The following is a 54,802-nucleotide window of genomic DNA, read 5'->3' as shown; positions in this document are numbered from 1 at the left end:
ATAACGGGGACGATCTTTAATTTTTGTTGCGGCATAGAAAAAGCACCTCCTTATATTGATACGTTTATAGTACAGGAGGTGCAGATATTTTTATAGGCGTCGTTTGAATACGGGCTTACGATTTACGTGTTACTCAAGAACTACTTGGACATGAAAGTTTATCTTCAACTTCTATCTATACACATGTGGATTTCGAGCAGAAAAAGCGTGCAATTCAATCATTTCATTTTTAAGTATGTAGGAATGCTAGGAATAACAAATTAAGGATGTTTCAGCACATAATAAAAACCCCAGTACGTTTAGTGGATTCTACTAAACATACTGGGGTGTACTCTTTACACATACATTTCAGCTGCTTCCCTAGAAATAGCAATCATTCTTTGATATTTCCCGTTGATTTTGACTTTCTTAGTAAAACCATTATTTTGATCTACAATCCATCCCCCCTCCCTCCACTCATATAAAATTTCATCTACCTTGTCGCTGAATTTTTCTAGCTGCCCTCGTAATACATGGGGAAAGAATGCAATTTCCTTCCAATCAGAGTGCTTGTCCCACCTTCCACATATGTCTTCTGAGTGTGAGATGAAATCCGTATCTGATGTAGTCGAGGAATTTTTGTTCCATCTCTCTTTCCTTTTCTCTTTCTCGCTCCTTCGCAACGTAATCCGCTTCTTTTTGCTGTACAGCTTATACAAAAGTGTCCCTTGATTGGTCTTCAGCTTATGGGTTACTAAGCTGTAGTGTCTGTGTGGCCAAGAGCGCGGTCGATAGACTAATTTGATATCCTTTGTTTAGTGCAAAAGCTCGGAAAGAATATCGTTCCTCATCTTTAATGAATCGATGTACAGTAAATACAATGTTTGTGTTTGTAGAGTGTACATAGTATAGACTTTGAACATTATAGGAAGCAGGAGTCTCTTTATGATAATAGCTAAAGCTCAAATAATGATTGTTTACATGGCAGTTGCTGCAAGGTTGCTTCCCATGCTATACTTTCAGATGTTTTAATAGCGAGGTCCAACTCCGCCTCCCAAAGATGGATGACATGGTTGTCCATATCCGCAGATTGCTCGGCATTTCCAAGAAACCAGATTGATTCTAGCCCTTTTGTTTTAAAATAATTACTTCGATTCTTGCTTTGCTTGATTAGCCTTTCATCTTTGCTATGTGTAACATCTGTGAGAACAGTAATAGCTAGTTCCTTGTTTTTGTTCTTAACAATAATAGCTGGATAGTGCGGCCACTTCTCGGCCGCCTTTGTTACAAAACCATATTCAACATCAAGGTCTCTTTTTATCTTTTCCTACCCCTTTAGCTCGTTATAAATAATTTCTTTCATAACCAAATCCAGTAATTCTCAATTGCTTTAATTCGGGAAGTACATTTTAAACTTGGCAATTAGGACAATTAAAATACCACTTATATTTATCTAACCTCTTCTGGTGTTCAGGCTGACGTTTATGATAATTAAGCTGTTCGTCAGCGTATTTCAAAAGTTTATGACTACCATTTGAATTACAGTGGTTTACAAGCCAAAATGAAAAACAATTAGGATTTTGACATGTAAAATAGTACTTTGGTCGGCTTCCGGTCAAATATTGTTCTACCTTGACAGAATTGCTGCAGCCGCACTGAAAACATGTGGAGTAAAAATTAAGTTTATAGTGCAAAATCATATTTATCCATTTAGTGAATGAGGACACATGGGATGGTTTAAAGGCAAACGAACCAAACGAATGATTTGGCCACCTATCTACTCCATTTATTCTCTCTGCTCCAAAGTTACTCCAATAACTGTCTCCATTGGGATGGACAATGAATGAGGCTGTTGATTCATAAGCAGTACCTTCAAATTCATCCATATAGTGTTCCACTGCCACCTCACGTATGTCTTTAATCCACTGATGCCTGTCATTTAGATTATTTATCCCTTGTGGTTTGGGGTACTCATGATACTTAGCATCCAAATAAACTCTCTTCTGCATCTCTTGCCCATTATGGAATTTGTACTTAAAGATAAAAGTAAAATCTGGCTTTCTATGAATATTGTTATCTCTTATTTCTTTGTTAAACATAATAGCCACTTCTAAACTTTTCACCCTAAGATGAGCATTCTCAATTAAATATGTAGGAGTTAATGAATGATACAAATTCACTGTAAAACCCTCCAGTGAATTTTTCTTCGCAAGAAATTGCCGGACCTGTGTTGTAATAGTTGTTTTATGTCGGTTTCTCCAGCCCATTTCCCTCATCATCAAATGAATCATCTTAAAAAACACCCATGTCTCATATATATCAGGCGTGTTTTTCAATCGAACTACAGCATCATCTTCATCAAGAAATAAAGCTTTACTTGTCTGATTTAGTATCTCAAACACCTCTGAATACAACGGGTGGAAAGTAAACATATGGGTAGATTCCAACTTTTCTTCGGATAAGGGAAGTGAATATATCATGGGCAATTCCTCAATCTTATCTAACTTGCTTTTTAAGTTTATCCACTTAGGTTTTCTTTTTTGAGCGGAATTAAGACCATGGGAAATCCTTGCTTCCTGTGCTTGTAGATTAGCTTTAATTTCTGCATAAAATTCCTGTTCCGGAACTAAACGAGATAGGCTCTGCTGCACTAGCCTTAGCTCATCCTCCAACTGCTCACACATGTCTTCATCTTCTAAGTTGTAAACATCAATTTTTTCTGCTAACATTCTTAAAAAATATTTAATTACCCGATTCTCATATACATCTGCTGACGGTAGAGATACTAAGGTACGGAATGTCGGCTTTTGACTAAATAACTGTGTTTCAATAAGTAACCTTGGGGTCATTTTGCGGATATGACGCAATTGTTCCTTAACTGTTACCTTTTGAAACGTCTGATGCGGATCTTCATTAATATCAGATATGAGTACGCCAAGTCTATTTACCTTCGTCGTAAGGTCAGTTATCATTCGATCCTTGTACTCCGTAGCGTCTAGCCCAAGCCCAGAATTGTCATCATGAGCTAACTCTTCCGTAATACTTACTAAATCATTAACCATCCGCTTATAATCATCAAGGTCAATAACGGAAGGTAAAATCCAGATTGGCACAGATCTCTGTATAGGTACACCTGAGCTAGTACGAACTTCTAAAAAGAATTTTCCTGCATTGCTAATCCCTGTTGGTCGGAGGCTTTTTTCAGAACTGTATTCATTTCTTTCCAATTTACCATTCCATTCAAAATAAGAAGGCTCATACCAGAATTTACTATCCTTATGGTATTCAAGAGGTCTCTCGTATCCTCTCCCAACTATAAACACTTCAATTTCTGCTTGCGCTTCCTCAATGCGAAATCCCAACTGCAGTAGTCTTCCGTCTCGGAGGAATTGATAAGATACCCATTCTTCCTCTTCTTCTCCTAATTTGATCTTGTTTTTCCACTTACCATTAGGAGATCTTTCAGTAATACGTTTTATAGTAAGTTGGCCATTCTGTATAGATTGGTGCATCTCGTACTCTACTAAAATCATTGCTGGCTTAATCTTCATAGCAGATTACCCCCAAAAGCTCACAATCCGTTTTCCACTTGCAGACATAGTATCAAGTTTTTCTTTAACCTTAACATTACTTGATAACTTCATTAACTCTGTCTTTAAGGCTGAAAATGCTTGTTCCTTCTGTCCCTCACTCTTCATAAAACGAATTCGTGGAAGAATTTTTGAGGAAATCAATTGGGCTATAATTTCTTCCTCTGGAATCCAGTTCCCGTACCCTAAGTATTCCTTAATATGTTTTTCTGAACGTTTATTAATAGTTGCATTTAGAGTGTTTAGCCCCAACTCGTTCAAACCAACTAGTTTTTCTGTAAGGGTTTTTAAATCTACTCTAACATTTCGTGGCGGTGAGATAAATTGTTGTATGTCCAAGTAAACAGGGACCTCGTAGGAAATATCTTCCCGTATACTAATATCGGTTGTAGGAACACGCTCCACTTCAATAACAAAGCTACGATCAATAACCTTGGGACTTAACTGCTTTACAGTTTCATCCATGTTCATAGTTCCAATAAAACGTATGTTTGACGGGATAGTAAAAGAAGAACGATAACGTTGTAAGGAATCCCACATTCGTTTTAACTCTGAGTAGTTATCAATTTCATTTTCTTTCAAGAACTCTTGAATTGATTCATAGGTAGGTTCAATCATGGTCTGCTTGACATTTGATAGTTCCAAAGCTAAATAATCAACGACCTGCTGCTCTAAATAAGGGCTATATAGTTGTAGTGTAGGTTCTTCCAATTCCCTTGTACTTAGAAACTCACTAAAGTAATACTCTACATGTGAAAGATTCATTTCATCTAAGCACACGAGATACAAAGCTTCGGGATTCTGTTGTGCCTCTACCAAGGTGTCCAAAAATGGTGTAGAGATATAAGTTCTATCTACTGGATTAAAGAATCCTAACAAATCATGATTATCAGTCCAATTTGGTTGTACAGAAACAATACGTGCTTCGGCATTTTCAATTGCTTTAGCAAAACCATTTACAAGACTTGTTTTTCCTGTACCTGAAGGACCTGTTAAAACAATTAGCTGATTTGTTTTCAACCCAAGATAAAATCGTTCAATAATATCTTTGCTGTATTGCAATTCACTTTGTTGATGCAAATATCCTTGTATAAAGTCAATCAAATCTTTAGAAGAAGCTATTTCACTTAATTTTTGGTACGTTTTCGAATAAGTTTTTTGCTTTCTAAAACCAAGGAATTCAAGCTTTTCTTCTTGCTCTGCCAAGGCATCTTTTAATTCAGTTAGTTTTTGTATTTTTTCATTAATTTCTGCTGTTAGCGCAGCCTTGTGTTCATCTAATCGTGTTATTTCATTAAACCATAATTGTTTTTCTGAGCGCAGCTTACGAATTTCACTTGTCACTGGATTCTTCATTTTCATAAAATGTGTTAAAACAAGTGGGAATAAGCGGTCTTCCCCTAAATCATCTGACTGAATTTCAAAGTATTGTTCTAAAGCTTCTTTATAATTTTCGAGTCCGTAATCTGCCAAGAATGCTTGTAATCCTACAATCCTTTTTATAGATGAGCGAGTCATCCGGATAATTTGCTTCATATGACGCTCTTCATCATCAGCAAGGTATTCATACTCAAACTCAATATAATCCCCCAGCGCAATGTCATCATTCGTCTGTGACAAAAGACCAGATATTTCCCAAGTTTCGTTTATATCAGTCAAAGGATTTTGGAGCGGTTCAAGTAGGTTCGGATCTCTATAAATCTCAGCCCAAATTCGATTGCCCAGCCTGCTAGTCACATGACCAAACAATTTATTTTGTTTAAACACATTATTACGTAGTAATTGAACAAACTCTCTTTTCTCTGATGCAGAAAGTTTTATATATTCCTCTTCCGTGTAATTAAAAACCTTAGAATCAAACATTATTTCAACCCCTAATCATTATTCTAAAGATGTTGTAGGTTTTTGGGTTCTGCTCTAGGATATTGTATACCTAATACAGCTAAGTTAACTATTTTCTTTAATGAAAATATATCTAATAAAAACCCTATCATAATATTACCATTTTTATATAAAAAATAGGTATAAAATAAGATTTTTTTCAGAGAATTAAATAGTAAGTAAGCACCAAGTACTCCGCGCCAATTTTCATAGGTGGGGAGTACTTGGTGCTTACTTAGATCCTCAAAATTCGGGAACTTCAAGAAAAAACGTGTATCAAACGCCCAACCACCAGTTAATGAACACCTTGCATAAAAAAATTATTAGCTTCACATTTTTCTCGTATGGTTAGAATTGATTCCCTTATAAAAAATGAGATTTCTTGTTCTATTTGTTTATCACGAATGATTTTACAACCAACCTATAGTTATTACAGTATCGTTCGAAAACTCAATCACGTATAATTTATATTCAAAACCATTTTAGCAATATCCTTTGGCAGGATCACCAACAATGTAGGCTTTAGCACCGTCAAATATTACGAATCTGCGACGCTACTAATTCCGAAGCGTTTATCTAATCCCTCCCTCTTTTCTACTTCCTATTCATTTGACGTGCGATATCATTTTTCCTTTTAAAGCGAATTGGTCACACATGAATAAAAACAGCAGGAATATGCTTCCTGCTGTTTTACGTCCCGCAAAATGTTCGGTAAGGAATGTTTGACGGCGGGGGTGGTGCTGTATATGTATCATCATTTGGTGGTACGTACGGATTTTGCAGCGCTCCTAAAAGATTCTTCGTCACACTGTAGTCCCCTTCTGTCGCTGCTGTCAGCGCTTCCTCTACGCGATGATTCCGCGGTATTACAGCGGGATTGCTCGCTCGCATCAATTGTTGTATCTCATCTTTTGTGTTTGGTTGCTTGTCTCGTCTAGCCTGCCAGCGTTGTTGCCATTCTGTAAACGCCTCTGTACGAAACAAAGGTGATTTGTCACAGGTATGATAGGTAAGAGCACGAAATGTGTTGGTATAATCAGCTTCATACTTCTCCATGAGTGCAAGCAAATCGCCAATTAGTTTCTTATCTTCTTTTTCTTCCTGAAACAGTCCGAGCTTTGCCCGCATCCCCGTTTGCCAATGACGTTCAAACTCGGTTGCGTACGTAGAAAGTGCATCTTGTGCAAGTTCCACAGCTCGATCTTGTTCTTGGTGCAGGAGTGGTAAAAGTGTTTCAGCAAATCTTGTCAAATTCCAGCCGCCAATATAAGGCTGATTGCCATATGCATATCGACCTTCTCTATCGATAGAGCTAAACACCGTTCCGCGGTCATAGGTATCTAGAAAAGCACACGGGCCATAGTCAATGGTTTCTCCGCTAATTGTCATATTATCTGTATTCATTACCCCATGGATAAATCCAACAAGCTGCCACTTAGCAATCAATGCAGCTTGGCGATTAACAACCTCCTGCAAGAAAGAGACATAGGGATTCTCTTGCTTTGCGGATTCAGGGTAATGGCGCCAGATTGCATAATCTGCAAGTTCTTTTAATTCTTCAAGTGTACAAAAGTTTGCTGCATAAGCAAAGGTACCGACACGTAAGTGACTGGAAGCGACCCGTGCTAATACAGCACCGGGAAGAGTGGTTTCGCGAATGACAGTTTCACCTGTTGTAACGACAGCTAGACTGCGAGTCGTAGGAATGCCAAGCGCATGCATTGCTTCGCTGATGATATATTCACGAAGCATTGGTCCAAGTGCAGCGCGTCCATCACCGCCGCGTGAGTATGGTGTTCTTCCCGGCCCTTTTAGCTGGATGTCAAAGCGTGCTCTTTCAGGTGTAATTTGTTCCCCTAATAAAACAGCTCGTCCGTCTCCTAACATGGTGAAATGTCCGAATTGATGACCAGCATAGGCCTGTGCAATCGGTAATGCCCCTTTTGGTAAGTCGTTTCCGGAAAAAATTGCAGCGCCCTCTTTTTGCAGCACTTCCGTATGTAAACCAAGAGAAGCAGCCAAAGGTTCATTTAATATCACAAGTGCTGGTGTGCGTACAGGAGTAGGTTTTTGTACGGTGAAAAATGTCTCCGGCAAGTTTGTATAGCTATGCTCTAGATTCCATCCCATTTCTTGATTCATAGTCCGCCTCTTTCATTCATATTGATAGGTCATTGCCTTCAGTATAACAAAATATACATTCCTTCCCTATTACTTTGCCTCTAAGAATATCTTTCCTATGTCCGCATACATTCATTATAAACGAAAGTAGTGTGCACAATGCCTTATATTGAGGAATACATGCCTACAAATCGAAAACAAAAAAATAGACGGTACCTATACATGGAGAGATTTTATCTGGGATGTATTCGCATGTGTTCCAGAATTATTCTTATACGCATTCCGTCTGTTGTGGTATGTGGTACGCGGGATTATCAAACTTTTTACATCTGCTAATTAAATTACTGTGTCGACAGAAAAAAGCATCTATTAAGATGCTTTTTTGCGTCATAGCATATAGAATTAGTATCTTCTTCCTCTAGATCTTTTGTATTTATAGTCGTATCGTCTATCTTCTTTTTCATTTTTGTAACTTTTCTTTGTATCTTCATTTTTGCTTTTTGTTATTTTATCGTCTTGTTCTTTGTTACCATTTTTGTCTTGCTTTGTTTGATCGTCTTGCTCTTTGTTTTCACCTTGTTCTTGCTTGTTTTTGTTATCTATTTTGACACTTTGAATATGAAACAGTGGAACAAAGATTGTTTCGCCTTTAGATTCAAGAATTAATGTGTTTCCTGATCTTCCTTGTAGCGTTCCTTTCAGTTTACGATTGATTTGGATAAGATGTCCTTTCATGCTATCCAATAGTGTTACAAAGCTTAAACCCCTAAATAATCGATCAGAACAAGTAGATTTTTCTTCGTCTTTGCTTTCTTCGTTTTTGTCTTCTTTATTTTCATGTTCTTCAGCATTGTCTACTTCATTAAACATACTCATACTTTTGATGTGATGCATGGCATAGTAATAGATACCTTCTTTAGATTCTAGTGCACAGTAATCACGTTTTATAGCCCGTAATGTTCCTTTGCTCTTTTCCGGACCGGCAAAATTGATTTGCACTTCAGATCCCACTAATCGTTTCATTTCCTTCATGTTTTGTAGCTTTTCCAAAATAAAAACCCTCCCATAAAATTTATAGCATGTATCGCTATTTCATGATATGTAGGGAGTGTGGACAATGTATGAGACACTTGACCAATTTAGAAAAAAACTGAACACAAAAAAACCTTCTAGTGAAGACTTTTCAACAAATCAATTGAGAGATTTTTTGTGCCGATATTTTATCCATTGATAACGAATAAAGCAGCCGATACAAAATCCCAATATAGCTATAAATGAAGCTGCTGCAACTAGAGATGTTGCAATATAAGCAAGTATCATCCAATTCATTACATAACCTATAAATCCAAGCGATAAGCAGGTAACAGCAATTAATTGATTAAATTGTTGTTGCTCCCAATCCTCAGGAATATAAGCTGCAGCAGGCTTACGTAAAAATAATCTAGCAAAACGCATAATGGGATTGAAGTTCCATATAAGTCCCATGATGCCTGCAATAAGGGGCAACAGGAGTGGCAAACCTTGTCCTGTAACCCAAGTAAAAATGACACTTATAAAAATGAACCATTGATTGGTTCGAACAAGTGGTTGCGGTATAGAAACAATAGCTTTCTTCATATCAATCCAAACCTTTCTTATCGGAATATAAATATTTTAAACTATCATAGCATAGTATACTTTAAAAGTAACGTGATTACATAGAAAAAAGCCTTCGTGTGAAGGCTTTTTACATATGATTCATTTCTTCAAGGATGGCCAATAAGTATTCCCAAGTGCGGATTGTAGACGGGATGTCGAGATGTTCATTTGGTGTATGTACATCATACATATTTGGTCCTAATGAAATCGTATCAAGACCGGACATTTTTTCTGTAAAAATACCGCATTCGATACCTGCATGAATGGCAATAATTTCGGCTTCTTTACCATATTTTTCTCGATATACCTTTTTACATAGTTCACGAATAGGAGAATCTGGATTGTACGGCCATTCTGGATAATCTCCCTTCGTTTCTAGCGTACCGCCCAGTAGTTCGGAAATGATCTTTATTTGTTGAAGTGTTTGCTCTTTTAAACTTTTTACAGAACTGCGAATTTCATTTTGCATACTTACTTCCGTATCAGATGTTGTGATAACACCTAAGTTTGTCGAGGAAACAACCAATTCATCAATATCCAAACTCATGCTTTGAACGCCATTTGGTGTTAGCATAATGGCTTGAACGACCGCTTTTGTTGTTTCTTTTGAGAATACACGCTCTACCTTTGTTTTCTCAAGCTTTACATATATACCTGGATCTGAAGCACGCAATTCATCGTGGAACACTTTGTGCCATTCATCGACTTTTTTTGTTAAAGCTGCTACGTCTTGTTCTTCTGCGACCACAATAGCTTCAGCTTCTCTTGGGATAGCATTTGATTTTAATCCACCATTGATTTCGCCTAATGTATAAGAAATCGAATGCGACAAATCATGCAAAAGACGACCTAGCAACTTATTGGCATTGCCGCGTTCCTTGTTGATTTCCATACCGGAATGACCACCGCGCAAACCACCGATAAGGATACGGTATGCTTCCCCATGCGGTGGATGTTCCCAAATAATAGGAAGGTTCAATTTTCCTTTTACACCGCCAGCACTGCTGACAAGAAGCTTTCCTTCTTCTTCTGTGTCCAAATTAATGAAGATCTTCCCTGTGAAATGGCTCGGCTCTACCGCGATAGCGCCGCCCATCGTCGTTTCTTCTTCTGTCGTAATGATAACCTCAAGTGCTGGGTGAGCTACATCCTTCGCATCTAAAAGCGCCAGAGCATATGCGACCGCAATCCCATTATCCGCGCCAAGAGTAGTACCATTTGCATAGAGCATATCACCATCAATACGCCAAGAAATGGGATCACGCTCAAAGTTATGTACAGTTCCTTTGTTTAGCTCGCATACCATATCCATATGACCTTGCAAAATAACGGTAGGTGCATTTTCATACCCTGGTGTAGCTGCTTTTTTTATAATAACGTTCAAGGCTTCATCTTGTATAACCGTGAGACCACGTTCATTGGCAAATGCAACTAAATAATCACTAACTTGTTTTTCATTTCCGGATTCGCGCGGAATATCGGAAATTTCTTTAAAAAATGCGAATACGGCATGTTGTGTTAATTCTTCTAACTGAAACATATGTACCATCCTTCCTTGTTTTGTTATCTCCATTATAGCGTTTGGATAGCGAATACAAAACGCCTTTCTATAATTAAGAAAGGCGTTTTGTAAAGAATTATTCTCCTAAATCTACATTGTGGTACACTTGTTGTACATCTTCTAAATCTTCCAACGCATCAATTAACTTCTCGAATTGTGCTTGCGCATCTGCAGGAAGCTCAACCTCATTTTGTGGCAGCATGGTTAGTTCTGCTACTGTAAATTCTGTGATGCCCGCATCTTTAAACGCGTTTTGTACGGCATGAAATTGATCTGGCTCTGCATACACGATAACAGCTTCATCTTCTTCTAACACATCGCGTACATCTATATCTGCTTCCATTAAAAGTTCAAGTACTTCATCAGCAGACTTTCCTTCCATACCAATAACGGCAGTTGCATCGAACATATACGTTACAGATCCGCTCACACCCATGTTACCACCATTTTTATTGAAAGCAGAACGAACTTCAGCCGCTGTGCGATTTACATTGTTTGTTAATGTATCAACGATTACCATAGCGCCGCTTGGTCCAAAGCCTTCATAACGAAGTTCATCATAATTTTCTTCTGAACCACCTTTTGCTTTTTCAATCGCACGATCGATGATTGCTTTTGGTACACTGTATGTTTTAGCACGCTCTAATACCACTTTCAAAGCTTGATTAGATTCCGGATCCGGCTCACCTTGCTTTGCGGCCACATACACTTCACGTCCAAATTTGGCATAAATACGAGCTGTGTTCGCATCCTTTGACGCTTTCTTTTCCTTAATATTATTCCACTTACGACCCATACACTGAACACTCGCTTTCAACATTATATATACACAAAATTATAATAGTATAAAATAAGCGTACGATTCAACATTTATTCGCTTACTGTCTTCCATTATAGAACAATGTAACGGAAATTTGCGAGTTTCATAGATTGAAACAGCTTCTTTTGTATAACCCAAGTCATATAGGATATGCTACATCATGAGGTGAAGGAAATGAGAGAACTACTAGACATCGTACCGTCTGCAGTGAAAGTGCTACTACAACAAAAGTACGGAGACAAGCGTATATTGGATGTAATCGTAACTGAAGCTACTTCTTATGATTTTCAGCCAGAAGAGATCGTACCGTGCATTATGGCAGCATATTACGCTTATCAATCAGCTCATTATCCTGAAGATACAGAGGAAGCGCAGAAAATATTAGTATTTGATACAGCTATCCGTGCCGCATTAAAGCTACTTTCATATGGTAAGTATAAAGCAGTGCGTACCGAGGAGGGATGGATGCGTTACCCAGAAACAACATCATAAAAAAACGCGCCAAAATAGGCGCGTTTTTGTTAAATCCGATTATAATCTGCTTTCCACTGGCCAATCGCCTTTTTTATGTCGTCAGGCTTCATTCCCTCAGCTGCTGCCTTCTCGCACAATGCAGGAAACTCGCTGTCTGATGCAAATCGTAACGCGACAACTTGCCCCATCGTAAGTGATGGATTTGGCAGCTTTCCGGTTAAAACATAATGTCGTAAGCTTTCTTCTGCACGAATCGCACGATCTTGGGCTTTTAAGGCATACAAACGTACTAGCGCCATCGTGATTAAGAGTGCTGCTGCTAAAAGAACTAAAATAACAGCTGTCAGCACTTGCTCATTACTATTTATTGCGCGAAACAAATTAACAATAGCAGTGACCAACGACCCTAACACCAATACAGATAATACATAATGATAAAGTGGATGCATGCGTGTATGATTTTGATAATTTTGTTCCTTCATTATTTTCCCCCTTTACTCCCACTTGAATGTGTAACTAGCGATAATAAATGCTCCGATTAACCATCCGCCTAAAATGACAGCTTCCATACCAAGACTTGCAAAAGATGCCCCAACATTCATCGTCTCACGCAGTGCATGACTGAGATGGGCAATGGGAAGCACATGGACGATAGGCTGTAGAAATTCTGGCATATTCTTGATTGGGAAAAACACCCCGCCAAGAAACAGCATCGGAAACGATAAAAATCCCGCAATTGGTGCTGCACTTTCTGGTGTTTTGGCAATACCGGCAATGATAAAACCGATTGCCATGAATGCCAGCGTCCCCAAAATGACGAAGCTAACCAAGGTTAGCCAAGAGCCTCTTACCTCCACATCAAAAATAAGACGTGCTACACCTAGGACAATCAAAGCTTGTAGACCATTGAGTACAAGTCTTGCCGAAATTTGAGCAGCGATGAATGTGGAGGCTTTAAGTGTTGTACCTTGCATACGTCTTAGAATGCCGCGCTCACGCCAAGCTGCAATTTGGCCGGCCACACCGTTCATATTGTTGCTCATAATCATCATGGCAACAATACCAGGAACTAAAAAGTCAATATACTGTAAGTTTAGTGTTTCTACACCTTTGGCATCTGTAACAACTACAGGCTGGTACGCCGTTTTTTCTTTGCTGATGCCGTCCACGACATTATTGACCAATTGCAAGCCGACCTGTGAGACAGCCATATTAGTTTCGTTATAATATACCGGAATGGAAGCGGGCTTAGAACCGGCTGAGATTGTTTCACCATATCCTTTTGGTATGACAACAACAAGCTGAATATCGCCTTTTTTTAATTGCTGTAAGGCTGTAGCTTCTTTCTCTAATGTTTGTACATCGATGGCTTTGTAAGATTTGAGTGCTTGTTGCATATCTCTTGATTGTGCCGAACGATCTTGGTCTACTATTCCCAGAGTGACACTCATTCCGTTCCCATTTCCTAAAAAAGATCCGAGCATAACCATTAAAAAAATCGGAAAAGCAAGGGTCCAAAATAACACTTGTCGATTGCGCATAAAAATGCGCAGCTGCGTTAGAGTTAATTGCCAATATGCTCTCATGCTTCTCGCAAGCTCCTTCCTGTCATATGTATAAACACATCTTCAAGTGTCGCCGTTCTTGTTTGTAAGTCAAGGAGCTGCAGGTCATGCTGCGCAGCAAAAGCAATGAGACTTGTAAGCGTTGCTTGTAAATCATCTGTATATAAAATATGAAAATCTTTTTGTGAGCCTATTTGTTTTACACCATCTATAGCAGCAAGGTCCACTGTATGTTCTTCACCAAAACGAAATTGCACTGCACTACTTGACTGTAATTGTTTGACGAGCTCATTTGGTGTATCTAGAGCAATCAATGTACCTTGATCCATAATCGCAATGCGGTCGCATAACACATGAGCTTCATCCATATAGTGGGTAGTCAGCATAACAGTTTTTCCCCGCTCTTTTAAACGCAAAACAATATCCCATAATGTACGTCTAGCTTGGGGGTCCAGTCCTGTTGTTGGCTCATCTAGAAAGATGACCAGCGGATCGTGAACAAGTGCCAAAGCAATAGCAAGGCGTTGTTTTTGACCACCTGATAGTCCTTTAATCCGGTTGTTTCGTTTATCTGTCAGCAGCATATCTTCAATTAAATCTGGAATGGAAACATGCTTCGGATAAAAGCTGGCATATAGATGTAAAATTTCTTCGACAGTTAACAATTCGAATAATGTGGTAGATTGTAGCTGTACACCAATTACTTCTTTTGCTTTTTGCAAGTCTGTAACAATATCATAATCTGCAATCGTAGCTGTACCAGCATCTGGCTTTCTTAGCCCAACAAGCATTTCTAACGTTGTTGTTTTCCCGGCGCCGTTTGGTCCAAGCAATCCAAAAATTTCTCCTTTTTGTACTTCAAACGTATTGCCTTTGACAGCCTGAAAGTCGCCATATGTTTTAACAAGACCTTGTACCCGTATGATGGGTTCCATCGTATGCACCTCTCATTCTATTTCCGTTTAAATAGCCGCTTCCACGCACATAATTTTTGAAAGCGATTCATCCATTCACATGCTGGATTCAATGCATGCTCACGCAAGCAGTAATAGCGAGTTCTGCCTTCCTTGCGCTGCGAAACGAGTTTAGCTTGCTCTAGCACCTTTAAGTGTTTAGACACTGCTGGAAGCGACATGTCAAACGGAGCTGCCAGTTCTGTAACACTCCTCTCTCCATCTGCAAGCATTTCAAGAATGCTTCTTCTAGTCGGATCTGCTAATACCGAAAACACATCATCCAAGTAATTATCACTATACTTAACCATATGGTTAAGTATAGTGATAATGAGGTTGTACTGTCAAATAATAATAAATATAAAAAGAACGCAACTGTTGCGTTCTTTTTAAGAGCGATATTTTCTTCTCTCCATACGTGTTTGTCCTTCTAGTTGTTTATCTACAGTATTGATAGTAGAATCCATTTCTTTCGGTTCTTGTTTCTGCCGGCTAAGAGGCTTCTTTTTGTGTATATGAATGTTTGGCAACTTGGGTAAGCGAGGTAAGGAAATACGATAACTGGAGCGTTTCCGTTTCTTTTTTCCCCTTTCTTTCTTGGGTTCTTCGTCTCTGCGAGGGCTTAATAAACCACCAATCAAAAAGCCGCCAATCATAAGTAGTACATACAGTCTTTCTGTTGTAAACGTATTTAACATATTTTGCAATGTAAGTAATGACTGTGTTTCCTTAATATCCCACAGAATGGCTCCCCATAAACCAAGCAAAGCACCTGTAACGGCGTACGTGCGGAATTTGAACACAAACGAAATGATTGCGACACAGGCAGCGATTTTCGCATGAGATATAAGGGTGTCTACCGTGACAAATGTGTCACGAAGTACGAATATGTTTGTCACAAACGCACTGTATGTGATCCAGCTCCAGAAACGAGAAGAAGTACGCTTTGTCATGTAACTTCCTATGCTCGTTACAAATAACAGACCACCGATAAAAATAGATAACGTCATTGGAAATTGTTTTATATAGCCTGCAATTGGAAGAAGAAAGCTCAGTAGGATAAGTAATATATCAAATAATTTCATCACTTTCGCTCCTTTCTGCAAAATCATATTGTAGTATGAAGTACTCCGGAACGCAATTCATTTCTTTATCACAATACGACATAACGAACAAAAAAAAACGCAGGAGCCTCATCCTGCGTTTTTTATTCATTAATTACGGGTTTATCGTATTTAAATCCGAATGTCTCAACAGTGACCTTTTTCATCTTTTGTTCGGTTAGGGGTTTATCTACACTATTACGCTTTACATTAACAATTTCATTGACAACATCCATACCTTCAATGACTTTTCCAAATGCCGCATATTCTCCATCCAGCTGCGAGGCATCTGCCACCATAATAAAAAACTGCGAACCTGCCGAGTTTGGATCGTTTGCTCTTGCCATAGAAAGCACACCTGTTTGATGTTTTAAATTATTTTTAAAACCGTTAGCTGTAAATTCCCCTTTGATGGTATGACCAGGACCACCTGTTCCTGTTCCAGTAGGATCGCCGCCTTGGATCATAAAACCGGGAATGACACGATGAAACGTTGTACCGTCATAAAATCCTTTTTGCACCAGTGAGATAAAGTTTAAGACTGTATTTGGGGCAATATCTGGATATAATTCTGCTTTTATTTGTTTATCGTTTTCCATGACAATCGTTACTACTGGATTTTTATCTACCTTGATTTTTTTGACGGTTTCTGTCTTAGGCTTGTCCCTATCTGAACAGCCCACGAGAAATAACATGAGGCACAGTGAATAGAGAAATGCTTTTAGTTTCATTGTGTTCGTTCCTTTCTATGTATGCTTACAATGCTTTTATTGTACTCTTTTTCAAAACAGATGTATATATCAGGCGTGCCGCAATGATATACTATATGGAAAAATCATGTAATGATAAGGGGGGTAAGCATGGATCGTTATTATCTTGGTGTGATATTCATTATCTTGTCTGCGATTGGGTTTGGTATGATGCCCATTTTTGCGTTGTATGCGTATGAAGGTGGCATTCACGTGACGGCCCTGTTATTTTTTCGCTTTTTATTCGCTGCTATGCTCTTTTTCTTATACAGTACAATGAAGAAGCTTCGTGTAAAGATAAAGAGAAAGGAATGTGCAAGTCTTATCGTATTGGGAGGTGGATTGTATACAATTCAATCATTAACGTATTTTTCATCTATCCAGTACATACCTTCTTCGCTTGCAGCACTGCTTTTATACATGTTTCCTATTTTTGTAACGTTGTTATCTTTTATGTTAGAAGGAGAAGTAATTACAAGAAAAACGATCTCAGCAATCGCGTTATCATTGGGTGGACTTGTGCTGGTGCTCGGTGCTTCTTTTGATGTACTCCATATGAGAGGTGTTATATATGCGATAGCAGCCGCGGTCGTATATTCTTTATACATTGTTTACAGCAACCGTGTTCTCCAGGCAGTATCGCCTATTGTAACAAGTGCTTACATCGCTTTATTTGCAGCCGCCTCTTTGTTTGGGGTGAGTATCTGGCAAGGTACCCTTTCTATAGACTTCTCCTGGCGGGTTTGGCTTCCTGTAGCGGCAATTGTTTTCATCTCAACTGTTATGACCATGCTTACATTCTTTAAGGGGTTGTCGCTCATTGGTTCTACCAAGTCCTCAATCCTTTCTATGATCGAGCCGCTTGTTACCATCGGTTTATCGGCCGTATTTTTTGGAGAGCGCTTATCACAATGGCAAATGCTTGGCGGAATGTGCGTTCTTTTCGGCGCTTTACTTGTCATTATTGCGCGAGGACATAATACAGAAGCTGAGATAGAAGGCGAAAAACACACGCTGTAATAGCGTGTGTTTTTCTGTTAATCGTTATGTTCTTGAATCGTACGATATATTCTTTTAATCGTTTCAACATGCAGTGCCTCATGATAGAAACTAAATAAAAATGTTTCACCAATGGTATGAAATGTCATGCCGGAACGATTTGTAAACGGTCCAGGAATCTTTTCCTCCAGACGCTCTGGCATAAAGGTTTGAATACGTTCATGCTGCAGTTTGCTCTCGGCAAGCAATTGTGCAAAGGAAGGTGGTGTTTCTTGCCAATCTGCTGGCTTTGTACCAGCTCCGAATAATCCCTCATATTGTAAAGGTACTTGAAGTGTTTCACCGGCTGCCCCAAAAACAAGGCGTTCTTGTACAAAGAGAATATGACCAAGGTTCCAGCGGATGCTGTTATTAAAACCTTCCGGTACGATATCAGCTAAGCTTTCAGGTATTTGCGCCATGAGATTTTCAGTGATGCTTCTTACCGTTTTCATATGTGTAAACAAAAGATTTTCCATATTTGCCCCCGTTTCTCATTCCTGATTAAGGATTGGTATGAAGATACTTTATGTATTTCTTGTTCATGACTTATTTTCCTTCTTTTCGGATTGATAAGTAGCAAACGAAATAAACGTATCATTTTTAGACGCCTCCTCTTTTATTCAATATTGGTAGTATCCATCTAATTCCAGATGGATTTGTCCCTCCTGTAGCTTTGTTTCTTGGATACAAAATATATCTGCATCCATTTCATAAAAATAGTCTAAAAAGCCTTTGCGCACACAAGCGCGCAGACCGTTTACGTTCCAAGAAATCAATTTCATTGCTGTGTATCCTCATGTCGTTATTTTTTTAGTATAGTAAATTATATTTGTTATGAAAAAAATAACGGTGTTATACAATTTTTAAATTATTTCAATATAACTTAAGGTGATGGCTGGCAAATCTTTAAAAAATTACAAGACGCACACTTTTGCGGGTGCTCCTGCTTTTCAAATAAAGATAAATCAATCGGTTTATTGCGTTCTACATCCTCTACATACTGAAGCATTTGCCCAACACTTAGCAGCATCATATCATGCACCTGATCTAAATCCTCAACCTCCACTGCATGCGTTCGGCTGCATCCGGTTGCCAAGTATTCATTGCGAATTTCAATTTTGTTGTGCGGAATATGGTAGGTATCATGCAGGTACATTGCATACAAAGCAAGCTGATTGCGATCTTCCTCTGTTTCTTTTCCTGTTTTCCAATCTGTAATGGTCCAGATATCGCGTGCTTCATTTTCATATAAGACATCCATTACCACGAAAACCTTAATGTCGTTTAATCGAAACGAATGGAATTGCTCCGATTCGTACAGATGGATATGCTTCCCTTGCATAATATCTTGAAAGCTCGTACTTTGGTAGAGATGCTCCAAACAAGCTTGTAAGCGGGCAGTAATGTCAGAAATAGCGGAAGCTTCTGGTGTCTCTCCATACACCAGCTCACGTAAAAGTGGTACATCTTTCGGCTTTTGGTGCCAAAGCTGCTGATTTTGTGAATACCTATAAGCTTGATTCAACTTGTCACGAACATGCTTTTCTATATTTGCAAGAGGCGGCAGTGGTTTGCCGCGATAGTTTGTTATTAATGTATGTATCACCTGGTGAAGCACATCTCCGACATACATGGGGAGGTTGCTCAGTTTTTTCAGAAAGTACGCTTCTTGTGCGCTTGGCGGCGCATCAAACCGCCAACCGTTATGGGAAACATAATACTGATAAGCATACTTACGTCTACACGTAAAAAAGGTTTTATGTCGGCTCATCGACCACGAAAACTCCGGATAGGGCTTTACTTCAAACATGTATATCACTCCCTTTCTCACATTATAACAAATAACAAAAAGTATACAGTTTGTTTTCGTTTACGATTGCGAATCTTCATGAGTACTTCATACACAACAGGTGCGATGATAAGTGTTAGTAATGTAGAGCTGATAAGTCCACCGATAACGGTAACACCAAGATCTTTTGAAATCAAACCGCCGCCCTGCACCAATTGCAAGTGGAATCAACGCGCCCACAGTCGCAATGGCAGTCATTAAAATAGGACGTACGCGTGTAACGGCTGCTTCCAGCAATGCCTCACGTGTGGATAGTCCTTCTTTTTCTTTTTGAATCACGCGGTCGATTAAAACGATTGCGTTTGTTACAACAATTCCAATGAGCATGAGTGCACCAATCAGCGCAGATACACTGATAGTTTCACCAGCAATCAGTAAAGCAACAAGCGCACCAATGATCGTGAACGGCAATGAGAATAAAATGGCAAATGGCGCCAGGCCACCCCCAAATGTAATAACCAGTACGAAATAAACAATCGCAACATCCGCTAGCATTGCCAAGCCAAGCTGCTTAAAGGATTCATTAATTTGCTCTGTTACGCCTCCAAAGGAAACATCAACTGTTTTTGGTTTTTCTAACGCATTAACATCTTTTTGTAAATCAGCTGATGCTTTAGCAACATCCTTTGTGGTGATGTCAGCAGAAATCTCTGCATAGATTATTCCGTCACGTTTTGTAATAGTGTTGGAAATATGTAAACAGGATGTGATGGAATGCTCGATACGTATCATAATCCATATAACAATCGGGAGCTTCTTGCCAAGCTTTTGTATCAAAACCAAACAACAGAGCAAGCACTTGCCCAGGTAAATGTCTTATTTGATGCTTTGCCAAATAAAAATCCCACTCTCTCCACATGGGATAAAATGTACAGCTATTGTTCTCCTTTTACAACGAACGCACAGCCTGTGACAGCACTTACTTCCTCTACCCAGCCAAGCTGGATGAATGAGCTCGATCGCGAATATCAGGCATTTACAAATATGCCTACAGTTCATGTTACAGACTTTGGGGCAATTGGAGACGGTATAACAGATAGTACGAAAGCATTTCAACAGGCGATCGGAAACGGTCGTGTAAAGGTCATCATACCAGAGGGAATATTTGTTACAAAAGGGATTCGGCTTCCCTCTTGGACGTATTTGGTAGGAGAAGGAAAAGGGATCACGATAATAAAACTTCATAATAAAGCTTCAAAAGATATGCGCCTCGTAACGAATATGCATCATAGACGAGGAAATCGAAATATCTATATTGGAAATATGACCTTAGACTGGAGTATAGAACGACTTAGCAGCGATGAGAAAACAAGCAGCGGCAACAACCAGTCCAGCTGTGTGACGTTGGCACATGTAAAGTACGGATGGATAAAGGATGTAGAGGCAATTAATCCAGGCCTGCATTGCTTTGATGTGTCGTCCACTCGCTATAATTACGAAGGAGATGGCAAGCGCGCGCGTGGCGGCAGTCGTTATATATGGCTAGACGGCTTGAATGGATATGGTTTTGGTGATGATGGTATTACGACACATCACAGTGATTATGTTTGTATTTCGAATTGTCATATGTGCGATCCGAGTGGACGTTCACATGAAAGCGGCTTTTCTAATTCGAATGGTATTGAAGTGGACGACGGCTCCCGACATGTATTGCTGTTACACAACTCTACCGCGCGCTGCTTTGGCGGTGTGGAAGTCAAAGCACACCACAATTCGTCCGCAGCATCTGATGTCGTCATTGCTGGGCATATCTCACTGCATGACAACCGTTCATACAACTTTCGTCACATCGGGCATCATGTCGGCACAGATCCACCATCAAAAACAGCGTATTACATCAAGGCAGTAAATCTGGTTGCGATTGAGCCTGTTCGTACCCCTCTTTACAAGAATTCAAAACAGCGCGGAATGGTCATTTCGGCCTACCAAAACGTAGTTGTTCATAACTTTACACTGCTTGGAAATCCCGCATATGATTATCAAAACCAACCGGTCATTGCTGTTCAGTATCGAGCGCGGGACATCGTTTTAAGCAATATATATATCGAAAATTTCAAGAGTGCTAGTACAGACCTTAAAATATTTGGCGGGCTGCAGCGTGCAGATCGGGTGACGGTGCAGCATATGAGAAGTCGTAATTCTGCTCTTAGTGCGGTATACGTAGGTGAAGCTGTAGAGGATGTGAAGTTAGAGGCTATCAATGTCATTCGTGAAAACGGGAAATATGCGGTGCGTTCATACACGCCTATTTTCATGAAAGATGTATATGCTCGTGGATATAAGCAACATATTTTTGTAGATTAACATATATAAAAATCACTACAGAAGCCGCTTTTACAACGAGCGGCTTTCTAAGCTAAAAGATGGGTTATAATTTCTGCTATCTCAACCACTTGATAAATATATACATCATAAGAGATTGGTGGTATTATGAACCATAAAAGGAAATGCGTCACGACTTATGGAAACCTCGCGCCTGCCGACGAGTTGTTAACCTATTTAAAGAGCTGATCTTCCATAGAAAAACAGGCACAGCTTTATAGCCATGCCTGTTTTTCTATTTTATAAATTTTGCGATACGCGAAGCGACTTTTAGTAAATACGTGTCTTCGTGCGGAACAAACGCCTGTTTGTTTGCGGTCATATTTACTTCTGTTCGTATCCCTTCCGTATCTTCTAGAAAACCAGATAGGATAAGGATTTCTTTTGTACCGCGACAAAATGCGTAAAAATCGGTAAACTTTGCTTCCAATAGACCGCTTACTTCTTCGCGCTGTAACTCATAACGAGGCATACCTTCGTAAAGGTATAAAAACACATGACAAATTTCTCTATCTATGAACGCATCTGTTGTCACATTGTATAGAATGACTCCTAGAGAATGAAGTTCTTCAAAGGATAGTGTGATTCCGAGCTCCTCTTCTACCTCACGCAAGCCGTCTTGGACAGTTTCGTGTGCCAGCAGATGACCGGCTGCTGTAATATCTAGTAAGTTCGGATAATCTTGCTTGAGAGAGCTTCGCATTTGAAAAGTAATGTAATATTCGTCCTCTTCTTTTCTTAAAAACCAGCAGTGAAAGGTTTCATGCCAATGACCAAGGCGATGTACCTCTTCTCTTGTGGCCGTTCCTATTTTTTGCTGCTGTTCGTTGAATATAGCAAGGTGCTCTTTCATGATGTATCCCCCTTTCTCGGTAGCATAATATATATACTTGCTGCTGCACCTTACTTTACATGTAGATTTTTTAATCGTTCGAATACATCCGTCTTAGAAAGATGGAATGATTGCCATGTGCTTGGTTTAGAAACAGTTTGCGTTTGCAATTCTAGGAGTATATCTCGCAAACCTGGATAATCAGGGTTTGATTCATAGACAGAAATCAATGCGCTTATCCCTTCATCAGATACAGTTGACAAATAGGCAATATCCAATTTTCCCGTCTGTTCAAACCGCTGCAGATTTTTCTCTACAATGAATCCATTTATATTCACAACGTTTAGTAACACATAATATACCAAAGATGCAATGAGATAGAAATGAAGTAGAGAAATACGCTCTAACCAAACTTTTGCCAACGTATAAGCAAAAATAACTCCCAGAAAAATCATGAACGTGTGCGGCAAAACACGCAATACAGTAAATCCATATGCTTCTTCATATAAAGCAAGACGCCAAAATGCTGATATTAGCATAACTCCAGTCATTAAGATAAACAGTGTAAGCATGCTCTGAATAAATCGCTTAAGCTTGCCAATCAGCTTTGTCCAGGTCACTACACTTGTTACAACAAGTAAATTAATTAATGCAACCACAACCAATTCAAAAAAACCGCGGCGTGCGTACTCGGCATACGTGAGATCACCTTGTAAGGTCCCGCTAAAAAAGTAGGAAAATTGCAATGTCACAAATAAAATATAGATAGTATTCATACTTACTAATATAGTAGAAACAATAACAGCATCCCACTTTTTTTCGATTATTTTCCCTTGGGCAACCTGCACTTCCTCTGGCTTACGAAGGGTTTGTAAAAAGCTGAATACCACACAGACGTATACGCAAATGACAAGAGAACGTGCAATGCCAATTTCTATGTCCAATGTACGTAACCAGTGAGGAAAACGACCAAGTGTTTCACTAAAGCGCATATCTGCTGAAGAAAGTAGCAGGATGACAACGAATAAAAGCGGCAACGACAATAACAAACCCGTGAGTATACGAAAGCCAACGTGAGAAGTATTTCCTCTCATCCGTTGTCTCATCGCTCTCCTACTATACGATACAGTACTAGCAAAATAACTAAAAGCCTCTAAGAATTTAGCCAGTATAAATAGGACAAACACAGGACGATGCCATGAAACGTGTCGTGTCACAATCACGCTATGTACCACCATCAGCACCGGAATAATGAGAAGATTTAACCCGTAAAACACCGGGCTGTCGTACAAAAAGTAACTTGCGGCCAGTAGCCATATGGATCCAAGCAGTAACAAGCCAATCCGTTTATTCACAAACGGAAATGAACGAAAGTGCCAAAAGAAAATCCAATAAAACACAACCACATATACAAGATAGGAAATACCTATCATGCTGTGAAAAAAGGCTTGTTCGTATAATACACCAAGTGCAATACAGAGTAGAAAAAACACAACATTTTGCTTGAATTGAGCGTTTTCCATAATATCCTCCTATACATAGATAGTATATATACATAGTATTTCTATGTATTTGTACAAAAAAATTATATCGACTGCTTTTTTCCGAAGTAATAGCCAACACAACAAATAGGATACAACAGAATCGTTGCAGCGATACAAAGAAAAATAAAGGTTGTAGAAAGCAAAGGATGAAACCATTCGTGCGGGATGACGCGAAACAATACAAGCAACATCAAAGTAAGGTTGGGAAGCAGTGAGATAGCAAATGTTTTGCGCATCAGTTGTTTTCCTTCTGCCCCAAAGCTTTTGCCGATTTCATAGCCAAGAAGACCCCAAAATAACATATAGAGTACCATAATCATGGTAGGAATAGCCGTTAATATATTCCATATATGCTGTAGCCACTGCGCTTGATGAAAGAGATGTAAAAAGGTAAAAAACCCTCCAAGCAAAAAGAAGCAAACATTTAGCAGAAAAAAGTGCAACAAGGTTGTATGATGAGTAACAGAAAGCTCTTCACGCCACAAATCTGCCACTTCTTTCGGGCTACCAATGCGATTTGTAAAGCAGATCATCCACTCTTCTACCGTTTCTTTATCACTTTCTTCTAGAATGATTTCAGATAGATGAACATCGTAGTCAAATAATATCGTTTCGAGCTCAGTATGCTTGCGCAATTCTTTTTGTAATTGCTTTAAGTATGCTTCTTTTGCCTTAAGATGGATCATGCTCAGGTCCTCTCATGACCTTATTCATTACGCGTACGAATTGCTCCCACTCTGACGTTTTCTCCTGCAGCATTCGTGTACCTTCTTCTGTAATTCGATAATACTTACGCGCTGGTCCTTTTTCTTGCTCCTGCCAGTAGTACGTAATATAACCCTGTTTTTCTAGCTTGTGCAGTGCTGGGTATAACGTGCCTTCTTTAATTTGCATGTACTGATCGCTTCTTCTTTCAAGCTCTTTTACGAGTTCGTAGCCGTATCGATCACACTCTTGTAAAAGCTGTAACACAAGAAGAGATGTACTGCCTTTTACTAATTCTCGATTAAACAATTGCTTCACCTACCTAGAATTATGAGGTATATAAAGCATCTTATCATGTGAGTAAAACAAAACACAAGTCTATTTTAGAATATATTTGTTTGAAAAATAAAAATGGCATGCTGATTACACATGCCATCTTTGTTAATATCTCGTAATATTTTTTCCGTAAAAAATTTCATCCATTTCTATTTTTAGCTTTTTAGTAATATCATCCTGCTCTGCACGAGACAATTTTTCTTTTGTATATCCAAACAAATAATTGTCCAAATCAAAGGCACGTAGTTTACATTTTGTATGAAAGATATTTTCTTGGTACACATTCACGTCAATCATCTCGTACAAGTCTTGGATATCTTGTGGGATATAATTCTGAATCGAATTGATGTCGTGATCAATAAATAACTTATGTCCTGTAATATCTCTCGTAAAGCCCCGCACACGATAATCAATCGTCATAATATCTGTATCAAAGGAATGAATGAGGTAGTTGAGTGCTTTTAAAGGAGAAATTTCTCCGCAGGTTGATACATCAATGTCGGCGCGAAACGAGCTAATATCGTCTGTTGGATGATATTCGGGATAGGTATGAACCGTAATGTGGCTTTTATCAAGCTGTCCCACTACAGAGGTAGGAATAGGGCCTGGTGACTCCGAAAACGATTCAATTGATGCCTCCCCCACTGGTCCCTCGGAAACAAGAATGGTTACGCTCGCCCCCTGCGGCTCATAATCTTGCTGGGCAATATTTAAAATATGTGCGCCAATGATATCTGTAACAGTGGATAAAATGCCTGTTAATCGATCTGCACTGTATTGTTCATCAATATATTTTATGTACGCTTCCCGCTCCTGTGGTGTTTTTGTATAACAAATATCATACATATTGAAGCTAAGTGTTTTTGTTAAATTATTAAATCCGTGTAATTCAATTTGCGGTGCATGCACAATGCTTCCTCCTTGCCTAAGTAAACATGATGTTCTCCTATCTATTGTTTACTTATGATGAGAGTGAATATACATGTTATCGCTTGCTCCTTCTTCCTAGTATGTAACCGACCCCAATTAAAAAGCTATAAAAGCCACCAAACAATAGAAATGTCTTTGTTGTTTCTTGAACTGTGCTAGGTACTATTTTAATTTCTTCAGTAAATACCCCATAGATCATGACCAGTAAAATCGTGATTGAAAATAATAATACTGTTCGTTTTTTCCTCTGCTGTTTTGCTTTTTTAGATGTGTGTGCTTTTTTCATAGATGATGGTGCTCGTTTGCTTGAAACTTTTTGTCTTTTTATATGTGCTTTTTGTCCCAAGTGTTACCTTTCCTTTCTATATCACGCCATTTTATTTAACTTTATCAGAACGTATGTTCACTTTCAATGAAAGTTAATGCGTACCTATATGAATTTCTGCATAAGGCTCTTAAGATAGTTCTTTAAACAAGTTCAAATAACCATAAAAATAAGAAAAATCTATATATTTTCAGAAAATTACGTTGTATAATGATTATAACAGCTTGAATTTTCATCTTATGTAAATATCAACCATAAAGGAGGTGTGAAATGCTTGCGATAGATTGGCAAACAGTATACTTGTATGGACTTCTCATCGCAGGTGGTGGCACATTATTATATGCACTGTTTGGTGATATATGGGATGCAGTTCACCCTATCAGTCTAATTGCAGTGCTCAGCTTTTTCGCTGTTTTGTCAGGAAGCGGTTATATTTTACAATCCATCACGATGCTTTCTTCCGAGCTCATTCTCATGCTATCTGCTGTTATTGCACTAGTGCTCGTTACATGCATGATGTTATTTGTTATTAAACCGCTTTCTAAAGCAGAACAAAGTAACATTGTTCGGATGAATGACTTTATCGGCACATTTGGTGAAGTAAGTATCGCTATTCCAGAACAAGGCTTGGGAGAGATTATTTTAACAAGAAGTACTGGTATTCAAAATATGTCCGCAAAAAGTGTTAACAACGAATACATTCCTAGTGGCACAAAAGTGTTGGTCAGCGATGTGAAAGATGGCATCGTAATGGTTCTGCCGGTACCAAAGCATTTACTACCGAATATGAGAAACGGGGGAAAATAACATGACAGCATTTATTATAGGCGGTGTGGTTCTTGCCATTTTACTAATCTTAATTGCAGTATTCGTTATTCGCTATCGTACAGTTGGTCCAGATGAAGCACTTATTGTAACAGGAAGCTTTTTGGGAAACGGAACAAATGTTGTGACAGCGGAAGATGGTAAAAAGGTGAAAATCATTCGAGGCGGTGGCACATTTGTTGTTCCTGTGTTGCAATTGGCAGAACGATTAAGCCTACTCAACCATAAGCTAGAAGTAGGAACGCGCGATACATACACAAAGCAAGGTGTTCCCGTTACAGTCAATGGGGTATCTATTATTAAAATTGGGTCGACCATTGAAGAAATCTCCACAGCAGCAGAGCAGTATCTAGGTAAAACACGAGAAGATTTAGAAAATGAAGCACGTGAAGTATTGGAAGGTCACCTGCGTGCCATCGTTTCTTCCATGACAGTAGAAGCGGCTTACAGCAATCGTGAGGAATTTGCTCAAAAAGTACATGAGGTGGCATCCAGTGATTTAATGAAAATGGGCCTTCGCATTGTATCGTTTACTATTAAAGAGATTAATGACCGCAATGGATATTTAGAAGCACTTGGTCAGCCACAGATTGCAGCTGTAAAGCGCGATGCCATCATTGCTAACGCAGAGCGCGAAAAGGAAGCGCGCATTGAACGTGCTCGTGCTGAAAAAGAAGCGCAAGAAGCAGAGTTACAGCGTGACACGCAAATTGCAGAAGCCACAAAGGAAAAAGAATTGAAGGTTCAAGCATATAAGAAAGAACAAGAAGTAGCAACAGCAGAAGCAGACTTAGCTTATCAGTTCCAGCAAGCTAAAGCACAGCAACGTGTAACAGAAGAGCAAATGCGCGTCAAAATCATTGAGCGCGAAAAGCAAATCGAGCTTGAAGAAAAAGAAATCCAGCGCCGCGAAAAACAATATGACGCGGAAGTAAAGAAAAAAGCAGACGCTGATCGCTACGCAGCGGAGCAAGCGGCAGAAGCAGAAAAAATCCGCCAAATTCGTCAGGCAGAAGCGCATCAATTCAGGATTGAAGCAGAAGCACGAGGACGTGCAGAAGAAGTTCGTGTTGAAGGTTTGGCAAAAGCAGAGATCGAAAAGGCACAAGGTTTTGCGTTAGCACAAGCAGCAGAAGCGCAAGGTCGTGCCGATGCTGAAATTATTCGCTTAAAAGGTTTGGCAGAAGCAGAAGCAAAACAAAAAATCGCGGAAGCATTTGAACTATACGGGCAAGCTGCGATTATGGATATGGTTATTAAAATGTTGCCTGCATATGCGAAAGAAGTTGCAAGCCCACTTGCCAATATTGATAAAATTACAGTTGTTGACACAGGTGGTAGTGGAAAAAATAGTGGTGCCGGCAAAGTAGCTGCCTATGCAACAGATTTAATGGCTACGGTTCAAGAAACATTAAAGGCTTCCTCTGGTGTGGATGTCAAGGAGCTTCTTGAAAGCTTCGCCGGAAAAGGCAATGTGAAAAACAGCCTGGATTCGTTAACAAACGAAATTGCTTCTAAAAATCTTAAAGAAGGGACAGAATAAGCCAAGCATATGCTTGGCTTTCAGCTTGTTGACAAAGGGGCACCTTCATTCTAAGCCTAATATGTTTGCCAGTTTTTCGCGATCAAACCCCATTACAACTTCTCGCTTCCCATCTAACTCAATTACTGTAACCGGCGTTGCGCTTGCGCCAAGGTCGACTACTTCTTGCATATAAGCACCGCTCTTGCGAATATCTCTGTCTTCAAACGAAATATTATGACTTGTCAGCCACTCTTTCTCTGCATGACAGGGACCACATGTTTCTTGTGTATAAATGATTACTTTTTCTGCCATTGTAATTCCTCCTTTTCACCTGTATTATAGCGTTTATTTCCAGTACACATGCAAGTTTTTTGCTTATACGATTTCGTCCGGATGAAATTGATATTGCTGCAAGTCTACTAGATGGCCGCGCATTTCTATGCCCTCACTTTCAAGAGATAGCATTTGTATTTCCTTTGCTTCATCAGCAATCATGATTTGCCCCTTGGCATTGACAACGCGATGCCAAGGTAAACGATGTGCATCGCTCATGCTATGCAAAATGCGCACCACCTGACGTGCAGCTCTAGGGTTGCCGGCCAAACGCGCAATTTGTCCATATGTCATGACTTTTCCACTTGGGATATTTTGAATAATTCGTAAAACGGCTGCTGTAAATGCTGTCAAACGGAAAACCTCTCTTGTTGTATTTTCTTCATTGTAGCAATTCGCAGCAGTTTGCACAAAATTTAGATGACCAGATGAATGGTATTTCCTGCGGGATCTGTTGTTATTATCACATCTCCTTCTCTTGTTATATTCGCTCCTATTTCGTGTAACCTCGTAACAACTTGCGTTCGTGTTTCCTCGTTTGGCAGCATAAGAGAAAACCAATGTAAGCCGACGCTATTTGGCAGCGGTGCCGGTGCTCCTGCACTGTGCCATGTGTTGAGTCCAATATGATGATGATAACCGCCGGACGAAACAAAAATAGCGGCATCGCCATATCGACTTACAACCTCAAGCCCAAGCCCTCTCGTATAAAACTCTTCTGCTTCGTGTAAATCAGAAACTTGTAGGTGGATATGCCCGATAATAGTTCCCTTTGGCATTCCCTTCCACTCGCTAGTTGCCTCTTGCAAAACATTTTCCGCATCCAAGCGCTGTGTTGTCATGTGTACTTGCTTGTTTGTCCACTTCCATGCATTTGCATGGCGGTCTGTATAAATTTCAATCCCATTTCCATCTGGATCAGCCAAGTATAATGCTTCACTCACAAGGTGATCAGATGCACCTTGCAGCGGATAGGTATGAAGCAAATGTACTAATATATGTGCTAAGTCCGCACGAGTTGGGAGCAAGAACGCCACGTGGTATAAACCCGTCGTTCGCCCTTGTCTTGGGGCTACTTGGGTTGGCTCTTCAATGATAAAAAGTGGGGTTTGTTCATCTGCAGATAATATAACTTTTTTCTCCTCGCGTTTTAAAATCTGGAACCCCAATACATCTTTATAAAATGCCAGTGAACGTTCGATGTTGGTCACAAACAAATGAACTTGCTGTACGAATGTAACGGGAGCTTGATGAAATTTCATAATGTATTCTCCTTCGTTATATAATTTAATTACTTTATGTAAGTAAGTTTATTATAGTAAGTTAAAGGAGTCAAGTGAAGATGTATTCTTCCATTTCTTTTGGCTATCCTATATACTGGAGGCGATAGGAATGGATAAGTTACAAGCACTATTTGAATATTTAAGTGCACAAGGCATCTCTGTGCAAGAAGCATCAGACTTATTGCGAGAAGAGATGCTACAACCGTCAGTTCAAGAACAACTTGACCTCGGTGCATGGTTGTCACATTCAAATGAGAATTTGTTGTAAAAAAAGAAGAGGCTAGGCCTCTTCTTTTATCGTAATGCTTCAAGTGCTTGAAGTTCTGTTGTTAACTCAAAAAAACGTTCTTTATTACCAACATCGAGAGACTGGTCGATTTCCTTCCAAAGCTGTTCTGTACGAAACGCAAGGACGGCTTTATCTAGTACCATTTCAGCAAACAATGCATCTGTGATTAAAGGCTGTTTTGGGGCATTAAGCATATGGTTTTTCATAGAAATCAACTCCTTGTCCTTTTTTTGATTATACATTAAATTTTCTGATAATTCAAATATTATCTTCTGGAATTTTCAAGTATTTATCCGACAAAAAAAGACCTGTTGTTCGACAAGTCAATTGTTATAACTACCTTGTAATTCCTTCACAAGTCGTTGAAACAGCTCCATTGCATGTTGAATCGGTTCCGGCTGCAGTAAATTTACGCCTGTGTTTTGCAGTAATACAAGTGGTTCTTCACTGCTTCCGCTTTTTAAAAACTCCAAATACATTTGCTGGGTATATGAGTCGCCAGCTAGTAAGTGCTCAGCAATGTCGATAGCAGCTACAAAGCCAGTGGCGTATTTATATACATAAAAAACTGCAGCATGTGCTGCAGCTTGTTTATGAGCTCCTTTCTTTTAGATTGGTTCTCTATACTCTATATCAAAGGCCTCTCACCTTTACCGTATAAAAGTCGCCGCCCCTCCTTATGTATAGATTTGGTATGATGTCGGCAAATCAAGCTGCTGTTATGTAGTCACCTGGACCGAGAAAAGGCCACACAATCGGGCGCAGGACCGTTACTTCTTCGAATGACCTCATCGAGAAATTGGGCATTGTTTCTTGTCGAAATAGCTGAATTGGGAGCTTTCGTAACCAACCGCGCTGTTGTTGTCTTAGAACCTGGTTTCCTGCTGAAGTTCCGTTTGCTTTTACGGCATGTGTACGCGATTCATTCTCGCTTGGTTGAATTACCGTAAAGAGCATATGCTCCGTGACAACTAACTCCGATTTTCTCTTCTTTTTACGACGAAACGGCGTTTGCTCTTTTTCCGTTTGGACAAGCATATATGTATGCTCGTTCTCATTTTTTTGTCGTACAATTTTCAGTTTGTTATTTAGTTCTAGCTCTGTCTCAGTTGCCTTCATTGCGTACTCTGCGAAGGGTTGCTCTTCTTTTTGTAAGGTGAACTTTAGGCGAAGGGCTTCACTTCTGCCAATCATTTGGATTCTCTCTAAGCCACCTTTTTCATTTAAAGCTAGGAACACGATGGCTTCTTTTCTCTTTCGTTCACCATGCTCTTTTATACCGGGAAAGCTCACAAAGATGTTTGTATGAAGCGTTTTTTGTAGTGTCGCGTGACTCATACTACCCCCTACCTTTCCGGAACGTCAGGTATTTTACCTGTGAGATACAAATTCCCTAAGTATGTCTGTTTCTCCTACCTCATGTCTCTGCCCTTTTATCGTCAAATTCTTCTTATTCTTGTGCTCTCTTTTGTTTTTCCGAACATTTACGAGTGTGTTCTATATCGAAAGTCGTGGATTACTGGTTTATTTTGTTGAATGAAATTGTGAAACTAATAAAACTTCAGAGAATCAACCTGAAGTTTTATTGTAATTCTGTAAGAAACATATTTAAATCTTGTTGAACCTGTTGCAAAAGGCTTTTTATCTTATCAACATCAAGCTCTGCTTTGCCTGTTTCACCAATGAGCGGATAGAGGTTATCTTCAATTTTTTTGTATTGCTCTGGGTATTGTTCTTCCACCTCATCTTCAAAACTGTCCCATTTCTCTGCTAGATTTTTACCAAATGATTTAATTTTCTCTTGATCCGCCGCAGTTTGTAAGTATTTTGTGAAGCTTTGCAGCTCGGTTAAGACACTTTGTATCCCTTCAACAATTGCAGCTCGATCTGTCGCGCTTGTTTCAACTGCGTTCGGTGCTGCTTGCTTATCTTCCTGTGTATGGCAACCTGACAGTAAGCATACGGCTGTGATGAGAGATAATATGTATTTGTACATCTATGACGCCTCCTTTTCACTGTCAGTTGTAGCCAGATTTTCTTGCTTTCATACGTTAAGCTTTCGGGTAATATCAAGGAAATGTTTTAAAACACGAGCTGTTAACCCCCAAATTACATATCCTTTGTAGTGATAAAAATATTCTTTCATTCCTCTTGTTTGCCAATTATATGATTCTCCGCCCGGTATGAGTTCATACGGAAAGTCTGAGCCCGGTTCTACCTTGTACTGAACGCGATAAACGTCAGGTATTTGCCGGAGCAGTTGTGGGAGAGGAACTGTAAATGTGCTCTCTACTTCCGCTGCATTTGGTATTAGTTCATACGAAGAGTCTATAAGTCCTGTATAGGGATAGATAATAGAACCAAATGGGGATATCATGTAGTCAAGTGGTACGATTTGGGAAATGGCATCTGTAGGAATGCCGAGTTCTTCCGTTGTTTCTCTCATTGCTGCATGCTGGGGTGTTTCGTCAGAAGCATCGATCTTTCCACCTGGAAAGCAAATTTCTCCTGGTTGTCTGCGCAAGGTAGCGGATCGCACTTCAAATAAGATATGTAGTTCGTTTTCTTTTTGTATAAGTGGCAATAGTATTGCAAATTTCGTAAATTGTTCACTACCCAAAATAGAAGGTGTTCGAGTCTGTAGAGCAGTTAATATTTTTCTTGTGTCCATCTCTTCTCCTCTCCTTTATACCTACACTTTTATGTAAATAAAGCCCCTTCTAGGAAGGGGCTGCTTATCTTAGTGCTTTTTTTGTTGTAATTCTGAAATACATTCTTGTACAAGAGTAACAGCTTGGCTCATCGCAGCGCCGCCGGCAAAAGCCGTTGCTACCCCGCATGCTTCAAAAATTTGTTCTTCTGTACAGCCTTGGTCAATACAACCCTTTGTATGATATATTGTACAGTATTCATCTTGTGTTGCCAAGCTGATCCCCAGTGCGATTAACTGCTTTTCACGTTGCGTAAGCGTACCTTCTTTAAAACACGCTTCTGTGAACGCGTTATAGGCCTTCGTTAGTTCTGGTGTTTTTTGCAAAAATCTTCCTAGTCCATCTTTATAGTGGTATAAAGACTGCTCTACCGAATTTTGAAATTGCTGTTCCATAGTTGTCACTCCGTTTCCCAAATGATGTTTCATGCTTTAGTATGCTATGAAACGGAAATTGTATGTCTACATATTAAAATTTCGCATAGTAAATTCTGAAGTAGCCATATTATGAGCAGGAGGTGAAATGTATGAATAATCAGCAGTGGATGTCTGAAGTTTTAGTAGATGCTTACACTAGCGGCCCTATTTCACAGAAACAGGAACAAAAACAACAAATAAACGCTAAACAGCAGCTTAAGCAACAAAAGATTGCACGAGATAATCGCTAATCCGAGATGAAACACTTGTTGATAAACATCATCTAGTAACACAAATGAATTGATTCGTAAGAAATTGTTTTTCTTTCTTCTCTCTTCTCTTTCGTATTCTAGATCCAACATTTGACACTCCCACCCCTAAAGGGGCAAGCTGGCTAACGCCAGTGGGATTCTCAAATGACAAAGCGTTCGCAGTCCATTTCTGTTTTGAACAGTCTTTGAGATTAGGGTGTGCCATCACCCCTCCATAGGCAGTGCGTATAGCACCTATGGCTACGGTACTGTGACCATACCGTACAGATTTTGAGTTCTCATATGCGTTTTAGCGTCTTGTGCGTGACGACACATATCGTTTTACCGACAGCGTGTATTAGGCCTGTCGAACCTCATACAATATCCAGTGTTCAGAGAACGATTTGTTTTAGAGACTTATACTTGTCTATGTGGATATTGTACCATGTTTTGCGTAGCAAAAGCGATACTTTCATCCCATGCCTAAAGGCGGACTAAAGTCCTGCATGGGCTTTCTCATATCACAAATTCTGTAAATTCCTGTTTAGAGAAAGAAAAGCACACGGAATGTTTCCGTGTGCTACTTTGCGTTCATATACTGGTTGGATTGATCATCTTGTTCTTTTTTCAGTTGTTGTTTTTCTCCTTCAGGTAACTGTTTATCATTGCGTTTTGTAGGCTCGGAATCTTTGTTTTCCAGCATATCTTTTGGCACCTGTGGCATAACACGACCAATAATGGCCGCAAACTCTGTCATTACCGCCTGCGGATTACCTTTTTGGATCTGTTTCCCCATAGCTTGTACTCTTTGGTACGTGTCCGGGTCGGCTACCACAATTGCGTTAGCACCGTGTGGGTCATGTTTAATACTTTCCGCAACGGTATATTTAATGGTTTCAACGCGCGTTCGGTCGAGTTTACTATTGACGTCAATCCCCACAATAGCATAAGGACCGAGAACAACAGCTTTCGCTGCTTTAACATTTGGAATATCAGCCGCAAGCTTCTCTAGATGTGCCGCCGCACGAGGGTTGGATTTATATCGTTCAGGTTTGTACGTTGTATTTTTTACGCGTACAGTTTGATCACCGCTATATGCTTTTTTTTCTTCCTTCGCTCCGCAAGCTGTTAACAGTAAGCATACAATTATCAAGCATGCACTGATTTTCATATGTGCACCTCCTTATCAATCATAATTTTCCTCTATGTTATTTAGTTTTTTCACTTGCTCTTCAAATGCTGTATCGGCGTTAATAAAGATCTGATACGTGTCATTGTTTAACGTTCCAACAAACTCATAACACAATACCTCTTTATTTAAATCATTAATAATAATCGCTTTTCGCTCTTCAAGCACTTTTAAGTTTGGGTTAACCTTCTTACGCGCTTCTTCTACAGATAACTTTGGCTTCGGGATAGAACGTTTGCCTTGATAGGCTGCTAAATAATCTCTTGCTGAAAAACCGACAATACTACCATCATCGAGTGCAACCTTTATATTTATCGATTCTGGATAAATTCTTATACCATTTAAGTTAGTAACGTATGTGAATACACCAACGGAATCGTATTGTGAGCTTTCAAACAACTCCATATTCGCAAATTTATTATTTTTCAAGAATGTAGCGCCTTTGATAGAAGCAGCATTGAGATCGATCTTTTGCGTACCGATTTCACGATTATTAATAAGCCATACAGGATGACCACCTTTTTGTGTGATATCCATGTAAATCTCACTTTTGGTGTTAGGCTGTTGCACCGATAAGCTGTAATAACGGTCTTTTTTCTTTTCACCCGTTTCTTCGACCTTGATGCCTGTAGTAGTTTTTATACCGAGAAAGCTTTGTGCAATTTGTTTTGCTTGTTGTTTTGAGATAGGTTGGCCTTCCATTTTATTTAACCCTTTTTCTGCTTGTTTATAGCTTGTAAATGTAGGACCAAAATCTGCCTCCGTATAAGAGTTCACATTCTTTTCAACGGTTTTGAATCCGTCAATAATCGTATTATCAGACGGTTTGCGGTCTGCAGCTAAAGCGAGCTCTACATCCATCCAGCGCAGGTTATTTTTCAGCACAAGATGCTGTACATGACGCAGTTCGTTTTGAATATCAGCTGATTTTTGGTGCAGTTGCTGCAGCGTCGCATATTCTTGATCATTTAGAGGTTCTTTTTCGAGATCACGTACCGCTGTTCGGTAACTAAAGTCTCCGATACTTGCTAAAAACTCTTCCGTCTTATTAAACGGCAAAAGTGTTAAGGGTAATTGGCCTACATCAGATCGTGCTTCAGATGTAATTCGCCAAACATCAGCCAAAGCAGGCGAAAGTGATGTTCTGGAATTCATCGCAAGTGTGTTCCCAATTTTGTCATGTAATAAATCCATTTCATACGTAAGTTCATGAAACGCACGTTGGTAATTGTTTTCTGCATGAATTAATACTGCATTTTTTTCTTGATGCTCTAAATATCCCCAGTAGCCTGTTCCGGCTACAACAAAGGTTAACGCAATAATCAACAAACCTCTAAGCATGGTAGGACTCCCTTCTATCGGCAAAAAATATGGCGACCGATTTTTTTAATTTGCGGACGTGACCAGATCCAACCGCTTGTCGCTGTGTCTGGATTAAAGTAATAAATCGCATTTTCTGTCGGATCCCATCCGTTAATTGCATCCAATACAGCTTTTTTTGCTGTTTCATTTGGTGTTAAATAAATTTGTCCGTCAGCTACTGCGGTGAAAGCACGCGGCTCAAAAATAACACCAGGTATCGTATTGGGAAATGAGGGACTGCTGACGCGATTTAAAATAACAGCTGCCACTGCGACTTGGCCAATATAAGGCTCTCCGCGCGCTTCGCCATACACGGCGTTGGCCATCAGTTGAATATCGTTTTGTGAATAGCCATTCGGTACATTGTTGCTTGGTGGTTTAGCTGGCTTATTATTAGCTGTACCGGATGAACCTTTTTCGTATTTCGTTGCTTTAATCAATTTTTCTTTCGTTTTTTGTCCAACAATTCCGTCAACAGGAAGACCAAATTTATCTTGAAAATTGCGGACGGCCCAGTACGTATCCCAACCGAATACACCATCTACTTTACTTGTATAGTATCCGTTGTACTTTAAGCGTGATTGTAGCTCAATCACATCCTCACCGACTGCTCCTCTTTGAATCACTTGACTGGAAAATGCGTACACCTCTCGTTGACCACTGCCCGCTACTAACAAAGTGGCAATTAATACAAAGAGCAGAAGCGCTTGATAACTATACTTGCGCATACGTGACCTCCTTACTATTTCATGTGTTATACAAGTATGTTTTTGTAAAAAAGACATTTTTATGTAAGTAGCTAAAAAATAAATCTCTGTTTGCATTTTTTATCAAGATATACAATTTAGCAAAAAATAACACAAAAAAGGTCAGCATTTGCTGACCCATCTTTTTATATTTAATTAATAAGAGCTTGATCCCCCGCTGCAATCGCCGCCAAAACTTGAATTGCTATCAGAAAAAGAGCTCCCCACATCTGATGTATAAGTGACTTTAGTTGTATCTTCGCATCCGGGATAATGTTCGCAATGGTTATCTGTGACTGCAAAATCCATAAACGGTGTTGCTGTTTTATGCTCCGTATTACGATGCGTGCGGTTTGTATCTTGCATACTGACGCTTGGAAGAGCACTGATGAAGATGAACATTATCAATAAAATAAGTATGAACACCATGTCATCACCTCTATACTTTATACATATTTTACCTTATATTCATAAAAAAAGAAACGTTTTCTGACGTTTCTTTTCAAGGAGTCGTTTTCTTTTCTTTTTTAAAACAGCTAATATAGAAATTAGGTACTACTTCTATATCGTTTATCCAACAAAATCCATTTGCTTTGTAAAAACAGATTGCCGGTATATTATCGCGAGCAGTAGAAACATAATATACAGGATATGGCTGCTTCTCTATGAGATTTGATAAGAGTTTTGTTGCAATGCCTTTTTTAAAATATGTAGGATGCACAACCAAACGACAAATGGTAAGTTCTTGGCTTTCAACTGTATAAGAAATTGCACCTGCGAGTTGTGTCTCTATATAGTAACCAAGAAATATTTCACCGCAGGCTTGTAGTTCTTCTAGTGATTCGTGAAGCGGTGGAATCTCATTAAAGCCAATGAGCTCTGCTTCTACTGCATATGAAGTGCGCTGCAGATTCCACAATGCTTTGGCTGTTTGTATGTGCAACACATCAATGGAACGAATCATCACTTGCTCCTTTCCAGTGGCAAAATAATTTGAAACGTAGTACCCTTTCCGCGTTCACTTGTTACTGTAATACGTCCATGATGATTTTCAATAATTTTAAAGCTGACCATAAGACCAAGTCCGTTTCCGTTTTTCTTTGTCGTAAAGAATGGATCGCCGATATGCTGGAGCTGCTCTGCTGTCATTCCAATACCTGTATCCTGAATAGAGATGCAAATCGTCTCGGCTTCTTGTACACGCACATACAAATCCCCGCCGTTTGGCATCGCTTCTAATCCATTTTTAACTAAATTCAATAACACTTGCTTAAGTCGTGTGCGATCACATTGTGCAATAACTTGTGTCTGCTCACATACAAAATGAAGTTCAACACCTTTATGTTCCGCCTGCATTTCCATAAGTGTTAATACCTCATGAATAATCGGGATTATATTTTGTTTTGTAAGCTGTACAGCTTTCGGTTTTGCCAACACAAGAAAGTCTTCTACAATTTCATTAATTCGCTCTACCTCATCTAGGATGATAGACAAATACTCACGTCGCTCTTCATCTTCTTCATCCAGTTGTAAAAATTCTGCATATCCTTTCATAGAGGTAAGTGGATTGCGAATTTCATGGGCGATTCCAGCTGCCATTTGTCCAACTGCAGCGAGTTTATCTTGTCGCCTTATTTGTTCTTCTGCTTTCTTTCGTTCTGTGATATCATTTCGAATGGCCAAATATTGATACGGCTTTCCTTTACGGTTCATGAAAGGAACAATTGTCGTTTCCACCCAGTAATACGTACCGTCCTTAGCGCGATTTCGAATTTCTCCCTTCCATACCTGCCCCGATCCAATGGTTTTCCACATATCCTGAAAAAACTCCTTGCTGTGATAGCCTGAGCTTAAAATACGATGGTCTTGTCCAACGAGTTCTTCTTTACTGTATTTGGAAATCTCGCAAAATTTATCATTTACACTTGTGATGATACCTTTTCGATCCGTAAAGGCAACGATAGAAGACTGATCGAGCGCAAGTTTAATATCTTGTAAGTTACTATCACTTGTGGAAAGCCTCTTGCTAATGAGTGTTGTCGAAACAACAAGGCTACCCAAGATAATAAGAGATGCGACCAGCATGAGATACAGCAACAAATCAGCATTCATTTCCATAATGAATTGCTCACCATTTTCAGGTAGAATCACCGTGTGCATGAGTAAAATATGACTTTCTGTAATTGCCGCTGTCACAAATGAAGCTGATAATGGCTTCAACCAAATATGCTGATATGGAAGTTTGGCGTAAAATAGTAGCCAGAATGATAACGAAAATGTAGTAAAAGTCAGTAATGCCGATACTAAGAAGATCAATACATTGTAGTTTATATGTACTTGTATACCACGTAGGCTAACAAGATGAACGGCAAGTACTGCTGCTGTCATGAATAGACTCATCAGTGCGATACGTAGCTTCGTTGTTTGCTGAACATGTAATACATACAGCGCCACCGCTGTTAAAACCCAGCCAACAGACCAAGAAAGCACAACCATACTAAGGTGGTAGGATTGCAGCACATTCATATTACGTGCCAATAAGCCAAAAAAGCTTATTGCCTACTACATTTTCAAAACCTCTCAATACTCGTTTAGGCTTCGTTAAGCCTTTATTTATAAAGATTAGCCTTTTTGTCACCATACAAAAACTTTCAAAATGTGAACTTTTATGTGGTCAAATGCGTTTCGTGTGGTCAAATATGTGGTCAATGTTCACACAGTATGTGTACGCATCCCCATGCCTATCTCTAGTCAACCATTGCACACCGTTTAACTTTTGTATAAGTATACTACATTTTCAGGATGGATAGTCATAACAGTCTGACGAAACGCTGCACGATGAATCCACAAGAAATCCACAACTTCTTTTTCTGTCAGGAATGTTTCTCTGTCATCCATATAATCCAGTCCGTACCCATGCGTGCTCCACTGCTCGCCTTTACGCATGAGCGTGTATACACCGCCGCGTTTACGGTCTGAGAACACGAGGTAATACTTTTGTAGCTCCGCATCGTAATCGGCAATAGAAGCGAAATTAGACAATACAGCGTAAATGTCTTTTTTTGTTTTCATCCTACACCTCCGGAAGATAGGTAATATTGATGTATACATCATACTTTCGTGCCAGCTCTTGCAACTTACGCTCACGGTATAGGGATATGGTGTAGAAATGGATAACAGGCTTTCGTCCGTTGTACTTCTTCTTATAGTATTGTGTGAGCTCATCATATCGTTTTAACTTCTCGTTGTTTGCGTGCATGGTTTGATACCGATCTACTTCCACGCAGTTCAAAATGCCCTCTTGCTTAAACACCGCATCTGGTAGAATGGTTTTATCTTTGTCTCGCCATCTGTACTTGAGTTTCTTCTCCACGACCCATTCATCCGGACAATGCAGCATGAGCCATGCTTCGTTACGTAAGAGCGCATGTGCGATGCGGCTAGGCACTGGTGTTACCTCGCAATCAACAAGTGCCCGACCTTCTTTACTAAGATAATACACACGCTCCCTATTATGGATAACCGACTTCGTATAAGGCTGTAACGTTTGCATAATGCGATTTGCGTTACGTATCCCTCCCATATCGTGCACGCACATCAAATGCCGTCTTGTCGCAAACTGAAGCGTTTTAAGCGTACTCAATATCGCTATCTGTCTCTGTTTGTGCATCTGCGCTTGGTGATACATGTTGTTTAACCTCCTTAGGTGCAACAAAAGGTTCAAGTAACTTACGCATGGTGACATCCTCTAACATGGGAACCTGCAGCTCTACACATTTATCTGTTTTAAAGATAGCGCGACCAGGGACTTGTGGCAGATCTTCTAGACCTGGTTCATCAATCACAACCTCACTTGCAATACGTGTAGGTAATCGTAAGCCTAATTTTGCATCTGCCATTTGTTTAATAACTCTTGGCAATGTATCAGCAGTCGGATACTGCGTACAAAAGATAACACGAAATCCTAATGCGCCGCCTACTCGTGCAATGTGACTTAGCATGTATTGACATTCTTCCAGTTTTACATTGAGTGATTTAGGTAATCCTTTTGCAGGTGCGAGTACCGCTCCCTCGTCTACAATCACAAAGTAACGGTCTTTCTCACTTGTTTGCACAATATTTTTGATACGATTTTCCTTCATATACTTGCCGCGTGCATTCATTTTGACCATAACCTCTTGCAACATGTCGTATGCTTCTTCTACTTTTGTCGCAATCCCTTCGACTTGTTGCAGGTCACTAAACTCACTAAACTCTAAGCCTTCTTCTTTTAAGTCAATCAGGTAAAAGTGTGCATGTTTCGGATTAGCTAAAGACAAGGTAGTAAACAATACCTTTAAAAACACCGTTTTTCCCATCCGTACCAATCCACCTAATGTCATGTGTGGTGTCTTGTCAAAGTCATGATAAACAATCCCTTCTAAGCTGCGGCCAATTGGGATAATCCATTTCCCTTCCTGCACCAAGTCTGGCGACCAATCCCAACTTGTAGGGATTTCTCCGTTAAATACCCGAATCCGCATTTTGTAGTTATCATAAGAGATCCGCACCGGTTTTCCTAATCCTTCGCTTACCACATCTTGCACCTTTTCTAACACCTTAAACGGCATACCAAGCGGCAACCGATAGATATACGTTTTGCTTCGGCTGTCTTCAAACGTCTCTAGATAGTCGGGGTATTGTAAACGGTCATCATGTTTAATTGCAATGCCGGCTATCTCGAAAAACACCTTAATCTTACTCCGGTCATCATCTTTCTTGCGCAATAATCCAGTCTTCAGCGCCACGTAAAAACCAAGCGGTATTAATGCCACTTCTAACATGTAAATTCCTCCCTTTATATACCCTTATATAGGGTAATATACCTATTGATTTAAGCAGAGTAAAAATCCCTTGTACGCCCTTGCGCCTGTAAGAATGTTCCTATTCCCTATCCCTATACCTCACTGGCATATCACGTGGAATACATTTTGGCATACTACATAAATAGCTTAGACAACCAGTTCAAAATGTTAAGGACAACGCCGCATGCAGCTCCATTTCTAATGAGAGGTGCTACCCAATGAGGTACTGGATGCCCTTTCTTTTTCATGATCTCAATACCAATTAACGTAACACCCGTCACACCAACTACAACCAACGTTTTACCCACGATTGTCATTGTTGTCATCCTCCTCATAGTTAGGTGTCATCCGTTCTGTACAACTATCGCACCACCGGTTGTCAAAACAAGGCTGTAGACGACCGCACAAACTACAGTACATTCCGTAATCACTCATGATTGCCGCCGCTTTTTGAAATGGATTTTCCCACCCTTTTTATAGATGTCATAATCGTTAACAAAGTCGTTCCAGTCCATTGGTTCCGGTTCTTCTGTTTCTTCCTCGTATGCTTTCAAGATGGAGTAGTATCCTTTGTACTCTTTGTTGCACACTTGAAATCGTTCCATGTGCGAAATAACCGCTTCTTTCTCATCATCATTCGATGCGCTTTTGTACATCTGTTTCAGTTCCTTGGATGGATTCAAGTACGGCGTTTCGTTTAGATATCGATAAGTATGCCTCAAATCGTTCCCCTCCCCAAATAGCAATCAATTCGCCGCTGAATGCCGATTTCGTTATACGGACCATATGGTTCTTCGTCACCCAACAATTCGGCAACGTCCACATAATCAGGATGATTGATGGCATCGTGGATATAAATGTGCTCAAAAAGCATGGCAACTTCATCATCTGTTTTTGCATCTGCATACAAGTTATAAAGACTTTGGGACGGTTGCAATGGTTGATAAGATAACTGCTGATACAGATGTCTTATGAACATGGTATCCCCCCTTTTTTCTCTCCCATCTGGAATACGTCTTGGAATAGGAGAAGGTAATATAGGTATACGTCTCGAATGGTTAGATATTGCCTGTACAACAAAAATAATTTAAATAAATTTAAATTTATGTAAAGGGATTATAATTATGGTGTAGAATATATATAGGAGGCAGATATATGTATAAATGCAGATTAAAGGCGATACTGGCCGAGAGAGAGATTGAGCAGAAGGTATTCGCAGAACAAGTAGGTATGAGCCAAACTACATTGAGCTTACTTGTGCGCAACCGCACCAAGCCGAGTTTTGAAAAGGCAATGAAGATTGCGGAATTATTGGAAATGAAAGTAGAAGACATTTGGGTAAAGGAAGAGTAGACACAAATTACGTATTAGAGGGAGGAATTTTAAAATGGATAAATTCGCTGTTGTTGTTTCCAAATCGCCTACTGGTGATGTGTTTGTTGTTGATAGTGAGTACGTCCAAGCGTATTTGGCACATGCGTATAAACTCTGTGGGTATGCCCAAACAAAAGAAGAAGCTTATGAATTAGCAGAATTATTCTGTTAGCATACAAGATACAGTCCGAAGAAACAGCGTCGCAATCGACAAATATTGCGAAGGAGGAAATTTGAATGAATGTAATGATCTACTTGAAGGTAGCACCACTTATAAATGACTGTCCTAACTGCGGAAATCAATTTGTAGGTAATGGTCAAGGCACTTTAGAAGTTGATGACAATATAATTAAGCGTACTTGTAAATGTGACTTCAGCTTTGAGTACGATGTCAACAATGGAATAGAAAAGAAGAAAGTAAAACTGGCAATTGATGAAGTATTAAAGCAAATGTAGTGCATAGTTCGAAGATATAGCGTTACAGACAAAAACTGTACAGGAAGAGAGAAGAGGTGTGTAAATATGACTTTTACAATCGTATGTGCTAAATGCGGGAATGAACAAATCTTCACAAATGGAGATAGAAGATGGCAAGAAAACATTGAGATTGAAGTTGAAATCGTAACAATAGATAGCAAAACAAAAATTAGTCACCTAACCATCTATTGCGAAAACGAAAAATGCAACAATTGGATAGATATAAATTACTGAACAGTCCGAAGAAACAGCGAATCCCCCGTCTTAGACGAGGGATTTTTCATATACTGGCGCTGTTTCATGGTCGAATGATTGCATATATAAATCAGCAATGTCGGGACCTGACAGCAACTTAATGTTAAGCCCAGCGGCATACGCACGCGCTGGCTCTGTGTAGCTTCCAGTTGTTATGATATACCCACCTGCTGCCCCGCGCTTCACCATATTGCTGTGAATCAGCGCAATCGCGTTGAACGGCATATCTCCGCAATACACCTTACATTGCCCTAGCCATAATTCACCGTTTACGCGGTGTTCGAAGTCCACACCGTAATCACCAGATGCGGTTGTAACTGTGCAACTCCCGCCATACACACGTTCCAATAAATCGGCACAGAACGTTTCAAACTGCAAGGGGTTCTGTCGAATGAATACACGAGATACTGTTTCGTTCTCAACAGCTTTCTTGAAGCGGTAATATATCCCCATCGCCAATGTTTTGCGATAGTCCTCACTGCGGTTAAATTGCAAATACATACGATATAATTGCCCGTCTTTGCGGCGACTCCATATTTTGTACGCCACAAACAACAAAGCGAGAAGCACAATGTAAGTCATAATAGACATACGATCACCTCGTATGTAGTTTACCCCGCATGTTATGTATTATCCTAAAAAAATATGTAAAATCTTGCTACTTGTTGTTATACTTATCGCAATACATACATATTCAAGGGGGCTTTTTTGTGAACGTTTTTGAAGGATGGAATCCAATAGTACGCTGGGTATTATTCATTCCTATGCTTTTTATCACGACCGTTGTTTTAAATTTTGTGATGTACTGGTCGATTACGCAATTTGTAGGACCACCTGAAGCAGGTTTATCTTCTTCTATTTTCCATACAATTTATCGTGATGGTGTAACGATTGGTGCAGCTATCTACATAAGTTGTATATGTGCGCCGCGGTTTAGGATTATTATCGCTTCTATATACGCAGGAATTTATTTGCTGTTGGCAGGAGCAAGTGTAGTCACCGTACTCATAGGAGGCGGAGATGTGAACCTGGGATATTACATATTTACAGTGTTTATGACAATTGTGGGTGTTATCGGTGGTTTGTTGGCGGTCATCAATAAGGAAAAGGAACCGATAAAGAAACAAATTATGAGTGTATAAACACAAAAGGCCCCGCTTGCGCAGGGCTCTTTTTATTTCGATATGACTTCGCCGTAGGCTTTATCGTAACCAATTGCTTCTAATTCATTACGTATCCATTTGGCATTTTCGAGGTTTGTTTCAATGTAAAATTGGTACGGGTCGTTCTCTTGCGGTTCTTCGTTTTGCCTGTAGGATTTGCCCGCTACTCCATAACATTTAAAACCTTTTTCTTCATATCGTTTCACAAGCGCTCTCGCTTGCCAGAATGCTGTGTTAGGTACAATTACATAGTAAGGTGTATCACTCACTAATTCACGCGCTACAGCTTGTTTAAACGCTTCCCAGCGTCCTTCACCAAGTATGCGATGCGGACAGTATTTTCCGTTCCAATCCTGATGTTTGCGCAGCTTGTCAATTCCCCAACCGCGCTCACGCAAGAGTTGTGCGATAAACTTAACAGCGAGTGCTTCTGCTGCTACATATTTAACGCCGCCACTTAGTGAATAACAAATTTCTACGTGAATGCTTTTACGGTTGCCAGGTCCGTTCCCGTCACCTGCCGCCCATGCGTTACGGCTTTCATCTACAATCTGAATGACTTCTTTGTCATCCACTACATAGTGATATGATACCGATTTATCGTTACTAACAGCATAACGTGCTTCGTTATTTGCAGAAGCATCGTTATAGGTGTTATGGACGGTGATGGTTTCCGCGATCATATTGTAGGGACATTTGATATGCCATTTTTGCGGCGGCACTAACATTTGTCTTACTGGAATCACTGCGCATCACTCTCTTTCGTATTTTCTTGTTCTGCTTCCTGTATTACTTGTAGTTTATCTTTCAAGATGTGTGGTACTTTTACACCGATTTGTGCCATGTTCTCTACAATTGAAATCGCTTCATTTGCAATGTAAAACAGTACGGTTGCAAAAGCTATGGTTCCTTGTAACGACAAGATGACATCAATGATATTTGCTAAAATGATAATGCCGAACACGGCAATTTTTCGAGCGTATCCATACATGGCACTACGGCTCCGCAAACGTTTCTCTTTGATTGCACGTAGCACCCCTGTGATAATGTCCACGAACATTAACACCACCAGTAAATCCAAAAACTTCACACCGCCAAACAAATAGGCGTGCACAATACGTAACCCTTCCATGCTAATTGACATTCCATAACCTCCTTTAGATATAAAGAAAGAGAGCTCATTGAGCCCTCTACTTGTAATCCGGACGGAAGATGCGTACACCTTGCCGCGCCAGTTCTTTCATTTGTTTGTTGAGCTTATCAACCTCTGTACGTTTTGCATCCGGTGACATTTCTGTATCTGCCATGACTTGACGATACATTGCACGCAGTTCTCCCATATCTTTGTTGACTTTGTTAAACGCGGTCATTTGCGATTTGTTTGGTGCTTCTTTTCCTTCGTCTTTGGCATCCGCTGCGATTTGCTGTTGCTTCTCCATGATGCGATAGTAATCATCCATAACCTTACCACCACTTAAATCGTTCGAGAAGAATGCTTTAACACCTGGTACAGATTCTGTAAAGGACTTTCCGACTGGTGTTGGTGCTTCTTTACCAGATAGAGCTGTAATGACCTTATCCAATCCTTTTAGCGGATATTGACCTAATCCCGCAGTATAGGAACGGTATAGGTTATCTAATTTATAAGGTGACGAATTGGTAGTCTCTCCAACGAATTTTGCTGTTTCACTTGTCGTAGGACCGAATTGTTTACCTGGTGAATTCGCTTGGTCACGTTGCGGAACGATAGGACCACCTGTAAATAAAGAGTGATTCATAGCATTTTCGGAAAATGGTTTTAAGAAAGTTGGTGTAGCTGCAGTAGCAACCGTCTTCCATACATCGCTGTCCTTCTTATCTTCAAACGCGTATTTATCCCCTTTAGCAAAGTAATCTATGCCTTTTTCCATCGCATTCGGCACCGCGTTGATATCAAACGGCTTCGGAATCCGTGCCACTTCATCTGTACCTGGTACAGCAACTGCCCAGTACGTCTCCTTCTCCCACTGCGGCATATTGTCGATAAGCTCTTTCTGCTTTTCGTTCGCCCAATTATAGCTGGCATATGCAAGTGCGGTAGGTGGTACTGTAAGTCCTGTGATGCGTGCAGCTGTACGTACAGGATTTTCACGGAAAGCACGAATCAATTTGTCTTTCCCTTGTACGTTCGCATTCAGAAAGGCGTAGATTTGGTTCACACCCTGCATCTTGTCACCCATACGATTAAAGTCCATAAGTTCACGAGCTTGATAGGCACTTTCTTCAGGTGATAATCCCTTCTTCAATCCTTTTTTATAGGCACCTATTTTTGTAGATTCCTCGGAGATTTCAGATAGTTTTTGCAACCCTTCTAGCCACTTGCTTGGTTTCACCGCATTCTTAGCCAAACGTTGTACCTTACTTCCCTCTTGTGTAAGATTATCCAAGTTCTGCTTCAGTACGTCACGATCCGCAGAGAGATACCCACCGTAAGCACCGCCTTGTTTTACCCATTCGTCATAGACAGGTGAGGCTTTCCCGCTTTTTGCTTTCGTTACCTCTTTTAACCCACGGAAAAAGTCAATCGGGTTATAGCCTACATCACTGACAACAGTCGCGTTGAATTGGTCACGAATCGGATTTCGTAAAGCAAATTCAGGTGTTAGTGTCGCACCGGCACGTAGCCAATCAGTAGGTTTTGCTGCAAGTTGGAACCACTTACCGAGTGATTCCTTATCCAGTGCTTTCATAGAACGGTAGAGCTCTGGCGATAATTGATATTGCACGCGCTCACCGTTTTCAAATACCGTGACAATGTTTTCCTTGCTTACTGGCTGTTTTCCTTCCAAACGTTCAATTAACCCACCAGCACCTTCTTTTTGTGATAAACGCTTCAGTTGTAAGCCGACTTTGTTGTGCGCAGCCGTCTTCATTGTAGTAAATGTATTACGAATAATACTTTCTAACGGGTCAATAATATCACGACTAGAACCAGTCATACGTTTAACCGGATCATTTAAATCAACAAACCCGTTACCTGTTAGCCCGCCTGAAGATTCCTCATCAAAGTATCGAAAGAATGGTGTGTAGTTTGGGTATTTTTTACGCATGGCTTCTACCGATTCTTTTGTTTTCACTTGCGCATCAGTCAAAATATCTAATAAAGAGTTGTTATAAGCGAGTAAATCTTGCTGTGCTTTCTTCATTTCAGGAACATTATCAAATTTTTGTAACACTTCTTCAATTTGTTCCTTAGTAAAACCAGATTGGATACCGTGATTTTCTAAATCACGCGCTTGTTTCATGGCGATATAAGAACGGAATTCTTTTAATGTAAAGTCTTTACTATTTACAATCGGAGCAAGAATTTTCCGTAGTTCTTGTAGCTTCTGTTCAGCAGCACGTGGTGTCCCAGCCGCAAGACGCGCTTGTTTATAGAGAGACTCTGAAGCATCTGGCAAGTTTTTAATCTTATATAGACCACCAAGAACCTTTTTCTCTGTACCTGCCAATTCTTTTTCTACTTTAGAAAGAGGTAATAATTTATCTACACCTTCTGTATATAGTTCTTCAGCAGTTTTAGGCAGGTTTTGCAGTTTTTCTTTTAGGTTCTGAATAGGATTTTTACTACCATGAATGTTCATTTGACCGATTGTTTGATTGATAGCACCTTGGTTAATCCATGTCTGAAAATCACTACGCGTATCCATGATTTTTGCTTGAATGTCTTTTGGTAATTGACTATCAAGAAACTGCGCTAATTGTGGCGCTTGTTGCTGTGCAACTTGTGGTTCCACCATATATAAACGCATAAATTCTGCTAATCCTTCTGATCGCACTTGGTCCGGCGTATAACCTTGTCCTGATGTTTTCTGACCAAGTGCCATCAACTCTGCATCAAATTTTGGATTTGACAATTGAAGTTGTTTGTCAAGGTGATGACCAATTTCGTGTGAGATGACCTGTAAATCACCATGATTCCGTGAACGAATTACTTCAGGTGTCACTTTATATATTCCTTGTACATCCTCTGGTGCGCTTAGTCGTCCTGTACGAATGGTTACTCCAAACCGATTACGTAAATTGTCCAGAAGCTGTTGCCTTGTGATAGTACCGTTTGCCGCTCCACTTGCTTGTGGTAACGGAATAGCAGGTGATGTCATAGCTTGTACACCTTCTGGTAATGCTTGTGCGGAAGTTGGAGCAATGGGAGTCCTCGCCGTATTTACTTGTGGTACTTTAGCTGCAGCGGATGCTAAACTCGGTGCCGCTTCATTTCGTGCAGGCGTAATAGCTTCCATTTTGTTCGGTAAACTTCGTGTATTGCCCTGTTGTGGTGCCTGTTCTGGTAGGTTCGCACGAAGCGGAGCGTTCGGGTCTTTACCTTGCATAATCGTGTCTAGTTGTTTGAACGCCTTATCCTTGTTAATTGCCTGCAACACTTTCGTTAATCCTTCTCCTGCACCACGTATTGCAACGTCACCTAATGCCCCTAATCCTGTCTCTAAAGCGATTCGTTGCGCATGGTCACTTACCCCTTGGTCGGGATTTAAATAGGCTTTAGCAGGCGTTTCTGCAAGCGAGATACCACCGCCAATAGCCGCTCCTTCTTTCGCCCACTGTCCGACACGTGCTAGTCCTGTTTTAGATGTATCTGCGGCTAGTTTTGTGCCTTTTATAGCTTTTGCACCCAACGCACCTGGTACCACATAACCAAGGCCTGTCGAGATAAAGTCTGCTGCGTTGTTACCAAGCCCCTCGCGTTTATTCTGCCATGTGATAGCATCTTCCCCGCGTACACCCTTCATGAGTGCATCGGAAGCATTGAGCGTGGCTGAATTCAACGTACGGTTCGCAAAGCGGTTTACTTCTTTTGTATCTGTACCTTTAAAGCCGTTCTTCGTAAAGTCGCTAATCGCTTCTTTAGCAGATACATCATCAAACGGATTGGCAGCTTGTCCCCATTTCTTCAGCGTGTAAGCAACGTCTCCTAGAAAAGATGGTTCACTTTTCTTTTGTGTCTTTTCTTGCTCTTTCTTGGCACTCTGCAAACGAGAGAATCCGTCCGTAATCCGTTTCTGTTCATCGTATGCTTCTTGTGTGACGTACTGTGATGTACCGCCCATGTCGCGATAATCCTTGACCAGTTGCGGATTATCTCTGACAAACGATTCAGACGCTTTCTTTTGTGATTCTTCATTCTTCTTTTTAAACTTCTCGAGGAATGAGTTAAATCCGTTGATACGGTCCTGATCGTCATAATAACGAGAGATGTGGTTCTTGTAAGAACCAACATCCCCCTTTACATTCTTTTGTGCCATCCAGTTTTGCGTTTCTTTTGTCAGCGCATCGTTGTAATAGGCTTGCTTATCTTTTACCTTACGGCCATCCACCTTACCGAATAAGGTTTCTTCCCATTCTTTTGGTTTGTACGCCATATGTTACCCCCCGTACGCTTTTCTTCTTGCATCCTTCGCTTGGTCAATGTAATACGCATTTGCTGCTTCTGGTTCGATTAATCGTGCTTGCTTCATGAAGCCTGCGTAACTATTGGTTGTCGGCACCTTCGCATCAATGTAACTTTGGAACGTATCCGGTAAGTTGATTTTTGGCGCTTGTGGGTCTGCTTGATAAGCTGGTCTCGGGGAGCCAGAACGCCCTCTACTGCCGCCACTACCTCCCCTTCCACTAGAAGCGGCTCGTTGCTTTTGGAGCGAAAACTCTTGTTGCCACTGTCCATCTGCAACTTTGTCACGCTCTTTCTGATAGTTAAAACGGTCTTGTTCCATGCGCAATCCTTGCTGTCCGTTCCATTCACTATACGCTTGCTGTCGTTCGCGGAAACCTACATCTTGGTCACGTTCAAGGATTTGCCTTGCAAGTGCAGCTACCTTAGAAGCGCGTTCTGCTTCCATGTCGCCAATCTGTCCCTGTGCACCCAACATGAGCTTGTTCTGTGCATCCTGTGCCAAGCCGGAATGTGATAAGCCACGTGCAGCCGCCTGTTCTGCTGCCATGACTTGGTTGTTATACAATTGAGATTTCACGTTTTGCAAGGCACGTTGATACAGCGCAGACAATTCATTCCCTGCCTGCGCTTGTGCTTGTTTCGTTGTCATCGCCGCCCGGTACGGTGCGGTAAATGTAAGGTCTGCCATATCTCATCCTCCTCACACTGTAGAATACGTCATATTGAAGAATACTTCGGCTGTCGGTAGCGAACGTGCAACTGAAACTTGCGAGCCTTGGAACCGCACTAATCCACTACCGACTACCATGTACTCTATTTTCGCCGGTTCAAAACCCGGAGGGATATTAGATATCACACTGTTAATCCCTGTAGCGCCATTTATAATACTCCCAACAACATGCACCAATCCTTCTTGCGTACGAATAAACTTATATGCACTCTCCGAGCCCGAACGTGAAACCCAGCCACTTTGCATAAGTGGTGTAGCTGTGGCTAATGCTGTTTTCTTCAGAAAATTGGCATCTGATTCTGTCTTGGAATACGTGTTGTTCACGCCATTCACGAGTTGATTTAATTCTTGATTCATTTGTGAAGAAGAAATAGGTGTACCCGGTTGGAAGTTATATAACCTTGTTAAATTTGGCATGTATTCCCCTCCTATGGTTTTCTTGGTTTATATTCAAACTCGATACCATAAATCGTGACAGGTTGATACCGGACATCATTACTGATAACGAGTTGTAGCGTTCGTGATTTTTCACGGATACGGACCTCTTCTTGTTGAATCTCTAAGAAGTCCCAGCGGCTACTATCCCATACCGCCTCATCCCATTTCGCACTGTTTGGATTGGAATGCGGGACTGCATCCCATACAGCAGTATCCCAAGGATCTTCATCCCATTTGGGAAACAATTCATCATTGATGATGTTGCTCACTAACCGCTTTGTCTCATCTTCAAATACCGCATCTATCGTATAACCGCTTGCAGATTCTTCATATTGCTTGGATTGTATCCACATACGCCGCAGTTTCTTATCGTTCATCATGCTGCCAAAATCCAAACGTTTGGTCTTCAACAGAAACGGAATCGGTTGCCCCTCATCGTGGTACACATCCCCAAAACGATAGACATTTTTGTTTTCCGACCCAAAAAATAAACGCCCCTCTCTCACAAGGAACGTGTTGGCTTGGATATTCGTGTATTTGGTCCATGCTTGCAACAGCACATCATATACCAGTGTCAAACCGGATGGAAACGAAAGATAGTATTTGTTTTCGTGAAATACACCGGTTGCTTTCGCTTTTTCCGATGAAGAAATGCCTTTCAATGTGTTTTCTACCTTGTCCGATATGACCTGTGCACTTACGGTATTAAAATCTGTCGCGAACAACGCATAGACATGTGTATCACTGAGATAAAACAGGTTATTTTCTACAGCTGTTACACTCTTTGGTGCCACACATCCAGTCGGTACGTTAATCTTTAGCAACTGAAACTCACTGGTTGTATTACCGTACAAGGCCCATATCGTATTACGACAGAAGATGACCAACGTATCGCGAAATGTGCGCAGCTCAATAATCTCGTCGTTGTCATTTGTCGCGATATCAAAGAAGTTTACGGCAGGGAAATAGTCATACACAGAAAAACCAAGTGTTGGATCGATGTGACTGAATGAGACGCGATTCTTATGGACAGGATGTGCAGCTGCGTATAAACGTCCTTTGTGCATTGTAAGCGCACGGAACGCACTTAAGTTCCCTAACTCATTCAGACCGGGATTCTCTTGTTCTTGCGTATTCGGTAAATGTGGTGTAACAACCGCGACATCTATACCGTTATAGCGTTTCAACATACCACCATCTGCGATAAGCGCCACATCGTTTACACTTCTATCTTTCACAGTAATCATCGAGAATCGGTCACCATTGCCGACCGTTCCTGGTATCGCTGTACATATCGTGTCATCCTGCGTATACAGCTTATCTGAGACAACCAACAACTCCATATGACCATTTACCTTTAAGTAGTTGTAAATCTTCCGTACGGGCGCAGGAAACGTGGCATATTGCTCATACCCATTCCGTTTAGATACCCACCCCGTACCAAGCACGACATTCGTCGCTTCTGCCAGTTCTCTGTCATCTAGTAAGTGCGCAGCCGCTTTGTCGTTTAAACCGAGACTAAAATCTTTTAGTGGATAATATTGCTTCGGCATACGTCACCTCCTACGTTACCGTAATAATCCGAACTACACCTGTATTGTCTTTGAATTTTAATTTGTTGTCTGCACTATCAATAAATAAGGAGTTATTTACTGCAGTTACAGATGTTATTGGGTAAAGAATATGTTGCATACTATGTGTTTGCGACCATCTACTTGAAGTTGCACCTAATGTTTGTGCGTTATCTGCACCCGGTACAACATTTCCACTACCGCTAAATATAGTAAGGCGATTCGTTGTATTTGTGCGTAATTGCAAGTTTGAACTATTTGTCGCACTCAGTGTTCCAGTTTCGATATTTACATTGTTTTTCATATCAATTGTGCCAGAAGGAGAAATAGATATAACATCACTTCCATCTTCTTTCTGAATCCGCACACCATATTTCTTGTTACCGCGTACAACAGAACCTATATCTGTTGCAGGAAATGCCTTTGACTTAATATATAAGTCCCTTGGCTCGAAAAATCCATTATCAGAAAAACGAGTGTTTGCCCTTGTGTAATAAGGTTCCATGTCAACATGGTCGGAAATGTAATCAGAGAATACATTTAACCGTGATGTGTTCCCTGCAGGATATAATACAGCCGGATCAGTTGGTGTTGTTGGAGTAGCTATTAACCGACCACCTGTGTTACCACTAGACTCATCTGCTTTTTTCCATGATGCAGGCTCTAAATCACCCGATATTTCCCAGTCATCTGCTTCTAATAAGAAGAGTAGCACCTGTTCACGTGTTGCAATTTTTGTACTACCTGTAATCCTAACACCTCGAGCATTATTGGCTTCTATAGCTATAGATACACCAATACCTAACCCTAGTTCATCTGCAGATTTGCCACTAAAATGCTCTAAACCACAGATATAACAATCTTGAAATACCGTTCCAGCCAAACCTGTTGTATAGATATTATTTCGTAACACCGAGCCAACGGACACACCACTTGTTAAAGGATTTGGTGTAACACCTGTCAAGGTAAGTTTATCCCCTGTTTGACTAGCGCCTGTCCATGAAAACACAGTCGTTCCAAATCTAAGCCCGATAGCATTAGAAAGGTCTGAACTAGTTGGAACCGGATTAGAAACTGTCCAAGGGATTTCAATGGTGCTGGATGTTACAGCTGTAGTCCTAAAGTAATCACCACCACGAATAGATACACCACGAAAACCCTGAAACATCGAACGAATAAACTTATTATGTTCCGCTCCTGCTTCATATTGACCTGCTTGTGTTCTTGCATGGGATAACAGAGTAGCTGCCATA

The 54,802-nt window shown here is 40.2% G+C and carries 61 protein-coding genes and 4 pseudogenes (1 of these 65 only partly in view); 12 read left to right on the top strand and 53 right to left on the bottom strand.

What is annotated here, in order from left to right; translation table 11 throughout:
• The first annotated feature begins 107 nt into the window (after nucleotides 1-107).
• Nucleotides 108-233, top strand: a complete 126-nt coding sequence (locus EEJ45_RS10775; RefSeq protein ID WP_124564823.1) for a tyrosine-type recombinase/integrase — start codon at nucleotides 108-110, stop codon at nucleotides 231-233.
• A 102-nt stretch (nucleotides 234-335) separates the two neighbouring features.
• Here EEJ45_RS10775 and EEJ45_RS10770 read toward each other — a convergent pair whose 3' ends face one another.
• From EEJ45_RS10770 to EEJ45_RS10735, 8 genes are all read right to left on the bottom strand, one after another.
• Nucleotides 336-698 (bottom strand): hypothetical protein, encoded by a 363-nt coding sequence (locus tag EEJ45_RS10770; protein ID WP_124564812.1) that lies wholly within the window; start codon nucleotides 696-698, stop codon nucleotides 336-338.
• A gap of 690 nt (nucleotides 699-1,388) precedes the next feature.
• Nucleotides 1,389-3,530 carry a hypothetical protein gene (locus EEJ45_RS10765; protein WP_124564811.1) on the bottom strand — a complete coding sequence of 714 codons (2,142 nt, stop codon included), beginning with the start codon at nucleotides 3,528-3,530 and terminating at the stop codon, nucleotides 1,389-1,391.
• Between the two features lie 6 nt (nucleotides 3,531-3,536).
• The gene (locus EEJ45_RS10760) at nucleotides 3,537-5,432 is read right to left on the bottom strand and encodes an McrB family protein (protein ID WP_124564810.1); all 1,896 of its coding nucleotides are present in this window, start codon (nucleotides 5,430-5,432) and stop codon (nucleotides 3,537-3,539) included.
• Between the two features lie 708 nt (nucleotides 5,433-6,140).
• The gene (locus EEJ45_RS10755) at nucleotides 6,141-7,592 is read right to left on the bottom strand and encodes a protein adenylyltransferase SelO (RefSeq protein WP_124564809.1); all 1,452 of its coding nucleotides are present in this window, start codon (nucleotides 7,590-7,592) and stop codon (nucleotides 6,141-6,143) included.
• Nucleotides 7,593-7,973: 381 nt separating this feature from the next.
• On the bottom strand, nucleotides 7,974-8,621 hold the full coding sequence (locus EEJ45_RS10750) for a hypothetical protein (RefSeq protein WP_124564808.1): 648 nt from the start codon (nucleotides 8,619-8,621) through the stop codon (nucleotides 7,974-7,976).
• Between the two features lie 141 nt (nucleotides 8,622-8,762).
• On the bottom strand, nucleotides 8,763-9,188 hold the full coding sequence (locus EEJ45_RS10745; protein WP_124564807.1) for a DUF4395 domain-containing protein: 426 nt from the start codon (nucleotides 9,186-9,188) through the stop codon (nucleotides 8,763-8,765).
• A 109-nt stretch (nucleotides 9,189-9,297) separates the two neighbouring features.
• Nucleotides 9,298-10,749 carry an aminoacyl-histidine dipeptidase gene (locus EEJ45_RS10740; protein ID WP_124564806.1) on the bottom strand — a complete coding sequence of 484 codons (1,452 nt, stop codon included), beginning with the start codon at nucleotides 10,747-10,749 and terminating at the stop codon, nucleotides 9,298-9,300.
• A gap of 97 nt (nucleotides 10,750-10,846) precedes the next feature.
• Nucleotides 10,847-11,566, bottom strand: coding sequence for a YebC/PmpR family DNA-binding transcriptional regulator (locus EEJ45_RS10735; RefSeq protein WP_124564805.1), 720 nt, complete (start codon nucleotides 11,564-11,566; stop codon nucleotides 10,847-10,849).
• 174 nt (nucleotides 11,567-11,740) lie between these two features.
• On the opposite strand from EEJ45_RS10735, the gene EEJ45_RS10730 reads away from it, so the two are divergent.
• Entirely contained in the window at nucleotides 11,741-12,082 is a 342-nt protein-coding gene (locus EEJ45_RS10730) for a hypothetical protein (RefSeq protein WP_380018295.1), read from the top strand.
• Between the two features lie 29 nt (nucleotides 12,083-12,111).
• Here EEJ45_RS10730 and EEJ45_RS10725 read toward each other — a convergent pair whose 3' ends face one another.
• The 6 genes from EEJ45_RS10725 to EEJ45_RS10700 form a co-directional block, all read right to left on the bottom strand.
• Complete coding sequence (locus tag EEJ45_RS10725; RefSeq protein WP_124564803.1) at nucleotides 12,112-12,546, bottom strand: DUF6526 family protein; 435 nt, start codon at nucleotides 12,544-12,546, stop codon at nucleotides 12,112-12,114.
• 12 nt (nucleotides 12,547-12,558) lie between these two features.
• Nucleotides 12,559-13,650 (bottom strand): ABC transporter permease, encoded by a 1,092-nt coding sequence (locus EEJ45_RS10720; protein WP_124564802.1) that lies wholly within the window; start codon nucleotides 13,648-13,650, stop codon nucleotides 12,559-12,561.
• Nucleotides 13,647-14,564, bottom strand: coding sequence for an ABC transporter ATP-binding protein (locus EEJ45_RS10715; RefSeq protein WP_124564801.1), 918 nt, complete (start codon nucleotides 14,562-14,564; stop codon nucleotides 13,647-13,649). The genes EEJ45_RS10720 and EEJ45_RS10715 overlap by 4 nt, the downstream gene beginning before the upstream one ends.
• Before the next feature lie 17 nt (nucleotides 14,565-14,581).
• Nucleotides 14,582-14,860 carry an ArsR/SmtB family transcription factor gene (locus EEJ45_RS10710; RefSeq protein ID WP_245999882.1) on the bottom strand — a complete coding sequence of 93 codons (279 nt, stop codon included), beginning with the start codon at nucleotides 14,858-14,860 and terminating at the stop codon, nucleotides 14,582-14,584.
• Nucleotides 14,861-14,971: 111 nt separating this feature from the next.
• Complete coding sequence (locus EEJ45_RS10705; protein WP_245999881.1) at nucleotides 14,972-15,667, bottom strand: DUF3959 family protein; 696 nt, start codon at nucleotides 15,665-15,667, stop codon at nucleotides 14,972-14,974.
• A gap of 122 nt (nucleotides 15,668-15,789) precedes the next feature.
• Nucleotides 15,790-16,416: a peptidylprolyl isomerase gene (locus tag EEJ45_RS10700; RefSeq protein WP_124564798.1), complete on the bottom strand. Its 627-nt coding sequence runs from the start codon at nucleotides 16,414-16,416 to the stop codon at nucleotides 15,790-15,792.
• Nucleotides 16,417-16,545: 129 nt separating this feature from the next.
• Between EEJ45_RS10700 and EEJ45_RS10695 the strand changes: the two genes are divergently transcribed.
• Entirely contained in the window at nucleotides 16,546-17,454 is a 909-nt protein-coding gene (locus tag EEJ45_RS10695) for a DMT family transporter (RefSeq protein ID WP_124564797.1), read from the top strand.
• Between the two features lie 17 nt (nucleotides 17,455-17,471).
• Here the strand turns inward: EEJ45_RS10695 and EEJ45_RS10690 are convergent, their stop codons facing one another.
• The 4 genes and pseudogenes from EEJ45_RS10690 to EEJ45_RS10675 form a co-directional block, all read right to left on the bottom strand.
• Nucleotides 17,472-17,951, bottom strand: a complete 480-nt coding sequence (locus EEJ45_RS10690; protein WP_124564796.1) for a DinB family protein — start codon at nucleotides 17,949-17,951, stop codon at nucleotides 17,472-17,474.
• Between the two features lie 147 nt (nucleotides 17,952-18,098).
• Nucleotides 18,099-18,257 (bottom strand): annotated as a pseudogene (locus tag EEJ45_RS10685) (endonuclease/exonuclease/phosphatase family protein); the annotation flags it as partial.
• A 101-nt stretch (nucleotides 18,258-18,358) separates the two neighbouring features.
• Nucleotides 18,359-19,285: a PD-(D/E)XK nuclease family protein gene (locus EEJ45_RS10680; RefSeq protein WP_124564795.1), complete on the bottom strand. Its 927-nt coding sequence runs from the start codon at nucleotides 19,283-19,285 to the stop codon at nucleotides 18,359-18,361.
• Nucleotides 19,286-19,302: 17 nt separating this feature from the next.
• Nucleotides 19,303-20,014 (bottom strand): annotated as a pseudogene (locus EEJ45_RS10675) (efflux RND transporter permease subunit); the annotation flags it as partial.
• 24 nt (nucleotides 20,015-20,038) lie between these two features.
• Here EEJ45_RS10675 and EEJ45_RS10670 point away from each other — a divergent pair.
• Nucleotides 20,039-21,628 (top strand): glycosyl hydrolase family 28-related protein, encoded by a 1,590-nt coding sequence (locus tag EEJ45_RS10670; protein ID WP_124564794.1) that lies wholly within the window; start codon nucleotides 20,039-20,041, stop codon nucleotides 21,626-21,628.
• 253 nt (nucleotides 21,629-21,881) lie between these two features.
• Here the strand turns inward: EEJ45_RS10670 and EEJ45_RS10665 are convergent, their stop codons facing one another.
• The 6 genes from EEJ45_RS10665 to EEJ45_RS10640 form a co-directional block, all read right to left on the bottom strand.
• On the bottom strand, nucleotides 21,882-22,499 hold the full coding sequence (locus tag EEJ45_RS10665) for an NUDIX hydrolase (RefSeq protein ID WP_245999880.1): 618 nt from the start codon (nucleotides 22,497-22,499) through the stop codon (nucleotides 21,882-21,884).
• Nucleotides 22,500-22,549: 50 nt separating this feature from the next.
• A complete protein-coding gene (locus tag EEJ45_RS10660; protein WP_124564792.1) occupies nucleotides 22,550-24,001 on the bottom strand; it encodes a DUF4153 domain-containing protein in 1,452 nt (483 codons plus the stop codon).
• A gap of 62 nt (nucleotides 24,002-24,063) precedes the next feature.
• Complete coding sequence (locus EEJ45_RS10655) at nucleotides 24,064-24,708, bottom strand: hypothetical protein (protein WP_124564791.1); 645 nt, start codon at nucleotides 24,706-24,708, stop codon at nucleotides 24,064-24,066.
• Entirely contained in the window at nucleotides 24,695-25,036 is a 342-nt protein-coding gene (locus EEJ45_RS10650; RefSeq protein ID WP_124564790.1) for a PadR family transcriptional regulator, read from the bottom strand. Before EEJ45_RS10650 ends, EEJ45_RS10655 begins: the two co-directional genes overlap by 14 nt.
• Nucleotides 25,037-25,168: 132 nt before the next feature.
• Nucleotides 25,169-25,972: an adenosylmethionine decarboxylase gene (gene speD, locus EEJ45_RS10645; RefSeq protein WP_245999879.1), complete on the bottom strand. Its 804-nt coding sequence runs from the start codon at nucleotides 25,970-25,972 to the stop codon at nucleotides 25,169-25,171.
• A 76-nt stretch (nucleotides 25,973-26,048) separates the two neighbouring features.
• Entirely contained in the window at nucleotides 26,049-26,339 is a 291-nt protein-coding gene (locus EEJ45_RS10640; RefSeq protein ID WP_124564788.1) for a hypothetical protein, read from the bottom strand.
• A 249-nt stretch (nucleotides 26,340-26,588) separates the two neighbouring features.
• On the opposite strand from EEJ45_RS10640, the gene EEJ45_RS10635 reads away from it, so the two are divergent.
• Both EEJ45_RS10635 and EEJ45_RS10630 read left to right on the top strand, forming a co-directional pair.
• The gene (locus tag EEJ45_RS10635) at nucleotides 26,589-27,125 is read left to right on the top strand and encodes an NfeD family membrane protein (protein WP_124564787.1); all 537 of its coding nucleotides are present in this window, start codon (nucleotides 26,589-26,591) and stop codon (nucleotides 27,123-27,125) included.
• A gap of 1 nt (nucleotide 27,126) precedes the next feature.
• Nucleotides 27,127-28,686 carry a flotillin lipid rafts scaffold protein FloT gene (locus tag EEJ45_RS10630; RefSeq protein ID WP_124564786.1) on the top strand — a complete coding sequence of 520 codons (1,560 nt, stop codon included), beginning with the start codon at nucleotides 27,127-27,129 and terminating at the stop codon, nucleotides 28,684-28,686.
• A gap of 45 nt (nucleotides 28,687-28,731) precedes the next feature.
• Here the strand turns inward: EEJ45_RS10630 and EEJ45_RS10625 are convergent, their stop codons facing one another.
• The 3 genes from EEJ45_RS10625 to EEJ45_RS10615 all read right to left on the bottom strand — a co-directional run bounded on the left by EEJ45_RS10625 (nucleotide 28,732) and on the right by EEJ45_RS10615 (nucleotide 30,263).
• Nucleotides 28,732-28,980 carry a glutaredoxin domain-containing protein gene (locus EEJ45_RS10625; protein WP_124564785.1) on the bottom strand — a complete coding sequence of 83 codons (249 nt, stop codon included), beginning with the start codon at nucleotides 28,978-28,980 and terminating at the stop codon, nucleotides 28,732-28,734.
• 63 nt (nucleotides 28,981-29,043) lie between these two features.
• Complete coding sequence (locus EEJ45_RS10620) at nucleotides 29,044-29,355, bottom strand: MGMT family protein (protein ID WP_124564784.1); 312 nt, start codon at nucleotides 29,353-29,355, stop codon at nucleotides 29,044-29,046.
• A gap of 62 nt (nucleotides 29,356-29,417) precedes the next feature.
• Nucleotides 29,418-30,263 (bottom strand): VOC family protein, encoded by an 846-nt coding sequence (locus tag EEJ45_RS10615; RefSeq protein WP_124564783.1) that lies wholly within the window; start codon nucleotides 30,261-30,263, stop codon nucleotides 29,418-29,420.
• A 130-nt stretch (nucleotides 30,264-30,393) separates the two neighbouring features.
• Between EEJ45_RS10615 and EEJ45_RS18440 the strand changes: the two genes are divergently transcribed.
• Complete coding sequence (locus EEJ45_RS18440; RefSeq protein ID WP_164464259.1) at nucleotides 30,394-30,552, top strand: hypothetical protein; 159 nt, start codon at nucleotides 30,394-30,396, stop codon at nucleotides 30,550-30,552.
• A gap of 26 nt (nucleotides 30,553-30,578) precedes the next feature.
• On the opposite strand, the gene EEJ45_RS10610 is transcribed toward EEJ45_RS18440, so the two are convergent.
• From EEJ45_RS10610 to EEJ45_RS10585, 6 genes and pseudogenes are all read right to left on the bottom strand, one after another.
• Nucleotides 30,579-30,779 (bottom strand): IDEAL domain-containing protein, encoded by a 201-nt coding sequence (locus EEJ45_RS10610; protein WP_124564782.1) that lies wholly within the window; start codon nucleotides 30,777-30,779, stop codon nucleotides 30,579-30,581.
• 117 nt (nucleotides 30,780-30,896) lie between these two features.
• Nucleotides 30,897-31,139: pseudogene (locus tag EEJ45_RS10605) on the bottom strand (M3 family metallopeptidase); the annotation flags it as partial.
• A gap of 142 nt (nucleotides 31,140-31,281) precedes the next feature.
• Nucleotides 31,282-31,911 (bottom strand): hypothetical protein, encoded by a 630-nt coding sequence (locus tag EEJ45_RS10600; protein ID WP_124564781.1) that lies wholly within the window; start codon nucleotides 31,909-31,911, stop codon nucleotides 31,282-31,284.
• Nucleotides 31,912-32,155: 244 nt separating this feature from the next.
• Complete coding sequence (locus EEJ45_RS10595; RefSeq protein ID WP_124564780.1) at nucleotides 32,156-32,569, bottom strand: hypothetical protein; 414 nt, start codon at nucleotides 32,567-32,569, stop codon at nucleotides 32,156-32,158.
• A gap of 48 nt (nucleotides 32,570-32,617) precedes the next feature.
• The gene (locus tag EEJ45_RS10590) at nucleotides 32,618-33,244 is read right to left on the bottom strand and encodes an NUDIX hydrolase (RefSeq protein WP_124564779.1); all 627 of its coding nucleotides are present in this window, start codon (nucleotides 33,242-33,244) and stop codon (nucleotides 32,618-32,620) included.
• Between the two features lie 69 nt (nucleotides 33,245-33,313).
• Nucleotides 33,314-33,679, bottom strand: a complete 366-nt coding sequence (locus EEJ45_RS10585; protein ID WP_124564778.1) for a carboxymuconolactone decarboxylase family protein — start codon at nucleotides 33,677-33,679, stop codon at nucleotides 33,314-33,316.
• A 131-nt stretch (nucleotides 33,680-33,810) separates the two neighbouring features.
• Here EEJ45_RS10585 and EEJ45_RS18435 point away from each other — a divergent pair, with 131 nt between their 5' ends.
• Nucleotides 33,811-33,951, top strand: a complete 141-nt coding sequence (locus EEJ45_RS18435) for a hypothetical protein (RefSeq protein WP_164464258.1) — start codon at nucleotides 33,811-33,813, stop codon at nucleotides 33,949-33,951.
• Between the two features lie 580 nt (nucleotides 33,952-34,531).
• Here EEJ45_RS18435 and EEJ45_RS10580 read toward each other — a convergent pair.
• The 12 genes from EEJ45_RS10580 to EEJ45_RS10525 form a co-directional block, all read right to left on the bottom strand.
• Nucleotides 34,532-35,122: a YhcN/YlaJ family sporulation lipoprotein gene (locus EEJ45_RS10580; RefSeq protein ID WP_124564777.1), complete on the bottom strand. Its 591-nt coding sequence runs from the start codon at nucleotides 35,120-35,122 to the stop codon at nucleotides 34,532-34,534.
• Between the two features lie 15 nt (nucleotides 35,123-35,137).
• Nucleotides 35,138-36,481: a germination protein YpeB gene (gene ypeB / locus EEJ45_RS10575; RefSeq protein WP_124564776.1), complete on the bottom strand. Its 1,344-nt coding sequence runs from the start codon at nucleotides 36,479-36,481 to the stop codon at nucleotides 35,138-35,140.
• A 14-nt stretch (nucleotides 36,482-36,495) separates the two neighbouring features.
• Nucleotides 36,496-37,230 carry a spore cortex-lytic enzyme gene (sleB, locus tag EEJ45_RS10570; RefSeq protein ID WP_124564775.1) on the bottom strand — a complete coding sequence of 245 codons (735 nt, stop codon included), beginning with the start codon at nucleotides 37,228-37,230 and terminating at the stop codon, nucleotides 36,496-36,498.
• Nucleotides 37,231-37,404: 174 nt separating this feature from the next.
• The gene (locus tag EEJ45_RS10565) at nucleotides 37,405-37,677 is read right to left on the bottom strand and encodes a hypothetical protein (RefSeq protein ID WP_124564774.1); all 273 of its coding nucleotides are present in this window, start codon (nucleotides 37,675-37,677) and stop codon (nucleotides 37,405-37,407) included.
• 73 nt (nucleotides 37,678-37,750) lie between these two features.
• On the bottom strand, nucleotides 37,751-38,212 hold the full coding sequence (locus EEJ45_RS10560) for a GNAT family N-acetyltransferase (RefSeq protein ID WP_124564773.1): 462 nt from the start codon (nucleotides 38,210-38,212) through the stop codon (nucleotides 37,751-37,753).
• Nucleotides 38,212-39,774, bottom strand: a complete 1,563-nt coding sequence (locus EEJ45_RS10555; RefSeq protein ID WP_245999878.1) for an ATP-binding protein — start codon at nucleotides 39,772-39,774, stop codon at nucleotides 38,212-38,214. The genes EEJ45_RS10560 and EEJ45_RS10555 overlap by 1 nt, the downstream gene beginning before the upstream one ends.
• A 243-nt stretch (nucleotides 39,775-40,017) precedes the next feature.
• Complete coding sequence (locus EEJ45_RS10550) at nucleotides 40,018-40,320, bottom strand: hypothetical protein (protein WP_124564772.1); 303 nt, start codon at nucleotides 40,318-40,320, stop codon at nucleotides 40,018-40,020.
• A gap of 1 nt (nucleotide 40,321) precedes the next feature.
• The gene (locus tag EEJ45_RS10545) at nucleotides 40,322-40,936 is read right to left on the bottom strand and encodes a replication-relaxation family protein (protein ID WP_124564771.1); all 615 of its coding nucleotides are present in this window, start codon (nucleotides 40,934-40,936) and stop codon (nucleotides 40,322-40,324) included.
• On the bottom strand, nucleotides 40,878-42,071 hold the full coding sequence (locus EEJ45_RS10540; protein ID WP_124564770.1) for an FtsK/SpoIIIE domain-containing protein: 1,194 nt from the start codon (nucleotides 42,069-42,071) through the stop codon (nucleotides 40,878-40,880). The genes EEJ45_RS10545 and EEJ45_RS10540 overlap by 59 nt, the downstream gene beginning before the upstream one ends.
• A 155-nt stretch (nucleotides 42,072-42,226) precedes the next feature.
• Nucleotides 42,227-42,409: a hypothetical protein gene (locus tag EEJ45_RS10535; protein ID WP_124564769.1), complete on the bottom strand. Its 183-nt coding sequence runs from the start codon at nucleotides 42,407-42,409 to the stop codon at nucleotides 42,227-42,229.
• 114 nt (nucleotides 42,410-42,523) lie between these two features.
• Nucleotides 42,524-42,814 (bottom strand): hypothetical protein, encoded by a 291-nt coding sequence (locus tag EEJ45_RS10530; RefSeq protein ID WP_124564768.1) that lies wholly within the window; start codon nucleotides 42,812-42,814, stop codon nucleotides 42,524-42,526.
• Nucleotides 42,811-43,071, bottom strand: a complete 261-nt coding sequence (locus tag EEJ45_RS10525; protein WP_124564767.1) for a hypothetical protein — start codon at nucleotides 43,069-43,071, stop codon at nucleotides 42,811-42,813. Before EEJ45_RS10525 ends, EEJ45_RS10530 begins: the two co-directional genes overlap by 4 nt.
• 176 nt (nucleotides 43,072-43,247) lie before the next feature.
• On the opposite strand from EEJ45_RS10525, the gene EEJ45_RS10520 reads away from it, so the two are divergent.
• The 3 genes from EEJ45_RS10520 to EEJ45_RS10515 all read left to right on the top strand — a co-directional run bounded on the left by EEJ45_RS10520 (nucleotide 43,248) and on the right by EEJ45_RS10515 (nucleotide 43,922).
• A complete protein-coding gene (locus EEJ45_RS10520; protein WP_124564766.1) occupies nucleotides 43,248-43,445 on the top strand; it encodes a helix-turn-helix transcriptional regulator in 198 nt (65 codons plus the stop codon).
• 34 nt (nucleotides 43,446-43,479) lie between these two features.
• The gene (locus EEJ45_RS18430) at nucleotides 43,480-43,638 is read left to right on the top strand and encodes a hypothetical protein (RefSeq protein ID WP_164464257.1); all 159 of its coding nucleotides are present in this window, start codon (nucleotides 43,480-43,482) and stop codon (nucleotides 43,636-43,638) included.
• Between the two features lie 65 nt (nucleotides 43,639-43,703).
• Entirely contained in the window at nucleotides 43,704-43,922 is a 219-nt protein-coding gene (locus EEJ45_RS10515; protein WP_124564765.1) for a DUF3797 domain-containing protein, read from the top strand.
• A 285-nt stretch (nucleotides 43,923-44,207) separates the two neighbouring features.
• On the opposite strand, the gene EEJ45_RS10510 is transcribed toward EEJ45_RS10515, so the two are convergent.
• Nucleotides 44,208-44,789 carry a restriction endonuclease gene (locus EEJ45_RS10510; protein ID WP_124564764.1) on the bottom strand — a complete coding sequence of 194 codons (582 nt, stop codon included), beginning with the start codon at nucleotides 44,787-44,789 and terminating at the stop codon, nucleotides 44,208-44,210.
• 119 nt (nucleotides 44,790-44,908) lie between these two features.
• On the opposite strand from EEJ45_RS10510, the gene EEJ45_RS10505 reads away from it, so the two are divergent.
• On the top strand, nucleotides 44,909-45,340 hold the full coding sequence (locus EEJ45_RS10505; RefSeq protein WP_124564763.1) for a hypothetical protein: 432 nt from the start codon (nucleotides 44,909-44,911) through the stop codon (nucleotides 45,338-45,340).
• Between the two features lie 290 nt (nucleotides 45,341-45,630).
• Here EEJ45_RS10505 and EEJ45_RS18715 read toward each other — a convergent pair.
• The 7 genes and pseudogenes from EEJ45_RS18715 to EEJ45_RS10470 all read right to left on the bottom strand — a co-directional run.
• A pseudogene (locus tag EEJ45_RS18715) lies at nucleotides 45,631-46,089 on the bottom strand (peptidoglycan recognition protein family protein); the annotation flags it as partial.
• A 14-nt stretch (nucleotides 46,090-46,103) separates the two neighbouring features.
• Entirely contained in the window at nucleotides 46,104-46,505 is a 402-nt protein-coding gene (locus EEJ45_RS10495; protein WP_124564762.1) for a phage holin family protein, read from the bottom strand.
• A 46-nt stretch (nucleotides 46,506-46,551) separates the two neighbouring features.
• The gene (locus EEJ45_RS18425; protein ID WP_164464256.1) at nucleotides 46,552-50,778 is read right to left on the bottom strand and encodes an LPD38 domain-containing protein; all 4,227 of its coding nucleotides are present in this window, start codon (nucleotides 50,776-50,778) and stop codon (nucleotides 46,552-46,554) included.
• Nucleotides 50,779-50,781: 3 nt separating this feature from the next.
• Nucleotides 50,782-51,498 (bottom strand): hypothetical protein, encoded by a 717-nt coding sequence (locus tag EEJ45_RS10485; protein WP_124564760.1) that lies wholly within the window; start codon nucleotides 51,496-51,498, stop codon nucleotides 50,782-50,784.
• Nucleotides 51,499-51,510: 12 nt separating this feature from the next.
• Nucleotides 51,511-51,957 carry a hypothetical protein gene (locus EEJ45_RS10480; protein ID WP_124564759.1) on the bottom strand — a complete coding sequence of 149 codons (447 nt, stop codon included), beginning with the start codon at nucleotides 51,955-51,957 and terminating at the stop codon, nucleotides 51,511-51,513.
• Nucleotides 51,958-51,968: 11 nt separating this feature from the next.
• The gene (locus tag EEJ45_RS10475) at nucleotides 51,969-53,531 is read right to left on the bottom strand and encodes a hypothetical protein (RefSeq protein WP_124564758.1); all 1,563 of its coding nucleotides are present in this window, start codon (nucleotides 53,529-53,531) and stop codon (nucleotides 51,969-51,971) included.
• 10 nt (nucleotides 53,532-53,541) lie between these two features.
• On the bottom strand, nucleotides 53,542-54,802 hold the 3' portion of the coding sequence (locus EEJ45_RS10470; protein WP_124564757.1) for a glycosyl hydrolase family 28-related protein. Its footprint extends 758 nt past the window's final position; the window shows 1,261 of its 2,019 coding nt (coding positions 759-2,019); its start codon lies off the right edge, out of view; the stop codon is at nucleotides 53,542-53,544.

Origin of the sequence: Ectobacillus antri, assembly GCF_003852715.1 — a bacterium.
Taxonomy (GTDB): domain Bacteria; phylum Bacillota; class Bacilli; order Bacillales; family Bacillaceae_G; genus Ectobacillus; species Ectobacillus antri.
Note: the sequence above shows the minus strand (reverse complement) of the source record. Positions and strands in the feature narration are given on the sequence as shown.

Excerpts from the sequence above, each read along its gene's own strand:
- EEJ45_RS10765 (WP_124564811.1), bottom strand. The coding sequence starts at position 3,530 with ATGAAGATTAAGCCAGCAATGATTTTAGTAGAGTACGAGATGCACCAA.
- EEJ45_RS10760 (WP_124564810.1), bottom strand. The coding sequence starts at position 5,432 with ATGTTTGATTCTAAGGTTTTTAATTACACGGAAGAGGAATATATAAAA.
- EEJ45_RS10755 (WP_124564809.1), bottom strand. The coding sequence starts at position 7,592 with ATGAATCAAGAAATGGGATGGAATCTAGAGCATAGCTATACAAACTTG.
- EEJ45_RS10745 (WP_124564807.1), bottom strand. The coding sequence starts at position 9,188 with ATGAAGAAAGCTATTGTTTCTATACCGCAACCACTTGTTCGAACCAAT.
- EEJ45_RS10740 (WP_124564806.1), bottom strand. The coding sequence starts at position 10,749 with ATGTTTCAGTTAGAAGAATTAACACAACATGCCGTATTCGCATTTTTT.
- EEJ45_RS10735 (WP_124564805.1), bottom strand. The coding sequence starts at position 11,566 with ATGGGTCGTAAGTGGAATAATATTAAGGAAAAGAAAGCGTCAAAGGAT.
- EEJ45_RS10730 (WP_380018295.1), top strand. The coding sequence starts at position 11,741 with ATGCTACATCATGAGGTGAAGGAAATGAGAGAACTACTAGACATCGTA.
- EEJ45_RS10725 (WP_124564803.1), bottom strand. The coding sequence starts at position 12,546 with ATGAAGGAACAAAATTATCAAAATCATACACGCATGCATCCACTTTAT.
- EEJ45_RS10720 (WP_124564802.1), bottom strand. The coding sequence starts at position 13,650 with ATGAGAGCATATTGGCAATTAACTCTAACGCAGCTGCGCATTTTTATG.
- EEJ45_RS10715 (WP_124564801.1), bottom strand. The coding sequence starts at position 14,564 with ATGGAACCCATCATACGGGTACAAGGTCTTGTTAAAACATATGGCGAC.
- EEJ45_RS10705 (WP_245999881.1), bottom strand. The coding sequence starts at position 15,667 with ATGAAATTATTTGATATATTACTTATCCTACTGAGCTTTCTTCTTCCA.
- EEJ45_RS10700 (WP_124564798.1), bottom strand. The coding sequence starts at position 16,416 with ATGAAACTAAAAGCATTTCTCTATTCACTGTGCCTCATGTTATTTCTC.
- EEJ45_RS10695 (WP_124564797.1), top strand. The coding sequence starts at position 16,546 with ATGGATCGTTATTATCTTGGTGTGATATTCATTATCTTGTCTGCGATT.
- EEJ45_RS10690 (WP_124564796.1), bottom strand. The coding sequence starts at position 17,951 with ATGGAAAATCTTTTGTTTACACATATGAAAACGGTAAGAAGCATCACT.
- EEJ45_RS10680 (WP_124564795.1), bottom strand. The coding sequence starts at position 19,285 with ATGTTTGAAGTAAAGCCCTATCCGGAGTTTTCGTGGTCGATGAGCCGA.
- EEJ45_RS10670 (WP_124564794.1), top strand. The coding sequence starts at position 20,039 with ATGCTCGATACGTATCATAATCCATATAACAATCGGGAGCTTCTTGCC.
- EEJ45_RS10665 (WP_245999880.1), bottom strand. The coding sequence starts at position 22,499 with ATGAAAGAGCACCTTGCTATATTCAACGAACAGCAGCAAAAAATAGGA.
- EEJ45_RS10660 (WP_124564792.1), bottom strand. The coding sequence starts at position 24,001 with ATGGAAAACGCTCAATTCAAGCAAAATGTTGTGTTTTTTCTACTCTGT.
- EEJ45_RS10655 (WP_124564791.1), bottom strand. The coding sequence starts at position 24,708 with ATGATCCATCTTAAGGCAAAAGAAGCATACTTAAAGCAATTACAAAAA.
- EEJ45_RS10635 (WP_124564787.1), top strand. The coding sequence starts at position 26,589 with ATGCTTGCGATAGATTGGCAAACAGTATACTTGTATGGACTTCTCATC.
- EEJ45_RS10630 (WP_124564786.1), top strand. The coding sequence starts at position 27,127 with ATGACAGCATTTATTATAGGCGGTGTGGTTCTTGCCATTTTACTAATC.
- EEJ45_RS10625 (WP_124564785.1), bottom strand. The coding sequence starts at position 28,980 with ATGGCAGAAAAAGTAATCATTTATACACAAGAAACATGTGGTCCCTGT.
- EEJ45_RS10615 (WP_124564783.1), bottom strand. The coding sequence starts at position 30,263 with ATGAAATTTCATCAAGCTCCCGTTACATTCGTACAGCAAGTTCATTTG.
- EEJ45_RS18440 (WP_164464259.1), top strand. The coding sequence starts at position 30,394 with ATGGATAAGTTACAAGCACTATTTGAATATTTAAGTGCACAAGGCATC.
- EEJ45_RS10610 (WP_124564782.1), bottom strand. The coding sequence starts at position 30,779 with ATGAAAAACCATATGCTTAATGCCCCAAAACAGCCTTTAATCACAGAT.
- EEJ45_RS10600 (WP_124564781.1), bottom strand. The coding sequence starts at position 31,911 with ATGAGTCACGCGACACTACAAAAAACGCTTCATACAAACATCTTTGTG.
- EEJ45_RS10595 (WP_124564780.1), bottom strand. The coding sequence starts at position 32,569 with ATGTACAAATACATATTATCTCTCATCACAGCCGTATGCTTACTGTCA.
- EEJ45_RS10590 (WP_124564779.1), bottom strand. The coding sequence starts at position 33,244 with ATGGACACAAGAAAAATATTAACTGCTCTACAGACTCGAACACCTTCT.
- EEJ45_RS10585 (WP_124564778.1), bottom strand. The coding sequence starts at position 33,679 with ATGGAACAGCAATTTCAAAATTCGGTAGAGCAGTCTTTATACCACTAT.
- EEJ45_RS18435 (WP_164464258.1), top strand. The coding sequence starts at position 33,811 with ATGAATAATCAGCAGTGGATGTCTGAAGTTTTAGTAGATGCTTACACT.
- EEJ45_RS10580 (WP_124564777.1), bottom strand. The coding sequence starts at position 35,122 with ATGAAAATCAGTGCATGCTTGATAATTGTATGCTTACTGTTAACAGCT.
- ypeB (WP_124564776.1), bottom strand. The coding sequence starts at position 36,481 with ATGCTTAGAGGTTTGTTGATTATTGCGTTAACCTTTGTTGTAGCCGGA.
- sleB (WP_124564775.1), bottom strand. The coding sequence starts at position 37,230 with ATGCGCAAGTATAGTTATCAAGCGCTTCTGCTCTTTGTATTAATTGCC.
- EEJ45_RS10565 (WP_124564774.1), bottom strand. The coding sequence starts at position 37,677 with ATGGTGTTCATACTTATTTTATTGATAATGTTCATCTTCATCAGTGCT.
- EEJ45_RS10560 (WP_124564773.1), bottom strand. The coding sequence starts at position 38,212 with ATGATTCGTTCCATTGATGTGTTGCACATACAAACAGCCAAAGCATTG.
- EEJ45_RS10555 (WP_245999878.1), bottom strand. The coding sequence starts at position 39,774 with ATGAATGTGCTGCAATCCTACCACCTTAGTATGGTTGTGCTTTCTTGG.
- EEJ45_RS10550 (WP_124564772.1), bottom strand. The coding sequence starts at position 40,320 with ATGAAAACAAAAAAAGACATTTACGCTGTATTGTCTAATTTCGCTTCT.
- EEJ45_RS10545 (WP_124564771.1), bottom strand. The coding sequence starts at position 40,936 with ATGTATCACCAAGCGCAGATGCACAAACAGAGACAGATAGCGATATTG.
- EEJ45_RS10540 (WP_124564770.1), bottom strand. The coding sequence starts at position 42,071 with ATGTTAGAAGTGGCATTAATACCGCTTGGTTTTTACGTGGCGCTGAAG.
- EEJ45_RS10535 (WP_124564769.1), bottom strand. The coding sequence starts at position 42,409 with ATGACAATCGTGGGTAAAACGTTGGTTGTAGTTGGTGTGACGGGTGTT.
- EEJ45_RS10525 (WP_124564767.1), bottom strand. The coding sequence starts at position 43,071 with ATGTTCATAAGACATCTGTATCAGCAGTTATCTTATCAACCATTGCAA.
- EEJ45_RS10520 (WP_124564766.1), top strand. The coding sequence starts at position 43,248 with ATGTATAAATGCAGATTAAAGGCGATACTGGCCGAGAGAGAGATTGAG.
- EEJ45_RS18430 (WP_164464257.1), top strand. The coding sequence starts at position 43,480 with ATGGATAAATTCGCTGTTGTTGTTTCCAAATCGCCTACTGGTGATGTG.
- EEJ45_RS10515 (WP_124564765.1), top strand. The coding sequence starts at position 43,704 with ATGAATGTAATGATCTACTTGAAGGTAGCACCACTTATAAATGACTGT.
- EEJ45_RS10510 (WP_124564764.1), bottom strand. The coding sequence starts at position 44,789 with ATGTCTATTATGACTTACATTGTGCTTCTCGCTTTGTTGTTTGTGGCG.
- EEJ45_RS10495 (WP_124564762.1), bottom strand. The coding sequence starts at position 46,505 with ATGTCAATTAGCATGGAAGGGTTACGTATTGTGCACGCCTATTTGTTT.
- EEJ45_RS18425 (WP_164464256.1), bottom strand. The coding sequence starts at position 50,778 with ATGGCGTACAAACCAAAAGAATGGGAAGAAACCTTATTCGGTAAGGTG.
- EEJ45_RS10485 (WP_124564760.1), bottom strand. The coding sequence starts at position 51,498 with ATGGCAGACCTTACATTTACCGCACCGTACCGGGCGGCGATGACAACG.
- EEJ45_RS10480 (WP_124564759.1), bottom strand. The coding sequence starts at position 51,957 with ATGCCAAATTTAACAAGGTTATATAACTTCCAACCGGGTACACCTATT.
- EEJ45_RS10475 (WP_124564758.1), bottom strand. The coding sequence starts at position 53,531 with ATGCCGAAGCAATATTATCCACTAAAAGATTTTAGTCTCGGTTTAAAC.